The organism is Bacillus sp. FJAT-53060, from assembly GCF_037104745.1.
GTDB lineage: Bacteria > Bacillota > Bacilli > Bacillales > Bacillaceae > Bacillus > Bacillus stratosphericus_B.
Map to the genome: position 1 here is coordinate 1 of NZ_JBAWSW010000024.1, position 45,052 is coordinate 45,052.

At 40.7% G+C, this 45,052-nt stretch carries 37 protein-coding genes and 7 pseudogenes; 18 read left to right on the forward strand and 26 right to left on the reverse strand.

All coding sequences use genetic code 11. The features are described from left to right. The 3 genes from WAX46_RS10105 to plsY form a co-directional block, all read right to left on the reverse strand. On the reverse strand, positions 1-189 hold a 189-nt coding region (locus tag WAX46_RS10105; RefSeq protein ID WP_336493791.1), incomplete at its 3' end, for a transposase. A 75-nt stretch (positions 190-264) separates the two neighbouring features. After that, positions 265-552, reverse strand: a complete 288-nt coding sequence (locus WAX46_RS10110) for a HesB/YadR/YfhF family protein (RefSeq protein ID WP_226567879.1) — start codon at positions 550-552, stop codon at positions 265-267. Positions 553-637: 85 nt separating this feature from the next. Beyond that, positions 638-1,219, reverse strand: a complete 582-nt coding sequence (gene plsY / locus WAX46_RS10115; RefSeq protein ID WP_226567878.1) for a glycerol-3-phosphate 1-O-acyltransferase PlsY — start codon at positions 1,217-1,219, stop codon at positions 638-640. 154 nt (positions 1,220-1,373) lie between these two features. Here plsY and WAX46_RS10120 point away from each other — a divergent pair, with 154 nt between their 5' ends. The 3 genes from WAX46_RS10120 (at position 1,374) to parC (ending at position 6,606) form a co-directional block, all read left to right on the forward strand. After that, positions 1,374-1,787 (forward strand): CoA-binding protein, encoded by a 414-nt coding sequence (locus tag WAX46_RS10120; protein ID WP_226567877.1) that lies wholly within the window; start codon positions 1,374-1,376, stop codon positions 1,785-1,787. 410 nt (positions 1,788-2,197) lie between these two features. Continuing rightward, positions 2,198-4,165 carry a DNA topoisomerase IV subunit B gene (gene parE / locus WAX46_RS10125; protein WP_226567876.1) on the forward strand — a complete coding sequence of 656 codons (1,968 nt, stop codon included), beginning with the start codon at positions 2,198-2,200 and terminating at the stop codon, positions 4,163-4,165. A 2-nt stretch (positions 4,166-4,167) separates the two neighbouring features. Beyond that, a complete protein-coding gene (gene parC, locus WAX46_RS10130) occupies positions 4,168-6,606 on the forward strand; it encodes a DNA topoisomerase IV subunit A (protein ID WP_226567875.1) in 2,439 nt (812 codons plus the stop codon). Positions 6,607-6,655: 49 nt separating this feature from the next. On the opposite strand, the gene WAX46_RS10135 is transcribed toward parC, so the two are convergent. The 3 genes from WAX46_RS10135 to WAX46_RS10145 all read right to left on the reverse strand — a co-directional run bounded on the left by WAX46_RS10135 (position 6,656) and on the right by WAX46_RS10145 (position 8,837). Continuing rightward, complete coding sequence (locus tag WAX46_RS10135) at positions 6,656-6,781, reverse strand: hypothetical protein (RefSeq protein ID WP_264188695.1); 126 nt, start codon at positions 6,779-6,781, stop codon at positions 6,656-6,658. Between the two features lie 43 nt (positions 6,782-6,824). Beyond that, positions 6,825-7,160: a hypothetical protein gene (locus WAX46_RS10140; protein WP_226567874.1), complete on the reverse strand. Its 336-nt coding sequence runs from the start codon at positions 7,158-7,160 to the stop codon at positions 6,825-6,827. Between the two features lie 696 nt (positions 7,161-7,856). Then, complete coding sequence (locus WAX46_RS10145; RefSeq protein ID WP_336493821.1) at positions 7,857-8,837, reverse strand: ABC transporter substrate-binding protein; 981 nt, start codon at positions 8,835-8,837, stop codon at positions 7,857-7,859. A 154-nt stretch (positions 8,838-8,991) separates the two neighbouring features. Between WAX46_RS10145 and WAX46_RS10150 the strand changes: the two genes are divergently transcribed. Both WAX46_RS10150 and WAX46_RS10155 read left to right on the forward strand, forming a co-directional pair. Continuing rightward, a complete protein-coding gene (locus tag WAX46_RS10150; protein ID WP_226567872.1) occupies positions 8,992-9,993 on the forward strand; it encodes a FecCD family ABC transporter permease in 1,002 nt (333 codons plus the stop codon). Then, positions 9,990-11,057 (forward strand): FecCD family ABC transporter permease, encoded by a 1,068-nt coding sequence (locus tag WAX46_RS10155; protein WP_336493823.1) that lies wholly within the window; start codon positions 9,990-9,992, stop codon positions 11,055-11,057. The genes WAX46_RS10150 and WAX46_RS10155 overlap by 4 nt, the downstream gene beginning before the upstream one ends. 686 nt (positions 11,058-11,743) lie before the next feature. Here the strand turns inward: WAX46_RS10155 and WAX46_RS15840 are convergent. Both WAX46_RS15840 and WAX46_RS10160 read right to left on the reverse strand, forming a co-directional pair. Next, positions 11,744-11,839, reverse strand: coding sequence for a multicopper oxidase domain-containing protein (locus WAX46_RS15840; RefSeq protein ID WP_442895667.1), 96 nt, complete (start codon positions 11,837-11,839; stop codon positions 11,744-11,746). A gap of 293 nt (positions 11,840-12,132) precedes the next feature. Further along, positions 12,133-12,801 (reverse strand): potassium channel family protein, encoded by a 669-nt coding sequence (locus tag WAX46_RS10160; RefSeq protein ID WP_226567870.1) that lies wholly within the window; start codon positions 12,799-12,801, stop codon positions 12,133-12,135. Positions 12,802-12,938: 137 nt separating this feature from the next. On the opposite strand from WAX46_RS10160, the gene WAX46_RS10165 reads away from it, so the two are divergent. Beyond that, complete coding sequence (locus WAX46_RS10165) at positions 12,939-14,276, forward strand: TrkH family potassium uptake protein (RefSeq protein WP_336493825.1); 1,338 nt, start codon at positions 12,939-12,941, stop codon at positions 14,274-14,276. Between the two features lie 62 nt (positions 14,277-14,338). On the opposite strand, the pseudogene WAX46_RS10170 reads toward WAX46_RS10165, so the two are convergent. Beyond that, positions 14,339-14,529: pseudogene (locus WAX46_RS10170) on the reverse strand (5-deoxy-glucuronate isomerase); the annotation flags it as partial. 6 nt (positions 14,530-14,535) lie between these two features. Beyond that, positions 14,536-14,713 (reverse strand): annotated as a pseudogene (locus tag WAX46_RS10175) (MarR family transcriptional regulator); the annotation flags it as partial. 119 nt (positions 14,714-14,832) lie between these two features. On the opposite strand from WAX46_RS10175, the pseudogene WAX46_RS10180 reads away from it, so the two are divergent. Then, a pseudogene (locus tag WAX46_RS10180) lies at positions 14,833-16,354 on the forward strand (MDR family MFS transporter); the annotation flags it as partial. Between the two features lie 262 nt (positions 16,355-16,616). Next, positions 16,617-18,023 carry a phospholipase D-like domain-containing protein gene (locus WAX46_RS10185; RefSeq protein WP_226567867.1) on the forward strand — a complete coding sequence of 469 codons (1,407 nt, stop codon included), beginning with the start codon at positions 16,617-16,619 and terminating at the stop codon, positions 18,021-18,023. Between the two features lie 205 nt (positions 18,024-18,228). Here WAX46_RS10185 and WAX46_RS15845 read toward each other — a convergent pair. The 4 genes and pseudogenes from WAX46_RS15845 to WAX46_RS10200 all read right to left on the reverse strand — a co-directional run. Beyond that, positions 18,229-18,312: pseudogene (locus WAX46_RS15845) on the reverse strand (DUF418 domain-containing protein); the annotation flags it as partial. 209 nt (positions 18,313-18,521) lie between these two features. Then, positions 18,522-18,866, reverse strand: coding sequence for a YxeA family protein (locus WAX46_RS10190; RefSeq protein ID WP_336493830.1), 345 nt, complete (start codon positions 18,864-18,866; stop codon positions 18,522-18,524). A 27-nt stretch (positions 18,867-18,893) separates the two neighbouring features. After that, on the reverse strand, positions 18,894-20,102 hold the full coding sequence (locus tag WAX46_RS10195; protein WP_336493832.1) for an FtsX-like permease family protein: 1,209 nt from the start codon (positions 20,100-20,102) through the stop codon (positions 18,894-18,896). 226 nt (positions 20,103-20,328) lie between these two features. After that, positions 20,329-20,583, reverse strand: a pseudogene (locus tag WAX46_RS10200) (DMT family transporter); the annotation flags it as partial. Between the two features lie 224 nt (positions 20,584-20,807). Here WAX46_RS10200 and WAX46_RS10205 point away from each other — a divergent pair. The 3 genes and pseudogenes from WAX46_RS10205 to cysI form a co-directional block, all read left to right on the forward strand. Then, positions 20,808-21,149, forward strand: a pseudogene (locus tag WAX46_RS10205) (aldehyde dehydrogenase family protein); the annotation flags it as partial. A gap of 214 nt (positions 21,150-21,363) precedes the next feature. Beyond that, a complete protein-coding gene (locus WAX46_RS10210) occupies positions 21,364-23,175 on the forward strand; it encodes an assimilatory sulfite reductase (NADPH) flavoprotein subunit (protein WP_336493834.1) in 1,812 nt (603 codons plus the stop codon). A gap of 32 nt (positions 23,176-23,207) precedes the next feature. Continuing rightward, complete coding sequence (cysI, locus tag WAX46_RS10215; RefSeq protein ID WP_336493836.1) at positions 23,208-24,923, forward strand: assimilatory sulfite reductase (NADPH) hemoprotein subunit; 1,716 nt, start codon at positions 23,208-23,210, stop codon at positions 24,921-24,923. A 13-nt stretch (positions 24,924-24,936) separates the two neighbouring features. On the opposite strand, the gene WAX46_RS10220 is transcribed toward cysI, so the two are convergent. The 11 genes from WAX46_RS10220 to WAX46_RS10270 all read right to left on the reverse strand — a co-directional run bounded on the left by WAX46_RS10220 (position 24,937) and on the right by WAX46_RS10270 (position 37,758). Further along, positions 24,937-26,871: an AMP-binding protein gene (locus WAX46_RS10220; RefSeq protein WP_226567850.1), complete on the reverse strand. Its 1,935-nt coding sequence runs from the start codon at positions 26,869-26,871 to the stop codon at positions 24,937-24,939. A 12-nt stretch (positions 26,872-26,883) separates the two neighbouring features. Continuing rightward, positions 26,884-28,407, reverse strand: a complete 1,524-nt coding sequence (locus WAX46_RS10225) for an acyl-CoA carboxylase subunit beta (RefSeq protein ID WP_336493839.1) — start codon at positions 28,405-28,407, stop codon at positions 26,884-26,886. A gap of 18 nt (positions 28,408-28,425) precedes the next feature. Continuing rightward, the gene (locus WAX46_RS10230) at positions 28,426-29,208 is read right to left on the reverse strand and encodes an enoyl-CoA hydratase (RefSeq protein ID WP_226567848.1); all 783 of its coding nucleotides are present in this window, start codon (positions 29,206-29,208) and stop codon (positions 28,426-28,428) included. A gap of 12 nt (positions 29,209-29,220) precedes the next feature. Next, positions 29,221-30,129, reverse strand: coding sequence for a hydroxymethylglutaryl-CoA lyase (locus WAX46_RS10235; protein WP_226567847.1), 909 nt, complete (start codon positions 30,127-30,129; stop codon positions 29,221-29,223). Between the two features lie 12 nt (positions 30,130-30,141). After that, entirely contained in the window at positions 30,142-30,357 is a 216-nt protein-coding gene (locus WAX46_RS10240; RefSeq protein ID WP_226567846.1) for an acetyl-CoA carboxylase biotin carboxyl carrier protein subunit, read from the reverse strand. Further along, positions 30,354-31,703, reverse strand: coding sequence for an acetyl-CoA carboxylase biotin carboxylase subunit (locus WAX46_RS10245; RefSeq protein WP_336493843.1), 1,350 nt, complete (start codon positions 31,701-31,703; stop codon positions 30,354-30,356). The genes WAX46_RS10240 and WAX46_RS10245 overlap by 4 nt, the downstream gene beginning before the upstream one ends. 8 nt (positions 31,704-31,711) lie before the next feature. After that, on the reverse strand, positions 31,712-33,352 hold the full coding sequence (locus WAX46_RS10250) for an AMP-binding protein (RefSeq protein WP_376776428.1): 1,641 nt from the start codon (positions 33,350-33,352) through the stop codon (positions 31,712-31,714). Between the two features lie 42 nt (positions 33,353-33,394). After that, positions 33,395-34,537: an acyl-CoA dehydrogenase family protein gene (locus WAX46_RS10255; protein WP_226567843.1), complete on the reverse strand. Its 1,143-nt coding sequence runs from the start codon at positions 34,535-34,537 to the stop codon at positions 33,395-33,397. Between the two features lie 141 nt (positions 34,538-34,678). Further along, entirely contained in the window at positions 34,679-36,235 is a 1,557-nt protein-coding gene (locus tag WAX46_RS10260; protein ID WP_226567842.1) for a glycoside hydrolase family 10 protein, read from the reverse strand. A gap of 25 nt (positions 36,236-36,260) precedes the next feature. Then, positions 36,261-37,067, reverse strand: coding sequence for a tyrosine-protein phosphatase (locus tag WAX46_RS10265; protein WP_226567841.1), 807 nt, complete (start codon positions 37,065-37,067; stop codon positions 36,261-36,263). A 112-nt stretch (positions 37,068-37,179) separates the two neighbouring features. Continuing rightward, the gene (locus tag WAX46_RS10270) at positions 37,180-37,758 is read right to left on the reverse strand and encodes a branched-chain amino acid aminotransferase (RefSeq protein ID WP_336493848.1); all 579 of its coding nucleotides are present in this window, start codon (positions 37,756-37,758) and stop codon (positions 37,180-37,182) included. A gap of 125 nt (positions 37,759-37,883) precedes the next feature. On the opposite strand from WAX46_RS10270, the gene WAX46_RS10275 reads away from it, so the two are divergent. From WAX46_RS10275 to WAX46_RS10300, 6 genes and pseudogenes are all read left to right on the forward strand, one after another. Continuing rightward, the gene (locus WAX46_RS10275; protein ID WP_312887863.1) at positions 37,884-39,017 is read left to right on the forward strand and encodes a CdaR family transcriptional regulator; all 1,134 of its coding nucleotides are present in this window, start codon (positions 37,884-37,886) and stop codon (positions 39,015-39,017) included. Positions 39,018-39,094: 77 nt separating this feature from the next. Beyond that, positions 39,095-40,504 carry a glycolate oxidase subunit GlcD gene (gene glcD, locus WAX46_RS10280; protein WP_336493852.1) on the forward strand — a complete coding sequence of 470 codons (1,410 nt, stop codon included), beginning with the start codon at positions 39,095-39,097 and terminating at the stop codon, positions 40,502-40,504. Then, positions 40,501-41,847, forward strand: a complete 1,347-nt coding sequence (locus tag WAX46_RS10285) for a (Fe-S)-binding protein (protein WP_226567838.1) — start codon at positions 40,501-40,503, stop codon at positions 41,845-41,847. The genes glcD and WAX46_RS10285 overlap by 4 nt, the downstream gene beginning before the upstream one ends. 361 nt (positions 41,848-42,208) lie before the next feature. After that, positions 42,209-42,307 (forward strand): annotated as a pseudogene (locus tag WAX46_RS10290) (UTP--glucose-1-phosphate uridylyltransferase); the annotation flags it as partial. An 8-nt stretch (positions 42,308-42,315) separates the two neighbouring features. After that, positions 42,316-42,558: a sugar phosphate nucleotidyltransferase gene (locus WAX46_RS10295; protein ID WP_226567837.1), complete on the forward strand. Its 243-nt coding sequence runs from the start codon at positions 42,316-42,318 to the stop codon at positions 42,556-42,558. Positions 42,559-42,670: 112 nt separating this feature from the next. Then, positions 42,671-43,273, forward strand: a complete 603-nt coding sequence (locus tag WAX46_RS10300) for a DedA family protein (protein WP_336493853.1) — start codon at positions 42,671-42,673, stop codon at positions 43,271-43,273. A gap of 39 nt (positions 43,274-43,312) precedes the next feature. On the opposite strand, the gene WAX46_RS10305 is transcribed toward WAX46_RS10300, so the two are convergent. Further along, positions 43,313-44,134, reverse strand: coding sequence for a uroporphyrinogen-III synthase (locus tag WAX46_RS10305; RefSeq protein ID WP_336493854.1), 822 nt, complete (start codon positions 44,132-44,134; stop codon positions 43,313-43,315). Positions 44,135-44,276: 142 nt separating this feature from the next. On the opposite strand from WAX46_RS10305, the gene WAX46_RS10310 reads away from it, so the two are divergent. Then, the gene (locus WAX46_RS10310; RefSeq protein ID WP_226567834.1) at positions 44,277-44,891 is read left to right on the forward strand and encodes an acetate uptake transporter; all 615 of its coding nucleotides are present in this window, start codon (positions 44,277-44,279) and stop codon (positions 44,889-44,891) included. The last annotated feature ends 161 nt before the right edge of the window (positions 44,892-45,052 follow it).

Sequence of the window (45,052 nt, forward strand, 5' to 3'; positions counted from 1 at the left end):
ATATCGGACTGGATAATTTGTATATGACTTTGAAAAAGCTTTTTCGCCATGATATTGATACTTTCTGACCCAATATTGAAGTATACTTTTGTTCACGCCAATCTGTTTTGCAATTCTAAGCAAGCTCCCACGGTCAATGAGGTATCGTTTTACCGCTTTGATTTTATCTTCAATTGTAAATTTAGCCAAAGAAAAGCACCTCTAAATGTTAGACTGTGTCTAATATTTGGGGTGCACTTCAGAGGGATGAGGTATCTTTTTTGTTTATTCATAGTGAAACTCTGGTTCTTTCACGGACTCGTTATAATCAATATGCAGATCATGGTTGTCAAAATACCAAATATCACTTTCCTCAATGAAGAAAGTAATGCCTTCTATTTCAGCAGTTGCGCCGGCATTTTGAGGTTCATCCTTTGCGACGCCTAGAGAAAAGCCTTTTTGTACATTACTGCACCCGCCATATCTCACAAAAAAGCGAACATGATCACCTTTTTCTAAATCTAGTTCATCCTTGTACCAATTCAGTGCATCATCTTTGATGGTTAATTTCAATGTGATCGCCCCTTTTTGAAGTCATGCTGTTTTAAAATGCAGGATGCAAAAACAGCTTTTCACTTTTACCACATATTATAAACGGCTAGAGCCATTTGATTTTAGGTTCAGTTTTGTTGAGAATTCGTTTGAGATTGGCGATGTGTCTGTAGATCACAAAGCCAGCAAGAACGGCTACAACAATAATTAAGAATAGGTCTTGGGTGAATATGCTGTAAATGAAAGTATAGATCCCAGTCAGAATTGATGATAAAGAAACATATTTACTAATGTATAAAAATAAGAAAAAAGCAGCGATCATCGTGATAAATAAGAACGGGACATAAAATAGCAACACGCCGCCTGATGTAGCGACCGCTTTTCCCCCTTTAAATTTTGCAAAGACAGGAAAGCTGTGGCCGATAACAGCAGCAACTCCTGCTAGTAAGGGATGAATGTCCAGTTGCATGAAAAACGGTAAAGCTGAAGCAAGAGTCCCCTTTAAAATATCAGCTGAAATAACGATAGACCCTGCTTTTACCCCAAGTGTACGGAATGCATTCGTAGCACCTAGGTTCCCGCTGCCATGTTCCCGGATATCGATTCCCTTTGCAGCTTTTCCGACAATGAGACCTGATGGAATACTGCCAATAAGATAAGCCAAAATAAACATCAAAGCAATTAACATCTGCATAACTCCTTTATATTCTCCCTCTTGTCTTACATTTTAACATGATCTTATGAAAAACATGGCGATCTTTTTTTGAAAAAATAGAAGGGAGAGGAATTCAGCTTTGTATTTAGGAAGAAATTCGTTAAAATAGAAGAAAAGGAGTGTCTGGATGAATCATCCTACTAAACAAGAAATTGGTCGTATACTAAAAAGCAGCAAACGAATAGCTGTTGTTGGTTTGTCAGATCAGCCGCACCGAACGTCCTATATGGTCTCAAAAGCTATGCAGGATGCCGGTTATGACATCATTCCCGTCAATCCAACGATTGATGAAGCCCTTGGTGTGAAAGCCGTTGCCTCTTTAAAAGACATAAAAGAACCTATTGATATTGTCAATGTCTTTAGACGGTCAGAATTTTTGGCTGAGGTTGCAGAGGAATTTCTTGAAATAGATGCCCCTGTTTTTTGGGGACAGCAAGGCGTATATCATGAAGAAGCGAAAAGGCTGATTGAGGAAAAAGGTAAGGTGGCCATCATGGATTTATGCATTAAAGTGGCTCATGTCATGACAAAAACTCATTAAATCGTCAAAAATCCTTGGTTTTTCAAGGATTTTTGCTTTTTTGTTGCAGAAATATATTTGCGATTCTAGAAGAAAACGATAAAATAAGGCGACAGGGATATATCGATGACCTTGCATATCGAGAAAAAGAGCGATAAGATAGATATGGAACATCTGTTCTGTTTTGCTAAAACCATTATATGATTGCATTTGGCTTATGAAACAGTCTTGTTTATAATGGACTTCTAGTTCTGATTGCAGAACCATTCTCATAGCCGTGCAAAAGAGCAAGTATAGCTGAATCGCACATGTATGGTGATGATGCAGCTTATTAAAGTTGACAGTAATAAGCAGCATGATCATCATTAAAATCTAGAGAGATCATTTGATGATTAGTCAGTTCTGTTTGTTAGTGAAAGGGGATTAAGCATTTGGTTAAAAAGCAGCAAGTAGATTATAACGATGATTCTATTCAGGTGCTAGAGGGACTTGAAGCAGTCCGTAAACGTCCAGGGATGTATATTGGTTCTACGGATTCACGCGGTCTTCATCACCTAGTCTATGAGATTGTAGATAACTCAGTCGATGAAGTGCTCGCTGGCCATGGAGATCATATCATTGTCAAAATACATAAAGATAACAGCATTTCGGTCCAAGATAAAGGACGAGGAATGCCTACTGGTATGCATAAGCTTGGAAAACCGACACCTGAGATCATTTTAACTGTCCTGCACGCAGGCGGAAAATTTGGGCAAGGTGGATATAAAACAAGTGGTGGACTTCACGGGGTTGGGGCGTCTGTTGTAAACGCACTTTCAGAATGGCTCACCGTGACGATTGAACGTGATGGCTTTATTTATCACCAGCGATTTGAACATGGCGGAAAGCCAGTCACATCACTTGAAAAAGTCGGGAAAACGAAGAAAACAGGAACACTGATTCATTTTAAGCCAGATCGAACCACGTTCAGTGTCACCACCTATAATTTCGATACATTATCAGAACGTTTAAGAGAATCAGCCTTCTTACTTAAAGGATTAAAAATAGAGCTAATCGATGAACGACATGATGTACAAGAAACCTTTTATTATGAGACAGGCATCGAAGCGTTCGTTGCTTATTTAAATGAGGAAAAAGATGTACTAAGTGAAGTGATCTCGTTTGAAGGTGATCATCAGTCCATTGAAGTAGATCTTGCTTTTCAATTCAATGATGGTTATTCAGAGAATATCCTCTCATTTGTCAATAACGTTAGAACAAAAGATGGCGGTACGCATGAGTCTGGTGCAAAAACGGCGATGACGAGAGCCTTTAATGAATATGCACGCAAAGTAGCTCTTCTAAAAGAAAAAGACAAAAATTTAGAAGGTACTGATATACGTGAAGGGCTGTCTGCTGTTATTTCTGTCAGGATTCCTGAAGAACTGCTGCAATTTGAAGGGCAAACGAAAGGAAAGCTTGGGACAAGTGAAGCTCGATCATCTGTTGATGCCGTTATTTCTGAAAAACTCGCTTATTTCCTTGAAGAAAACCGGGAGACGGCGACCCTTCTTGTGAAAAAGGCCATTAAAGCGCAGCAGGCACGAGAAGCTGCCAGAAAAGCAAGAGAAGAAGCCAGAAGCGGCAAGAAACGGAAGAAGTCCGAAGCGACGTTAAGTGGGAAATTAACACCTGCTCAATCTAGAAACCCAGCAAGAAATGAACTGTACCTTGTAGAGGGTGACTCAGCGGGTGGGTCAGCAAAGCAAGGACGTGACCGAAAATTCCAAGCGGTGCTCCCGCTTAGAGGAAAGGTCATTAATACAGAAAAAGCAAAGCTTGCTGATATTTTCAAAAACGAAGAAATCAACACCATTATCCATGCCATAGGTGGAGGAGTCGGTGTGGATTTTAATGTAGAAGACATCAATTATGACAAAATTGTCATCATGACAGATGCTGATACGGATGGCGCACATATCCAAGTTCTGCTTCTTACCTTCTTCTACCGCTATATGAAGCCGCTGATTGAGCATGGAAAAGTGTTTATTGCACTTCCGCCTTTATATAAAGTCAGCAAAGCATCAGGGAAGAAAGGAGTCATTGAATATGCTTGGTCTGATGAAGAAATGGATGACGTACTAAAGAAAGTTGGAAAAGGGTATACGATTCAGCGCTATAAAGGTTTAGGTGAAATGAATGCCGACCAGCTGTGGGAAACGACAATGAATCCAGAGTCGAGAACACTTGTCAGGGTAAAAATCGATGATGCTGCACGAGTGGAACGCCGCGTCACGACGCTTATGGGAGACAAAGTAGAACCCCGCCGTAAATGGATTGAAAAGAATGTTGCCTTTGGACTTGATGAGGAAAGCAATATTCTTGAAAATGAAAACTTGTCGCTAGCTGAGGAGGTCTAAACATGGCACAACAAGAACGATTTCATGATTTACCGTTAGAAGAAGTGATTGGAGACCGGTTTGGTCGTTATAGTAAATATATTATCCAAGACCGTGCGCTTCCAGATGCACGTGATGGGTTAAAGCCTGTACAACGAAGAATTTTATATGCGATGTATATGGAAGGAAACACGCAAGATAAAAACTTCCGTAAAGCTGCCAAAACTGTCGGTAACGTTATTGGTAACTACCATCCCCACGGTGACTCATCTGTTTATGAAGCAATGGTGAGAATGAGCCAGGAATGGAAAGTGCGAAATGTGCTGATTGAAATGCATGGGAATAACGGAAGTATTGACGGAGATCCGCCTGCTGCCATGCGTTATACGGAAGCAAAGCTTTCTGCGATTGCTTCAGAGCTTTTAAAGGACTTAGATAAAGAAACAGTCGAATTTGTCGCAAACTTTGATGATACTAGCAAAGAGCCTGTTGTATTACCAGCGATGTTTCCAAACCTTCTAGTGAACGGATCAACAGGGATTTCAGCTGGTTATGCGACCGATATCCCTCCGCATCACTTGGGAGAAGTGATTGATGGAGTCATTAAACGAATCGAACAGCCTCATTGTACGGTTGAGGATTTAATGACGGTCATCCAAGGGCCAGATTTCCCAACAGGCGGTATTATTCAAGGTGTGGACGGCATTAAGAAGGCATACGAAACAGGAAAAGGGAAGATTATGATTCGCGGAAAAGCGGAGATCGAAACCATCCGTGGTGGACGTCAGCAAATCGTGATCACAGAAATTCCTTATGAAGTCAATAAGGCCAACCTTGTTAAAAAGATGGACGAGTTCCGAATAGAAAGAAAAGTAGAAGGGATTTCAGAGGTTCGAGATGAGACTGACCGTACCGGCCTTCGAATTGTTGTAGAGCTGAAAAAAGAAGCAGATGCAGATGGTGTCTTGAATTTCTTATATAAAAATTCAGATCTGCAAATCCCATATAACTTTAATATGGTGGCAATACATAATCGAAGACCGACTTTGATGACGCTCACAACCGTACTTGACGCTTATATTGTCCATCAAAAAGAAGTAGTGACGAACCGCTCAGCATATGAGCTTAGAAAGGCGAAGGAACGTCATCATATTGTAGATGGTTTAATTAAGGCACTTTCTATTTTAGATGAAGTCATTGCGACAATCCGTTCGTCTAATGATAAGCGCGATGCGAAAAATAACTTGATAGAGAAATATGACTTTACAGAAGCACAGTCAGAAGCGATTGTTTCTCTCCAATTATATCGTTTAACGAATACGGATATTACCCAGTTAAGAGATGAAGCAGGAGAGCTTGACGTGCGTATTGCAGAACTTGAAGACATTTTAGCGAATGAGAAGAAACTTCTAAAGGTTATTACGACCAGTTTGAAAAAGCTTAAAAAGACTTATGCTGATGAGAGACGATCTGTCATTGAGGAAAAAATCGAGGAAATTAAGATTAACCTTGAAGTGATAATCGCGTCAGAGGATGTATACGTTACGGTGACGAAGGATGGATATATCAAACGGACAAGCCAGCGCTCCTATGCCGCATCTAATGGGAAGGACTTTGGCATGAAGGATACAGACCGGCTGATTCATCAGTTTGATATGAATACAACGGATGTTCTTCTTTTGTTTACGAATAAAGGGAGCTACATTTATTGTCCGGTTCATCAGCTGCCAGATATACGCTGGAAAGACATGGGCCAGCATATTACGAATATTATTTCGATTGATCGTGATGAATCCATACAAAAAGCGATTCCAATTAAAGTATTTGATGATTCGTCATATCTTGTTTTCTTTACTAAAGGCGGTATGGTGAAGAAAACAGAGCTTCTTCAATATAAAGCGCAACGCTATTCTAAACCGCTCGTCGCCTTGAATTTAAAAGGTGATGATGAACTCGTGGATGTTCACGTCACAACAGGCCAGCAAGAATTGTTTATTGCAACGAAAAATGGCTATGGATTAAGGTTTGATGAAGAAGAAGTAAGCGTTGTGGGTCCGAGAGCGGCTGGTGTCAAAGGAATCAACTTGAAGGAAGGAGACGAGGTCGTCTCTGGACAGATCATTGATCCGAAAAACGTTGTCCTTGTGCTGACGACGCAAAGAGGTGCTGTGAAGCGAATGAACCTCTCTGAATTTGATAAAACAACAAGATCTAAACGCGGAGTTCTGATGCTGAGAGAATTAAAGAAAAATCCGCACCGAATTGTTGCTGTGATCGCTGCATCACTGCATGATATACTTGAAATTAATACGGAAAAGGGTGCGATAATCCCGCTTGATATCTCTACTCTAAGAGCGAATGATCGTTATAGCAATGGATCATTCGTTGTAGATGAGGAGGAGCAGGGAGAAGTCACTTATGTTCTTCTGTCACCTGAACCTGCTACAGATGACAATAAATAAGCAAAACGAAACCCCCCTGCGACAGGGGGCTTTTTTGTGATCAGGTCATTTAGCTCTCGTGGTTGCCAAACATGCTCGTGATGGCATGTGCTACTTCAATTCCTTGGTAGACGAAAAGAGAAAGTGAAGTGACAGAGAATAGACCTAGAATGAATAATCTTAAGAAAAATAACATCGTGTAAAACCTCCCATTTTTTGTTTTGATCTAGATGGTTGGGTTAAACACGAGCTACTCCGAAATAAGAAGACTGATAGAACACTGCAAGTAAATGCTTCTTTTTCCGGTCAAATCGATCAGGATAAGTGATGCGTGCAAATCCAGCTGTCATACTGCCAATGATTAGCATGGCTGTAAATGCGGCAAATACTGCGCTCACATGTTTTTGTTTCTTTTCATCGCCCTTTATCTGAACGATTTTCATGTCATGTGATTCTTGATCAGCAACCACCTTCCCATGGTGGTATACCTGAGCGGAATGAGGCATTGAGAACAAATGAAAACTTGCAAGTGCTATGAATAAGACAGCTAATTTTAGACACATATTTTTTTTCATTTTTCTCACCCCTTCCTTTTTATTTTCATGATCTTACCACGTTTTCAGTTATTTGAAAAGTCTTTTACTTTCCCTCTTTAAAAAAAGGGTAAACATCCAGACATCTATAGGACTGTTTCACTTCATGAAAGGTTTTAATTTTATTTTTAAAATGACGAAACGCTGAAGGCAGATTGAAAAAAACAAGACAACTGACATTTGCGAAAGGCTTTGAATTTCGTAAATCACAGTCACAATTGGAGATCACGTATGAATTGGCGGTGACGACATTAAATCCAGTCTAGTGATTGGAGAAAAATCCTGTTGAATCAACAAACAAAATCTGACGAATGAACGGTGAATTTTGTTTTTTTAGATTTTATCTCAATAAGATAAGTATACTTAATTGTGAGACAGAGGAAATTCTTTTTTTGTTTTTACTTCCTAGAATATATATTATGTAAACTAGTGAGTCCAAGTTTAAGTTTTGGTTGTAGGTAAAAGTGGATTTATTGTTTATCCTCTCTTATGCCCGAATTATTATCTGTATAAGAAAAACATTCATGCTCAATAAAAAACACCTTTAAATTGAAAATCGGGTATAGTATACCTGAAAATAATTTATAGGTGTTTTTTGACTTTGAACCAAGAGTTCCTTAGAGCCATGCTGCATTTACCAATTACACATTTTTTTACAGCTTTATTTGTTTATATTGGTTACTTCTTTAAGAAATAAGTTTCTATATCATCTAACAGCATGTTTGCTGCCTTTATACCACCAGCGGTTGTCCATACAATATCGTCAACTTCATATGCATTTTTGGATTTCACAGCTTTGAGGTTTTTCCATAATGGATCGTTTGTCCATTTATTTGTCCATTCTATATTTTCTTTGTTGTCATCTGCTGTATACGTGAAATAGAACAGTACATCTCCGTCCATGTCAGGAATGTTTTCCTTGCTATCGGTCGCAAACATGAATTTATCTTTCTGCTTACTAAAAAGTTTCTCTTGTTTCTCAGAATGTTTAAAGCCTAAATCTTTCAAAATAATACCAGGAAAAGAATCGGTATAATAGATCCTAGATTGGCCAGCTAAGAAGCGAACAATAGAAACCTTTTTTTCCTTTTGATTTCCAAGCTTCTGACTGATAGAATCTACACGCTTATCAAAATCAGCAACGAGTTGTGTCCCTTCTTTTTCCTTATTGACTGTTTTTGCGTATAACAAAAGGTTTTCTTTCCAGTTACCTGATAACTTCTCAGCAAAAACGGTAGGTGCAATTTGGTTTAACTGATCATAAATTTTTTCGTGCCTTACTTTGTTTCCAATAATAAGGTCTGGTTCAAGGGTGGCAATCGCTTCTACATTAGGCTCTGTTTCTAGCCCTACATCCTTAACTCCTTTCATATCGTCAGCTATGTAATCGTACCAAGGATCACCCTTCCATGATTTAACGGCTCCAACAGGATTGACACCTAAGGATAGCAATGCTTCTGTTCCTTCGTTCGTTAAAATGACTACTTTTTTTGGATTATCTGGTACTTGGGCTGTTCCCATAGCTTGCTTAATACTTCTTGTTTTTGTAGTTACTTCCTTTTCTTTTGCACTTGATGACGTGGCATTACTCCCGCATGCAACAAGTAATGAAAAGGTGGCCATAAGACTAATGATGATAATGGGCATTCGTTTATTCACGTTCATTCCCCCTATAATTGATAGCTATTATCAACTAGATAATAGAATTAGTTCCTCTTTATGTCAATGGAAAGTGAAAAAGATTTTCACTTTCATTCCTAATTTAGTATAATTTTAACTAGTAACATCTGATTCTAATAGGAGATTATCTAAAATGTTATTAAAACAATCGAAAGTCAAATGGATCATCTTGTTTGCCCTCATTTTTATACTATTACTTGTTAACTGCGCAAGTGTGGTTTATGGCTATACGAATACATCTTGGGCTTTGGTCTATCAAGCCTTTACACAGTTCAATGGAAGTAATGAGCATTTGATTGTACAAAATACGCGTCTTCCTCGTGCACTCATCGCAACAACGGTTGGAGCTGCATTATCAGTTGCTGGATGCCTCATGCAAGCACTTACCAAAAATCCCCTTGCTTCTCCAGGAATTTTTGGTATCAATGCTGGCGCTGGTTTTTTTGTTGTGGGTGGAATGCTTTTTTTAAACGTACAATCTTCTACCGGTATGATGACCCTTGCTTTTATTGGGGCCGCTGTCACTGCAACTATTGTCTATATTGCAGGATCTTTAGGAAATGAAGGTTTAACTCCTATCAAGCTTACGCTGGCTGGAGCAGCAATGACAGCTATGTTTTCTTCATTAACACAAGGCATGCTTGCTATGAATGAATCTGCTTTAGAACAAGTTCTGTTTTGGCTAGCCGGTTCTGTTAAAGGGAGAAGTTTGGATTTATTGTTTGATATTATTCCATATATCCTCATTGCCTTAATGGTAAGTTTTTTTCTGGGTAGAAAGATAAATACGCTTCTAATGGGAGAAGATGTAGCAAAGGGTCTTGGACAAAATACAGCGCTTTTAAAACTATCCATGTCTGTATGCATCATTTTGCTGGCAGGTAGTGCTGTTGCCATCGCAGGGCCCATTTCGTTTATTGGGATGATGATTCCTCATTTTGCTAGATTATTTGGTGGTTATGATCATAGGTGGATTATCCCCTACTCTGCGCTCCTGGGTGCCATACTGCTTGTAACTGCTGACCTTGGTGCACGTTATATCATTATGCCTGAAGAAGTTCCTGTAGGGGTAATGACAGCCATTATTGGACTTCCTATCTTTGTCTACATTGCTAGAAGGAGGCTTGACATATGAAGAAGCATCAAGCGATTCGGCTTGCTCAAGGACGCATCTCTTTCTTAACTGGAAAAAGAGAGAACTTAGTGATTCTTTTGCTCTTTCTATTTGCATCTCTCACAATCTTAATGAGTGCCTGTTTAGGAGATCGATTCATTGACCCTCTTTCAACGACAAAAGCGATATTTGGCTACGGTACTAAGCTTGATGAGATGATTATCATGTCTTTTCGAATGCCACGTATTCTCATTGCTTTTATTGCAGGTGTATGTCTCGCTGCTGCTGGTTCAATTTTACAGGGGTTGATTCGTAATCCTCTTGCTTCACCGGACATTATCGGCATCACAGGAGGAGCTTCATGTGGCGTCGTACTTTTTTATATGTTATTTGCTGATAAAAGTTCTACACTCTCTGTTAGCCTTTCATGGTTGCCTGTCGCTGCGTTTATTGGGGCATCACTAGTAGGGTTTATTGTTTACATGTTATCTTATCAAAATGGTTTATCTACTTTTCGTTTAATTATTATAGGTATTGGGTTTTCTATGTTTACTCAGGCGATGACCAGTTTGCTCATGATTAAGGGGCCTTTCTATCGTGCCTCACAAGCAAATGTATTTATTACTGGATCTGTTTATGGAACTAACTGGAGTCAATTTCAACTCATTCTTCCAATGGTTGTGATTTTGTTAATCATCTGTTTGTTCATGAGCAAGCATGTTAATATTCAAGCATTGGGTAAGGATGTTGCAGCTGGAGTCGGTAATTCCGTTCAGAAAAGCCGTTTTTTTCTTCTATTACTTAGCATAGTTTTAACTGCCTGTGCCGTTTCGGTGGCAGGTACAGTCGGATTCGTTGGATTAATGGCTCCTCATATGGCCAGAAGACTTGTTGGTTCTTCGTTTGGAGCACTTCTTCCTGTGTCTGCATTACTTGGGGGGGAATTGATTATGATTGCGGATATCATTGGACGTACCCTTTTTTCGCCCATTGAAATTCCTGCTGGCGTCTTTACAGCTGCTGTAGGTGCACCTTATTTTCTTTATCTGCTTTATCGATCTCGCCGGACTTCTATTTCTTCTTAATAACTATATAAATGGGGTTTATGTTATCTACATGCCTAAAAAATTTTATAATTGGGCAACGTCAAGAAAAGTTTCCTGAAAGAATCTGGTCATCAGGTCATCTTACATTTTTTCTGTTAGTGGAGAAGATAATTAGATTGCTTAGCTAGGTCAACAAAAAGTTTAATAGAGATCAAAATGAATAAGCACTCTTTTCAGTATCCAGTTTATTTCTGATGGTTTACAATCACATTGGTTGTTCAACCACCAGTATTAAGTGACGTCTAAAGTAAAGTTCGCTTCTTAATGTTCGAATTGTGGGCTGTTCTTTGTTGCGAAGCTATTGAGTGGTCCGTAGCTTCTTTAAATCATTGCCATAGCACCTTGGTAATTGGATAAGTCTATTTCTCATATCAGATTTTGAAAGAAATCAAGTCGCTAGATCTGTTTGATGAATAATAGAACTGCTGTCATTCTGAGTCGACGACGTGAATCCTATGTAATTTTTCATTCAGTCAATGAAAAAATTAATTTTGGTATTTTTGACTTTGATTATACCCCATATTAGATTATGTTATAATCCATTTCACAACTGAAACGTTTAAATACCTTACTTACGGGAACTATAATTAATAATCGTGTGATAATCACATCATAATGCGCTGGTTTAATTCTTGGCGAAGGTTCCACATCGGGGACACCGTCCATCACATTAGGAACATTAGCCTGTGCCAATGAATACTTGTAACTTCCGGTAGGTGGTTAATGACTCTAATACTAGTATAGTCCCCTCTTTGAATTATTGATGGTTAAACAATCAAGAATACTTCATAATATTCAGAGGTATTTTAACCAACCAGTGAAAGAGAGGATTTATAAGTAAGTTCTTCCCTCGGAGACGTATCGTTGGAAGTAAGTACCTATTCAAACAACGTATACAAACCATTCATTGTGTTGTTATACAAATTGTTTAGGTGCAATGAAATTGGACAATCATTGCACCCTCGAGCTTGTAATCCTATATCAATAGTTAGAAACAAACCATAGTACGATTGTACCTAGTTCTTACAATGGTGGACTTTCTTTTTAATTAGATTTATTGACTTTGTAATTCATTTCTTTCAAAACGTGCTATATCTTTCATTGCTCCAATCACAATTAATATATCGTTTTTCTGAATTTGTTCATGAGCTAGCGGCGAAATAATCACATCTTTCTCTCGTTTAATAGCGACAATATTGATTTGATATCTTGCTCTAATGTCAAGGTCAAGTAATGACTGATTTTCTAAATGTCCGTTTGCTTCAACTTCAATTAGACCATATTCATCAGATAGCTCCAAGTAATCGATGACACTATTTGTGACGATTTTATGGGCTATACGTTTTCCCATATCTCTTTCTGGATGGACAACTCGATCGGCCCCAATTTTATTTAGTAACTTTTCATGGTAATCATTTTGTGCTTTTACTGTAACCAGTTTAACTCCAAGTTCTTTTAATATAATGGTTGTTAAAATACTAGCCTGAATGTTTTCGCCTATAGCAACAATCACATGATCAAAGTTTCGCATTCCTAAATTTTTCAAAACTGTTTCATCTGTTGAATCGCCAATGACAGCATGCGAAGCGATTTGCGCATATTCGTTTACACGATCTTCATTTAGATCCATAGCTAGCACTTCAAGTCCCTCTTCGCTTAATGCTTTACATATACTCCCGCCGAAGCGTCCTAACCCGATAACAGCAAATTCTTTTTTTGGCATTTTAATGACTCCTTTTGTTGTCTATCAAATCTCGATAAATCTTTTTTATTTAAACAAATAAATCATGGGTAGACAATCATATCTCTATTCGTTATATAATAACATTAAAATTCAAGTGGTTGAAAGTAGGCTAGGAAATGTTTAAATATGATCATTTTTTAAAAAAACCAGTAAAATTAACTCCGCCCCAAATTTTATTATTTGGCTTTTTTACAGTAATTGTAATAGGGGCATTTCTTTTATCTCTACCGATCTCTACTGTTGAACCTATCTCAATCATCGATGCTATCTTTACAGCTGTGTCAGCAACGACTGTAACAGGTTTAGTTGTGGTTGATACCGGATCAACCTTTACTTTATTTGGACAAATTGTCATTATGCTGATGATACAAATTGGTGGGCTTGGTTTTTTAACCTTAGCCGTCATGGTCATCCTGTTATTTGGTAAAAAGGTAGGTTTACGAGAAAGGTTATTGGTTCAAGAGGCTTTTAATCTGACAAATATAGGCGGTATTGTACGTCTTATAAAGGTTTTGTTTATCTTTTCGATAACATTTGAGTTAATTGCTACGTGTATATTATCATTTCGGTGGATACCGGAATATGGTTTTTTTAAGGGGTTATACATCAGTTTATTTCATGCCGTTTCTGCTTTTAATAACGCAGGTTTTTCTCTTTTTTCAAATAGTTTGATGAACTATGTAAATGATCCACTGATTAACATGACCATCACCTTCCTGTTTATCATCGGTGGTCTTGGTTTTACAGTGATTTTTGACATTTGGAATAAACGGAGATTCAAATTATTATCAATCCATTCAAAGCTTATGATCATAGGAACCCTCATAACAAATGGTGTTGCGCTGTTACTTATATTTTTAATGGAATTTGGTAATCCCCATACTTTAGGTCCAATGAACCTTCTTGATAAATTCTGGGCCTCTTATTTTCAAGCTGTGACACCAAGAACCGCGGGTTTTAATTCGCTTGATATAGCACATATGCATGAAAGTTCTTTAACTTTTATGATGCTTCTCATGTTTATTGGTGCTGGGAGTGCGTCAACAGGAAGTGGGATAAAGTTAACAACGATGATTATCGTTTTGATCTCTGTCCTCCATTTTCTAAAAGGAAATAAAGAATCCGTTATATTTAGACGTACAATTAAACATGATGTTGTCATTAAAGCCTTATCTATTAGCTTTATCAGTTTGTGTTTTGTGTTTATCACCATTTTTTTATTGACAATGACTGAAAATGCTCCTTTCATTGATATTGTTTTTGAAACTTTTTCAGCATTTGGTACGGTAGGACTTTCAATGGGATTAACTTCGGATTTATCGTTTTTAGGTAAGGTTATTCTTTCGATTCTTATGTTTATTGGTAGAATAGGTACTCTAACCATCGTTTTTATCTTTATGAAACGAACGAAAAGCCCAATACGTTATCCGGAGGGAGAGTTGTTTGTAGGTTAGATAAGCATTAGAATGGATTTGCTTATATTGTGAATAAGTGAATCCATTCTTTTTATTGATCCATTCAAATAGTAAATGTCATAATGATACCCTTTTGGTACTAAACATCACTGCTATCTTTGACAGCCATTGTTTCATCTAAAGAAAGGTCATCTGTATACACCCTTTGGAGCGAAAATCCGTGATCTGGATTTACCTTATGACAATACGTTTCTTCTAAGTAAGATTCGTGTGGTAAATAATCTTGATCATGCAGTCATGGGACCATGATGACTCTTCGCTTGTCCTCTGGGTCTTTTTCTCTTTTGACGTAGCCTGCTTTTTCAAGCCGAGCGATTGAGCAGCCGCTTGATGGAATAAAACCATTCGTGTAGCAAGCCTCTCATCGTATGAATGATCAGGTCCTCTCTGTCTGCTGACCCATTCTTTATTGACATCTTGTTATTCTCCCTTTAAAATCAATTTATCTTGATCATCAAGATAAATGTTCTCTTACTTAATGATTAAATTGATCATAGCAAAAAAGAGAAGAGAACGTAAGCAGGAGGTAAAAGAAATGAATAACGTGGATCATAAAGGCAAGGCATCCACTCGCTTTGTTGTCATCGGTTTGCTGTTAGGGATTTTTATGGCAGCGATGGACAACACCATTGTTGCAACAGCAATGGGAAGCATCGTAGCAGATTTGGGCAGTTTTGATAAATTTGCTTGGGTAACCGCATCTTACATGGTGGCAGTGATGGCCGGTATGCCGATCTATGGAAAGCTTTCAGATATGTATGGTCGAAAGCGTTTTTTTCTGTTTGGACTTATTTTCTTTTTAATTGGATCTGCGCTGTGCGGTATTGCACAAACGATGGATCAGCTCATTATTTATCGCGCCATTCAAGGGGTTGGAGGCGGCGCACTTCTTCCGATCGCTTTCACGATTATCTTTGACATCTTCCCGCCTGAAAAGCGAGGAAAAATGTCAGGTATGTTTGGTGCAGTGTTTGGCCTATCCAGTGTATTAGGCCCGCTGTTAGGTGCACTTATTACAGATTCGATCGGCTGGCATTGGGTTTTTTATATTAACGTGCCAATCGGTATTGTCAGTGTGTTCTTGATCGCCAGATACTATCAGGAATCGCTTGAGCATCGTAAGCAGAAAATCGATTGGTCAGGTGCCATTACGCTTGTCGTTGCGGTTGTGAGCCTGATGTTCGCACTTGAGCTTGGCGGAAAATCTTACGCTTGGGATTCTGTACAGATCATAACACTATTTGCCGTGTTTCTTGTGTTTGGTACAATCTTTTTTATCGTTGAACGGAAAGCTGAGGAACCAATTATTTCATTTTGGATGTTTAAAAATCGTTTATTTGCGACATCTCAAATTTTGGCGTTTCTATATGGCGGAACGTTTATTATTCTTGCCGTCTTTATCCCTATTTTTGTGCAGGCGGTGTACGGTGAATCTGCGACAAGTGCAGGCTTCATTTTAACACCAATGATGATAGGATCAGTGATTGGCAGTATGATTGGTGGAACGATGCAGACGAAAATGCCTTTTAGACGTCTTATGACGATCTCTGTGATGTCATTTTTCGCTGGGATGCTCCTGCTTGCCAATATGTCACCAGATACAACAAGACTGTGGCTCACGCTCTTTATGATGGTATCAGGATTTGGGGTCGGCTTTAGCTTCTCCCTTCTGCCATCTGCTTCAATGAATGATCTCGCTCCGCGCTACCGCGGCAGTGCAAACTCAACCAATTCGTTTATGAGATCACTTGGGATGACGTTAGGTGTGACGATTTTCGGGACGATTCAAACCAATGTCCTGACGAGTCGGTTAGAAGATGTCTTTAGCGGAATGAAAGGAGCCCCTTCTCAAATTGGCGATCCGCAAGCCATTTTCCAAGAGGGTACCCGCTCAGAAATTCCGCCTGATATTTTAAATAAAGTTATCGATGCGATGTCACAAAGTATTACGTACGTGTTTATGATTGCTTTATTTCCGATTGCACTTGCGGCGATTACGGTCGTATTTATGGGAAATGCACGAGTACGTACATCAAATGAAATGAAAGAAAGCGAATAATGTGAAAAAAGCAGAGCGATGCGGCTCTGCTTTTTTTCTTATTGATATAAAAGTTGGGCTTTTCCTTCACTGCCAACGATCCGTATTTTAGATGTGACCATGTAGGGGGAATCGTATTAAATGAACCATTATTTAATGTTAAGTGAAACAGAACGTTATTTACTGCATTATATTCTCCAGCAGGAAGTCTAAATGAGTGAAATTTTATTTTTAACATAAGCTAAGAAAAAGAAGTGCTGATTTCAAAGGAGCTGATCATCATGCTTCACCTCTTACTTTTTCTTATCCTTTTATATGTGGTGTATGTATTTTTGACCGCATTTGTCTTGTTTTATTTACCGTTTCAAAAAACATGTAAAGAACATTGCATCTATAAAGCCTCTTCTATCTCAGGAGACGACCAGGGCACAAATCAAGTCATGATGCTTGATGACGGGTTTGAATCGGGTCAAGTGAGAGTTCAAATGATTCGCGAGGCTAAAAAGATAATTCGTTTGAGTTATTATTCCATTCAAAAAGGAAAAACCGCCGAATGGGTACTGGGTGCATTAATTGAGGCAGCTGATCGAGGAGTAAAAGTTCAGCTATTGTTAGATGGCATCTGCCACAGCCTTCGTGGACCTCTGAAGCATTTGCGCTATGCTGTTTCGAATCACCCGAATATGGCGATTCGTTTTTATGAGCCCTTTCGTTTGTTCAAGCCATGGACGTGGCATAATCGCCTTCATGATAAGCTCATTTTGGCTGATGGACGAGTGGCTGTGATGGGCGGAAGAAATATCGGTGATAAATACTTTGCAGATCAGCCGCCGAAAGACTTTGCTTATGACCGCGATGTGCTACTCTACAACGCCAAAAAGGGGAAAGTATTAGAGGAAATGGAGCAATATTTCGTTTATCAATGGAATCATCCCTTTACGAAAAGAACAAAAGATGTGTTCTCCAAACGAAAAGCAAGAAAAGGGAAAAAACTACGGAAACAGTTGCTCATGTCCTATCAAGAAGCCATACGTTCAAAAGAACCTTTTGTTATGTCATCTTTTGATTGGGAAAAAGATGCCACTTCTGTAAAACAGATTGCATTTTTCACAAATCCAGTGGAGCGCTTGAATAAGCGTCCTCTCGTGTTGAAAAAGTTAAACGATCTCGCTCACCGAGCAAAGCGTTCTGTTCTCATTCAGACACCTTATGTGATACCAACACGCCCAATGAAGAATAGGATCACCCCTTTATCTAAAGACATTCAAACGACGGTCGTCACGAATTCCCTGACAGCGACGCCAAATCCTTTAGCATTTGCAGGATATTTAAGCACGAAAAAAGAACTGATGAAAACAGGCGTACATTTATATGAATATGAAGGCCCGTATTCCATTCATGCAAAATCGATGGTCATTGATGATTACTTAAGTATTATCGGAACATATAATTTAGATGCGAGGTCTAGTTTTTTAAATACAGAATCGATTTTAGTCATTGATAGTGCACCGTTTGCATTATCACTTACGCAGGCAATTGAACGGAAAATCGCTTATAGTCATCTTGTCGCTAAGGACCGTACAGCCTATCATGCGAGCGATTACGGGCATAAAAAAAAGCCTTTGATGAAAAGGCTCCTTTTAAATGGATTATCAACGATAACCGTTCTTTGGAGACGATTGATCTGAAAACGGGAGCGTCAGGAAATGCGGATTTACAACGTTAAGGAAATTCCAATATAAAAAAGCCCAATTTCTCAATTTTAACAAATTGGCTTTCACTTAATTAATCATTTTTCATATATTCTATCTGTACTAACATTAAGCTGCCATAAATAAAATTGCAGGTATAAGTTATTTTCCCTGCAATTTTATTTATGTTATTTCATTTTCTTTAACGCATTCGTTCTAAATAATTAACCATAAGCCATATCCATTCAAGTGGACCAAAATTAAAGAAACGAATCCAAATTGTACTAAAAAAGCTGAATGAAAAGAATGGCTAAACAAAAGTAAAAAGATGAAAAAACATGATCTTACTGTTTAAGTTAAAAAATGCACGGGGCATCAATATGAAAAACGTTTGAAAAATGTAATTTGTTAATGCCATCGTGGTGATAATATTTTGGCTATAATTGTTATTCTTAACAAAACTTCTGTAAGGTTGATTTCTGTTTTCGGTAAATGTTACTTTGTAAAATTCACCTTAACCTTTTCCGGTAATGCCTCCGGCTGTACTTCCTCCCACGTTTCAATATAGCTGCCTTTTGCATATACTTTTAAATATGCATTCTTTTTGAGTTCCCGACCTGCATAGAATGTCACTACAGTTTCTTCCCCATCCTCTGTAAAGCCAGTCAAAGTGTAGTCATACCCTGCCGGACTTCTTGGTGCTCCTGATTCATTTATTTGTACAAATACAACTTTTTTCGGGACAAGTGGGTTTATGCGGTCTGATATCTCATTTGGTAAGGCTATAAATCCCCCAATAATAACTGACAGGGTTAACACAACTCCAACTTTCTTTTTCATTTTTTTCTCAACTTCCTTTCTATTTTCCTAATCATTAATTGATGCTGTTAGTTTTTTAAAATAACTAATCCTTACAATGATAAAAAACAAAGTCTGTAATAATAAGAACCCAATAATTGTGATGATAGTCGGGGTGAAAATATCGAATAACACTTCTCGTTCCACCACTTTCATAGCAAAGGCAGTATGAGCAGCTGCAACAATAAACGGTAGGAAGAAAAGAATCCCTAATTGCCATGTGGCACTTCTCTTCATTTCCTTCTCAGTCAAACCAATTTTGGCTAAAGCTTTATATTTTTCTCGTTCTTCTTCTAAATCTGTAAACAAACGGAAGTATAAAAAGCTGCCGGCAGCAAAGAAAAAGACAATAGCTACAAATAAACCAATAAATAGGCTTAGGCTAGGAATTTGAACTGTCTGGAAGTACACATTTGCCTTAGCTAAGAAGTAAAAATCAACATGAGAATAGTCACCAAAGATCTGGCTTTCTAAAACTCTAATTTTTTCTGTACTATCCTTCCAATTTTTGTATTTAAACCCATGAAAGGTTGAAGTTTTAAGTGTTTTTTTTATTTTCTCAAATGTTTGGTCATTGACTACTAAAGCAGTTGACACGGATAATATCGAGTCTTCAATCCTTTTCACCTTAATTGTATTTGGTGAATCAACTAGCTTTATGAAACGGGGAATATCTGCATTGCTTCGAGAACCGCGATTATCTAGAAAATAGATTCCTACATTGTCCTCTAGTGGTTCTACCTCTACATGCGGGAAACTTTTTAATAAACCCTCTTGAGAAAGTATTAATACAGGAGTCAATCCTTCGGCAGATTTATATCTTGTATCTATCGTTTCGAAAGTTTGAGTTGTGTAATCATAGCCACTTTCACTTAGGCTATCTTCTATTAGCCTAATATGATCTGATTCTGTCGTGTTTTCTGGTAAAGAAAGATATTCAATTTCATATTCCGTATTCTCAACCGTCATATTTGATTTGAATACTGCTAGCACACCTGTTGCCGTAAATGCAACAGCAGAAACGATACTTACAATAAAAAATAATCTCGCGTTATCCTTCACACGATAGGTTAAATCTGAAATAGATAAAAGATGATAGCCCTTTAAATAAAATCGTCTATTCTTTTTCATAAGCTTCAATAACCAAATACTAAGCTGACTGAAAAAGAAATACGTTCCAATTACTATGACGATAAAAATGATTACAGCTGTGCTCATATTTATTTCTGCTTTGAGGACCATTCCGTAACCTATCCCTAAAAGTATAAATGCAAGTAAAGATAATAGGAACGAAGGCTTTGGTTCTTTTTTCGGTATTTTTGAACCTTTTAATAATGCAACCGTTGTTTCTGAGTTAATAAAGAAAAGGATGCATTGAGAAATTATAAAAAACAGTAGGAGAAAGACCCCTGTTGTTATTCCAATGGCTTTCCAAGGAAAATATAATCGCAGTGACTTCATTAAAAATAATGATGGCAGCAAATGCGCCTCCTATTAAATAGAGTGGCTGCACCTTTTGATATTCACGAAAGTGCCCATCCCTTACAATCAGTAAAATCACAAGAGAGATGATAAAACCGGTCAGCTGCGTGATGGTTGCCGCCTGCCATGTACCGATATCTTGACTAATTCTTGCGTTGGATACACCTTGAAGCGTAATACAAGCGCCTCCTAATAAAGCGAAAATAACACCTTTCATTCTTTCAAATGCTCCTTCTTATTCTGTCTAGTTCCATTAAATGATAGATGTCCTGATGTTGAAAAGGACATATGTCCCACTTTGCGTATTATTATATCAGAAACTTTTTCATTTGCAGTTTCTTCGTTTTAGATTTTCCACAGTGGGTAATGTTTTATATGAGCTGTAAACAAAATATTGAATTGAATCACAGGTCAAAGGAGACATGTCACAATGAGAAATAGAAGGCCATTAATCCCGCAACAGAGGAAGTCATTGGAACGATCAGCTTAGGAACAAATGAAGATTTAGATAAAGCAGTCAAAGCAGCTAATGCTGCCTCCCCTTCTTTCTCAAAAACGTCTCGAAATGAACGAGTGGAGATGCTGTAAAACATTGTCTGCGGTTACGAAAAGAGTAAGGATGAGCTAGTAGAAGTGATGACACAAGAACTTGGTGCACCGCTAAAAGTATCAGAAGAGGTTCATTACAACATTGGGCATGAACACTTCTCTAAAGCAGCAGAAACACTTAAATCCTATACATTTACCAAGGATTGCGGCGGACATACCATTATAAAGGAAGCAAGGAAGGTAAAAAAAGGGAAATGGATGACCGTTTTCCTTTTTTGTATGCTCTCTCCTCTATTTGCACATTCTTTGTCATTAAGAATCTTAATCATGACAATCAATATTATATATTTTACTTAATGGGAAACTTTCGGTAAAGTTCAAATTGAACCTATATATATAATTCCTATCGAATTAATCTATGTTTATATTCCTTGTGAGGTGGATATCGTTGCAACTTCATGTATTGAACAGTCCGTTTAGTCAGGAGCAGGCAGAATTACTCAATCAACTGCTCCCCACTTTAACAGATCAACAAAAAATTTGGCTTACCGGTTATTTATCAGCACAGGCAGCTCTTGCCGGTTTAGAAGCTTCTGTTCAGGCCTCTTCTGCCGTAGCTCCAGACCAGCCTGTGAGCAAAGATGTGACAGTGCTTTACGGGTCACAAACAGGCAATTCCGAAGGTTTAGCAAAAAAGACAGCGGAGCATCTTGAAAAGAAAAACTTTCAAGTGATGCTCTCTTCTATGTCAGATTTTAAACCAAATAGTCTGAAAAAAATAAGCAATTTACTCATTATCGTCAGCACACATGGCGAGGGAGATCCCCCTGATAATGCCCTTTCTTTTCATGAATATGTCCATGGCAGACGTGCGCCAAAGCTTGAGCATTTGAGCTATTCTGTTCTTTCGTTAGGTGATAGCTCATACGAGTTCTTCTGTCAAACGGGGAAAGAATTTGACGAGCGCATAAAAGAACTTGGGGGAACGCACCTTTTCGACCGGGTCGACTGTGACCTTGACTATGATGAGCCGTTTTCTGAGTGGCTGCAAGGTGTGACATATTCTCTTAGTGAAGGTGAAACAGCATCATTCCCACAAGTAGCTGCGGGAGAAATGAGTAAGGTATCTTCTGAATATTCAAGAACAAATCCTTTTGATGCTGAAGTGCTTGAAAATATCAATCTAAATGGCCGCGGATCTAACAAAGAAACCCGCCATTTGGAGCTTTCTCTTGAAGGATCAGGACTTGTTTATGAGCCGGGAGACAGTCTTGGCATTTATCCGACAAATGATCCCGTCCTAGTGGATGAACTGATATCGGCATGCGGATGGAATGCAGAAGAGGCCGTCACCGTTCATAAAAACGGAGACACTCTTCCTTTAAAAGAAGCACTCACCTCACATTTTGAGATTACAGTCTTAACAAAACCTCTTCTTCAAAAGATTGCGCCATTCAAGAAATGTGAAGAACTTCATGCCCTTTTAGAAGAAGGAAACGAAGAAAAGCTAAAAGAATATATAGCAGGCCGAGACTTATTAGATGTGGCTCGTGATTTCGGTCCTTTTGAAGGAACAGCAGCAGATTTTACGTCTATTTTAAGAAAAATCCCTGCACGTCTATATTCCATTGCAAGCAGTCTAAAAGCAAACGACGAAGAGGTGCATTTGACAATAGGCGCTGTCAGATATGATGCACACGGACGATCTCGCCAAGGTGTCTGCTCGATTTTATGTGCAGAGCGTCTGCAGCCAGGTGACACTTTGCCTATTTATATTCAACATAACCAAAACTTTAAACTTCCTCATAATGCTGATGTGCCGATCATTATGGTCGGGCCAGGCACAGGCATCGCCCCTTTCCGTTCGTTTATGCAGGAACGCGAGGAAATCGGTGCAAATGGAAAGTCTTGGTTATTCTTCGGTGATCAGCACTTTGTGACGGATTTCTTATACCAAACGGAATGGCAAAAGTGGTTAAAGGACGGCGTCTTAACGAGAATGGATGTTGCTTTCTCTAGAGATACAGAGGAAAAAGTATATGTCCAGCATCAAATGAAGAAACAAAGTAAAGAATTATTCGAATGGCTTGAGCAAGGTGCCTATGTGTATGTTTGCGGAGATGAAAAGCATATGGCGCATGATGTTCACCATACCCTTCTATCGATTATTCAAGAAGAAGGTGCGATGAGCAAAGACAAAGCAGAAAGCTATCTAGCTAATTTACAGCAGCAAAAACGCTATCAGCGTGACGTCTATTGATTTGATGCTTGAAAGAAAGGAGCTTTTACAACATGGTGAAGAAAGCATTAACAGCGCCGGATGGACCTCCGAGCGACGTAGAGGACATTAAAGAAAAAAGCGATTATTTACGGGGTACGTTAAAAGAAGTCATGCTTGATCCGATTTCAGCGGGAATTCCTGATGATGACAATCGCCTGATGAAGCATCACGGCAGCTACTTACAGGATGATCGTGATCTGAGAAATGAACGACAAAAACAAAAGCTTGAGCCTGCCTATCAATTTATGCTGCGTGTACGTCTGCCTGGCGGAATCACCACCTCCAAGCAGTGGCTTGTGATGGATGAGCTTGCTCACAAATATGGAAACGGCACGTTAAAGCTGACAACTCGTGAAACCTTTCAGCTTCACGGTATTTTAAAATGGAACATGAAAAATACCATTCAAGACATTCATTCTACCATGCTTGATACGATCGCTGCTTGCGGGGATGTGAATCGGAATGTCATGTGTACATCGAACCCCTACCAATCAGACGTGCACCATGACGTTTACGAGCTGGCAAAAAAATTAAGTGATGACCTGCTTCCTCAAACAAGAGCGTATCATGAAATTTGGCTTGATGAGGAAAAAGTAGCGGCAACGCCTGACACTGAGGTTGAACCGATGTACGGTCCGCTCTATTTGCCAAGAAAATTTAAGATTGGCGTTGTAGTACCTCCTGCTAACGATATTGATGTCTTTTCGCAGGATCTAGGATTTATTGCCATTATCAAAAATAATCAATTAGTTGGCTTTAATGTCGCGATTGGCGGTGGAATGGGCATGACTCATGGTGATACATTGACCTACCCTCAGCTTGCAAAGGTGATCGGTTTTTGTACACCTGAGCAGGTCGTTGAGATTGCCAAACAAGTCATCACCATTCAGCGTGACTATGGAAACCGTTCTGTGCGAAAAAATGCCCGCTTTAAATATACAGTGGACCGCCTCGGACTTGAGAATGTAAAAGAAGAGCTTGAGCGCCGTCTTGGATTTACTCTTTTAGACGCACGGGATTATCACTTTGATCATAACGGTGACCGCTATGGCTGGGTAAAAGGTATTAATGGCAGATGGCATTATACGATGTTTGTAGAAGGCGGACGTATTACAGATGATAATTATCCGCTGATGACAGGCATTCGTGAAATTGCAAAGGTTCATACGGGTGACTTCCGTTTAACAGCGAATCAAAATTTGATCATTGGGAATGTCACTTCGCATAAAAAGAAACAAATCGAACAGCTGATTAAGGAATTTGGTATATCAGATGGTCAGCAGCACTCTGCCCTGCGCCGCAGTTCAATGGCATGTGTTGCTCTTCCAACATGCGGCTTAGCGATGGCCGAAGCAGAACGCTACCTTCCTCGTTTGATTGATAGAATTGAAGAGATTTTAGAGGAAAACGGATTAAGTGATAAAGAAATCACCATTCGAATGACTGGATGTCCAAATGGATGTGCCCGTCATGCTTTAGGTGAGATTGGTTTTATAGGAAAATCACGTGGTAAATACAATATGTATCTTGGTGCCGCATTTGACGGCAGCAGGTTAAGTAAACTGTACCGAGAAAATGTGGGTGAGGAAGACATTTTAAAAGAACTTGGCTCTCTACTCCCTCTGTACGCAAAAGAACGAGAAGAAAATGAACATTTCGGTGATTTTGTGATTCGAGCAGGGATTGTCAAAGAAACAACAGATGGAACGAATTTTCATGCGCAATAAACAAAGACAGGAATCACTCCTGCCTTTGTTTCCTTTTCAGGTCATTGGAAATGCTTTCGAATACATCCGGATTCTCTAATGAAGAAAGATCTGGTAAAGGTTTTTGTTCATACGCCCCTTTTAGTAAACGCCTGACGATTTTTCCATTTCTTGTTTTCGGTAAAGCTGAAATGAGATGAATTTCTTTTGGTGTGAGCGCTTTTCCGGCATGTGATCCAACATGTGCTGAAAGCTCTTGAATGAGTTTGGCTTCTTCAAAAGCGTGTGAATCCGTCACGATGAAACACACGAGCGCCTCTCCCTTCACCTCATCATTTACCCCGATGACTGCTGCTTCGTGCACAGCCGGATGGCCAACAAGGATGGATTCAATTTCAGCTGGACCGATGCGTTTGCCTGCTGTATTAATGACATCATCCGATCTGCCCGTGATATGGAATTCTCCGTCCTCTGTTTGCATGACCCAATCACCGTGTGTCCATACACCATCAAATCGTTTGAAATACGTGTCTTCATAACGCTCCGGCTCTTTCCAAAAACCATATGTCATGCCGACCCATGGCTTTTTCACAACAAGCTCCCCTACTTCATTTATGACGCTCTGTCCTGTTTCATTATACACATCTGCCGCCATTCCTAAGATTGCTGCATTAAAGAGAATGGGTTTGATTGGGCGAAGCAGAGTACTTCCTACAATGCCACCAGACACTTCGGTCCCCCCTGAGTAATTTAAGATAGGAATGTTCTTTTGACCAATTTTGTTAAATAGCCATTGCCACGGCGCTTCATTCCAAGGTTCACCAGTAGAAATGATGGCCTTGACATGCGTCATCTTAATCCCTGCTATATGTTGCTGCATCGCAGAACGAACAAATGTAGGCGAAAGACCAAAATGAGTGACTTTCTGCTGATGGATGAATGACCAGATATGCTGTTCATCTGGATAATCGGGTGCGCCGTCATATAAAACAATCGCGGCTCCATTTAACAAGCCCCCAAAGATAAGAAATGGTCCCATCATCCAGCCCATATCTGTGAGCCAAAATAGCCGGTCTCCTTTTGCAACATCCATACATAGACCGGCATCAAAAGCAGCTTTTACAGGAAAGCCTGCGTGTGTATGGACGGCTCCTTTTGGTGTGCCAGTTGTCCCAGAAGTATACAAGATCATTAGAGGGTCTTCATTTGTGACATAGGTGGTTTCGTGAATTGGCTGTTCTTTTAATAAATCGTTTAACCTTACGTCATCTTTGTAATCAGTATCAGAGGAAGAATGAACAATGACAGTTTTAACGGTATCTGTTTTTTGGATCGCATCAGCCACACATTCTCGCATGTTGATGGTCTTTCCCCGGCGCGTCATTTCGTGCCCTGTGACGACAATGGTTGCACCTGAAGCACGAATGCGTACGGCAAGAGGCTCACTTCCATAGCCTGAGAAGACCGGACTAAAAATCACACCAATCTTAGCGAAGGCAAGCATGACGGCAACAGTTTCAGGAAGCATAGGCATATAGATGATCGCCACATCTCCTTTTTGAAGCCCTTTCTTCAAAAAACCAGCTGCGTAGCGATTGACTTTTTCCTGAAGATGGAGGAAAGACCAACTCTTTTCTTCTCCTGCTTCATTGCCCCAAATAATCGCTGGTTGATGTTTAGTCTCTATTTTCTCTGCCCATTTGTCTACGGCCGTTTCGATGATGTTTAATGTGCCGCCCTTATACCACTTCGGCCACATGAATGAGTGCTGACCTAATGCAGCTTCATACGGCTCTTTCCACTGAATGCCGACAGCCTTTTCAGCTTCTCTCCAAAACCAATCTGTCCGCTCAATACTTGCTTGATAGAATGAGTGATACGTAGAAAAACCAAGAGATTTCATCCACTGATCAAGTCGTGTTTTTTTGATCATCTGCTCTTCCGGTACCCATGCTGGTTTCAGGTTCATTAGGACCCTCCTTTAGACCGGATAGACCGGATGTTTTCGTCTCGTAAATGTCATCTCTTTTGATGTATAGGCTTGTAGTCGATTGCACAGTTCAGCTCGTAAACGGTCAAATGGGATGACGCCATCGACAATCATTTCAGAGGCAAGCTCGTATATATTCATATCTTCCTGGTATTCCTTGCGTTTCTCCTGTATAAATGCGGCTCTCTCTTCGGCAGGCAGTGCGGCAATTTTATTCGCATAGACAGCATTCACTGCTGCTTCTGGCCCCATCACAGCTATTTGTGCTGATGGAAGAGCAAGACAACAATCCGGTTCAAAGGCAGGACCTGCCATCGCATATAAGCCTGCACCATACGCTTTACGCACGATGACTGATATCTTCGGTACGGTTGCCTCTGACATAGCGGAGATCATTTTCGCCCCGTGCCTGATAATGCCAGCTTGTTCCACTTTTGTTCCAATCATAAATCCTGGTATATCAGCAAGAAACAATAACGGAATATGAAAGGCGTCACATAGCTGAATAAACTTGGCCGCTTTATCAGCCGAATCGTGAAATAACACACCGCCCTTCGATCTTGGCTGATTGGCAATAAGACCAACAGGCTGACCGTCTAAGCGACCAAAACCTGTGATGAGCTCAGCGGCAAAGAGCTTTTTAATTTCAAAAAATGATCCTTCATCGATAAGTAAATCAATGAGTTGATACATATCGAAGGGGGTATTCTGACCCTTTGGTATTAGTTCTTGGATGGAGATGTTAGATGGTCTAGGTGCTTTTGCCGTTTTCGTTTTTGGTCTTTCTGTATAGTTGGCAGGCATGTAGGTTAAATAATCACGTGCCATTTGAATGGCCTCTTCCTCTGTTTTTGCTAATATATCTCCACATCCAGATATGCTACAATGCATTCTCGCCCCGCCCATTTCTTCAAGTGATACTTTTTCTCCAATCACCATTTCGGCCATTCGCGGGGAGCCTAAATACATAGATGCATTTCCTTCGACCATGACGACGATGTCACAAAAAGCAGGGATATAAGCACCGCCAGCCGCAGATGGGCCGAATAGTAAACAGATTTGCGGGATACGTCCAGACAGCTTGACTTGATTATAAAAAATGCGGCCTGCGCCCCTTCTTCCTGGAAACATGGCGATTTGATCTGTAATTCTGGCGCCAGCTGAATCCACTAAATACAGCATCGGGCAGTTGAGCTTTTCAGCTATTTCTTGGATTCTAATGATTTTCTCGACCGTTTTGACGCCCCACGACCCTGCTTTAACGGTAGAGTCATTTGCCATCACGCAAACTGTCTGTCCATTCATACGTCCTGTTCCTGTGACGACACCATCTGCTGGTAAATTTTCATCCGTACATTCTGCAAACAATGCGTCTTCAATGAGAGATTCCTTATCCAATAACAGATGAAGCCGATCACGAACAAATAATTTCCCTCTTTCTTTGTTCTTTTGATGGTATCGTTCGGCCCCGCCCTTTATAATTCGCTGTTTTTTTAATTCAAACTCATCGATCATGACCATTCCCCTTTCTTGCTATTTGCCTTTGTAATGAGGCGTTCGTTTTTCTTGAAAAGCACGAAGACCTTCCGTTCGATCTTCAGTATGAATGAGGCGTAAATAGGCCTCGTATTCTTTCGTCAGCCCTGTGTGTATATCGTAATCAAGACTAGAGTGAATCGCTTGTTTTGCTTCTTTTAAGGCAATCGGTCCATTTTTGGCGATTTGTTTTGCAAGGATGAAGGCATCATTCATGAGTGAATGAGCTAAAGAGATGTGTTCAATCAACCCGATTTGAAGGGCTTCTTCTGCTTGTATTGAAGCACCTGTGAAAATGAATTCCTTTGCTTTACCAAGCCCTACCAGGCGCGGGAGTCTTTGTGTTCCCCCGGCCCCAGGGATGATAGCTAGTCCTGTTTCTGGCAGGCCGAGTTTTGCTTCGGCTCTTGCGATGCGGAGATCACAAGCTAGTGCAAGCTCAAGACCTCCTCCAAGTGCATGTCCATTGATAACTGCAATGACAGGCACAGATAGGGATTCAATTTCTGTAAAGGTTTGTTGAATTGTGAGGACGGCTTTTTTTGCTTCTTCTTCTGTCATCAACCGTCGCTCTTTTAAATCTGCTCCCGCGCAAAAAACTTTAGAGCCAGCACCTGTAATGATCAAACAGCGGATGCTTTCATCTTGTTTGATTGCTTGAATGGTTTGATTGATCTCCTCTAGCATCGCAGCGGATAGGGCATTTGCTTGATCAGGCCTGTTTAATGTCATGAGACCAACCTGCCCATCTTGTATAGAAAATTGAACCAATGAGTTCATGTCATTCATCCTTTATGAAGTAGTGTGAGAGTGAAAAGCACGTAAGCAGTGACTAGGCAACGTTCGATCTATCTTTGTTTCAATCCATTCTGCCGCTTTGATCAATGTAGGAAGGTCGACCTTTGTTTCAATCCCAAGTTTTTGGAGCATATGCACAACATCTTCTGTCGCCACGTTCCCGCTAGAACCAGGTGCATATGGACAGCCGCCAAGTCCGCCGCTAGAGGAATCAAATGTCGTGATTCCAGCCTTTAATGCCGTGTATATATTTGCAAGTCCCATTCCCTTCGTATCATGAAAATGTAGAGCGATTTTATCAGCAGGAAATCGCTCAAGTAAAATGTCTAATTGTCTTTCTACTTGCAGAGGATGGGCTTCTCCAATGGTGTCTCCAAGGGCTATTTCATCAATGCCGTAGGAGAGTAGACTCTCAGTTAATCGTAAGACTTGGTCCATCGGCACTTGTTTTTCATAAGGACAGCCAAACACCGTAGAAATATACACGCGAGTGCTTCGCCTTTCTGCTTTTAAATCCGCAGTCATTTGTTTGATGACGGAAAGTGTTTCTTGTATGGAATGATTCATATTCCTTTTGTTATGTGTTTCACTCGAAGAAATAAACATAGCGCCTACATCAAGGTTTGCTTCAAAAAAATGGGCTAAGCCTTTTTCATTTGGAATGAGTGCTGCATAGGTGATATCCTCTATTTTGTTTAAGGATTGGGCTAATTGTTTGGCATCCTTTAAGGCTGGAACCCATTTAGGATGGACAAATGATGTGACTTCAATATAAGGGAGATGGGCTGCTGCGAGCAGATCGATCCACGTTCGCTTCTCGTTTGTGTCCAGCCAAGCTGATTCATTTTGCAGTCCGTCTCGCGGGCCGACCTCCCTAATAAGCACGCTTTTTGGTAATGCCATTTGCCTTCCCTCCTATACTGTTAGCTCCAGAAGCACCTCTCCTTCATCGACAAATTCACCCTCTGCCTTATACACTTTACTGATTACACCTGCCTCTTCTGCAACAATTGGAATTTCCATTTTCATTGACTCTAAGATGGCGACCTCCTGTCCTTTTAGGACTTCATCACCTTGTTTTACCAGAAGCTTCCATAAGTTTCCGGCCATTTGTATCGTGACGGTTTTCATGAACGGTTTTCCTCCTTTTTTTTCATCAGAAAATCGGTTGTAATGCTGCCCTGTAAGAAGGCAGAAGATCCGGCCATTTCCCTTAAAAGCGATAAATTGGTTTTGATCCCTTCTATTTCATATGTGTGTAATGCCGCTTTTAATCGTTCGATTGCGACTTTTCGGGTATCACCGTAAACAATCATTTTCGCAATCATTGGATCGTAAAATGGGGTAATGACGCTCCCGCTTGTCACGCTTGACTCATGACGTATATATGGGGCTGCAGGTGTAGAAAGCCTAGTGATTGTACCTGGTGATGGATAAAATGTGACAGGATCTTCAGCATATATTCTAACTTCGATGGCATGCCCAATTTGGTGAATATCCTCCTGATTAAATGAAAGCGGTTGTAATGCAGCAATTTTCAGCTGCTCTTCGACAAGATCAATACTTGTGATTTCTTCTGTCACAGGGTGCTCAACTTGCAATCTTGTGTTCATTTCTAGGAAATAAAATTGTTGATCTTGATCGACTAAACATTCAATCGTTCCTGCATTTTCATAGCCTATCGCTTTAGCTGCTTCAAGGGCCATTTGTCCCATTTGATGTCTCACCGAGTCGTCGAGACAGGACGCTGGTGCTTCTTCGATGATTTTCTGGTGTCTTCTCTGGAGTGAACAATCTCGTTCAAATAGGTGTACCCCATGGCCAAAGGAATCAAAGAGGACTTGAATTTCAATGTGCCGTGCATGCTCAATTACCTTCTCCATATACAAAGTACCGTCATTGAAAAAGCTTTGCGCTCTTTTTTGGTTTCCTTCAAAAGCTCTATATAGCTCCTCATCATTTCGGACGAGCTGCATGCCAATCCCTCCGCCTCCGCTCGATGCCTTTAGCATGATCGGATAACCGAGTGATTGCGCTTTACTGACCCCTTCGTCTGCGTCATAGAGTGGTGATGATACACCTGGAACGATTGGGATGCCCGCTTGTTCCATCGTTTTTCTAGCTTCAATTTTATTTCCCATTTGCTGAATCACTTGTGCAGATGGTCCAATAAAAGCAATTCCTTCTTTGCGACAACGGTCAGCAAAGACCGCATTTTCTGATAAAAGGCCATATCCAGGATGGATGGCATCTGTTTTTGTTTGTTTGGCTACCTCTATGATCGCCTCCATATTTAAATAGCTTTCAGCTACTTTCGCGCCTCCGATAACATAGGCACTATCTGCTTCTTGCACATGAAGTGCATGCTGATCTGCCTCTGAATAAACGGCAACTGTTTTGATCCCTAGCCGTTTACAAGTCCGAATAATTCTACGGGCAATTTCGCCTCGATTGGCTATCAGTACTTGTTGAAACATCGCTACCTTCACTCCTTTATTAGATTAAGTGCCTGTTTTTTCAGTCGAAACTTTTGAATCTTCCCTGAGGCTGTCATTGGATACTCCTCTGTAATAAAAAAGTATTTCGGGATTTTGTAGCGAGCCATTTGCTTTTGACAGTAGCTGGTTAATGTATCAATCGTGACCGTACGGCCTTGTTTCAGTCGAATGAATGCGGCCGCTTCTTCTCCATATGTCTCATCGGGAATGCCAACGACCTGTGCGTCAAGAATCGCCGGATGCGTATAAAGAACGTCTTCAATCTCTTTTGGGTAAATATTCTCGCCGCCTCTGATGATCATATCTTTGAGCCGGCCTGTGATTTTCACATAGCCGTCATGATCCATCACAGCTAAATCCCCTGTATGAAGCCAACCGTCCTCATCAATGACTTCACTTGTTGCTTCTTCGTTTTTATAGTAGCCTTTCATGACATGATAGCCTCTTGTACACAGTTCCCCTTGCTCTCCCCTTGGCACTTCATCAGGTGTGCCTGGTGCGACGATTTTAACTTCGATGTGAGGAAGAGCACGCCCAACCGTTTGAACTCGCCTTTCAAATGAATCATCAGTTCTTGTTTGGGTAATGACAGGTGAGCTTTCTGTCTGGCCATAGGCAATCGTAAGCTCCCTCAGTCCCATTTTTTCAATGACTGCCTTCATCACATGGGATGGGCAGAGCGAGCCAGCCATAATGCCCGTACGTAATGTGGACAGATCGTAATGGTGAAAATTCGGATGATCAAGCTCTGCGATAAACATCGTCGGAACGCCGTGAAGAACGGTGCACTTCTCTTTTTCAACTGTGTGCAGCACACGCTCTGGGTGAAAGGATTCAACTGGGATGATTGTTCCTCCTTTTGTAAAACAGGCAAGCACGCCTAGCACGGAGCCAAAGCAATGAAAGAAAGGAACAGGAATACACATACGGTCTCTACGGGTTAATTTCATACAATCTGCAATTTGACTGGCATTGCAGACGATATTTGTATGGCTGAGCATCACCCCTTTTGGATAGCCGGTTGTCCCTGACGTGTATTGCATATTTATGACGTCATCAGGCACTAGCTCATTCATTCGTTTCTCCCATTCATGATCCTCGGTCCTTTTGGCAGCAGTTTGAATACTGTCCCACCCACTCATGCCGTTTGGTACGTTGTTTTGGCCAATATACACGCAGCTTTTTAAATAAGGAAATGGTGCAGACGTGAGCTCACCGGGCCTCGCTGTTTGAAGCTCTGGGATCATCTCTTTAAGCATCTTGACGTAGGATGTCTCTTTAAATCCATCTACTATAAACAGCATTTTGCTATCAGAATGCTTCAATAAATAAGTGAGTTCCTGTGATTGAAAATTCGTATTCACGGTGACAAGAACAGCTCCAATGGAGGCGCAGGCAAATTGCAGGATGAGCCATTCAGGTACATTTGGTGCCATGATGGCGATATGATCACCTTTTTGAACCCCTAATGACATTAGTCCCTTTCCTGTTTCCTTGACCTCTTTATAAAACGCTTCGTATGAATAACGTAAAAAACGTTCTGGATAAACAATGGCTTCATGTGCTGGGTGTTGCTCCTTTTTCTCTCGTAATAGGGAGCCGATCGTTTGTGGATGAATCGACATTATTGCTTTCCTCCCTCATAAATAGTAAGCGCTTTTAGTAGGGCGTTAAGCTAACAGCTGTCTTGCGATGACCAGCCGCTGAATTTCAGATGTCCCTTCCCCGATTTCCATCAGCTTGGCATCTCGGACGAGTCGTTCCACACCGCATTCTTTCATGTAGCCTGTTCCGCCGTGAATTTGCACCGCATCAAGACTTGCTTTTGTCGCCATTTCAGACGCAAAAAGCTTGGCATAAGCTGCTTCTTTTGTAAACGGCTTGCCGTGATCTTTTAGCCATGCGGCTTTCCATACCATTTGTCTGGCAAGCTCTATTTGCATCGCCATATCCGCCAGCTTAAATTGAATGGCTTGAAAGGATGAAATGGTTTGGCCAAATTGCTTTCTTTCTTTTGCATAGGAAAGCGATGCATCAAGTGCAGCTTGCGCGATCCCAACAGATAAGGCGGCAATCGAAATTCGTCCACCGTCTAATGTATATAAAAACTGCTTGAATCCTTTGTTTGGGTCACCTAATATATGATGCGCTGGGACACGCACTTCGTCTAAAATGATTTCAGCAGTATCTGAACCGCGCACCCCCATTTTGTCATATGGACTTGTAATCGATAGCCCCTTTTGACCTTGCTCCACAATAAAGGCTGAGATGATTGGACGGCCGTGATCATCATGATTCGTAACGGCGGTGACGATAATGGTTCTGGCAAAGTTGGCATTTGTAATCCAGCACTTTTCCCCACTGATCACATATTCTTGTCCGTCTTTGATCGCTTTTGTTTTTGTTCCTTTTGCATCAGATCCTGCGTTTGGTTCTGTTAATCCAAATGAGCCGATTGCTGTTCCAGAAGCAAGCGGGACAAGATGATCCATCTTTTGCTCCTCTGTACCGAAATAATAAAGAGGGCTTGCGCCTAATGAGACAGCTGCGGCATAGCTAAGACCTGTACTTGCACACTGCTTTCCAATCTCTTCTACCGCTAGCGCATATGATATCGTATCTCCTCCAGACCCTCCATATTTCTCAGGAAAGGGTATGCCCATGAGGCCTAGCTCCCCCATTTTTTGAAATGTTTTGACAGGGAATTCTGCCTGTTCATCAATCGTTTGAGCGAGCGGTGCAATTTCTGTTTTAGCGAATTCTTTGACCATCTGGCGGATCATTTGTTGTTCTTTCGTTAATTCAAAATCCATCTTGCTTCCCCCTTTGGCTCTTTTCTATCATATTTATTAATTAGGGAGCTGCTTCATGCCAAGCATAATTGAATTCAGAAAATTAAAACAAGAATAGTAGAAAAAGTGAAACTGAAAAAAGCATGAAAGAAGGAAAATCCCTCATTCATGCTTTTTTCGATATTTCACTGTTTTGGTAGATGGTTTGCTTTCCTGGTGAAGGCGATTGAGGGCCGTGACTTTGTAGGTATCACTTTTTTTCTGATTCATTAAAAGGCCTTTGACAGTTGTCAGCGAGCCTTTTTCTTTTCTGACCGTTTGCAGTAATTCGTATGTCCCCTTATTCGTCAATCGATAGACTGCATAATAGGATGCAGTAGAATGCCGGTCATGTTGAATCTGTAAAGTCGAGCCGTCCGCTCTCTTTTTCACAGAATAGATGATCGGTTTTTTTGGTACTTTTTCTTGAAGCCACGGCATTTCAGGAATGATAGCTGGTTTCTTATATGCCTCATTTATTAGTCGATCCTTTACTTTCAAGGGGTTACGATTGATATCCTTTAAACTAAAATGCATACTTCCCTGCACGAGTGGAGAGAGTCGATTCAGCTCGATTTGGCGAAAATACTCCTCGGGGTCAGACCAAGCAGGATCACTGTTTTGGTTGATTTTATAAGTCGCTTGACCAATGTATAAGTGAACGGGCTTTCCCTTCACTTCATTTGACCACCATTTCGCTAGCACGTCATAGGAAGCTGCCTGAAAGCCAATGCTCCAGTAAATTTGCGGGGTCACATAGTCGATATTGTGCTTGTGAATCCACTCCCTTGTATCAGCATACAAATCATCGTAATTGGTCATACCAGCTGTGGTGTTTGAACCAGTCGGGTCATCTTTTATATTGCGCCATACACCGAATGGGCTAATGCCAAATTTCACATAGGGCTTTTCTTTTTTAATGGTGTCGTTGATCTGCTGTACCAATTGATTTACATTATGTCTTCGCCAATCTTCTATAAGTGTGAATGCTTTTTTACCGTATGTTTCATACGTTTCTTGATCTGGAAATGGCACACCGACAATCTTATTCGGATAAAAATAATCATCCATATGAACAGCATCAATATCATAATTCTTCACGACTTCTTCTATGCCGCCTACAATAAAGTTCTGAGCGTCAGGAATACCTGGATTGTAGTAAAGCTGATTTCCGTAGGCAATGGTCCAATCAGGATGTTTTCTTGCAGGGTGATCGGCTGATAACCGGCTGAGGTCAGTATGATTCATTGTGATTCGATAAGGGTTAAACCAAGCATGGAATTCCAGGTTGCGTTTATGTGCTTCTTCTATCATGAATTGAAGCGGGTCATACCCAGGATCATTCCCTTGCGTCCCAGTCAAATATTCTGACCACGGTCCGAATTCCGAAGGATAAAAAGCATCTGCGGTTGGTTTAATTTGCATGATAACGGCGTTCATATTCATCGCTTTGATCTCGTCTAACAGTTGAATGAACTCCTGCTTTTGCTCTTTGGCTGGCAGTCCTTTCTTTGATGGCCAATCTAAGTTATAGACGGATGCAATCCAAACCGCGCGCATCTCTTTACTTCCTTCAAGATTTCTTTTCGTGATTGGACGAGCCAGACTGCTAGATGGAATGAATAAAAAAACAAACATGAAAGCAAGTGTCAGAAACATGATACTGATCTTTTTCACCATGATTTTGCATCACCTCACATGAAGTTTATTCTTCGTTTGGTGATGAAATGCCAGCAGATGGTGTAAGCAAGATGTTTTTCATTTCATTCAGCTGAGCTTCAGGTACTTCGCAGGATTCAATTAAATACCGCTCTGCACTTCCGTAGGTATCCATCATCTCTTTCAGCACATCCTCAAGATAATCTTGCTGCACACCGAGCAGCGGCTGAATCTGTTCTTTTGATACCCGGTATAAACTCATCATCCGAATAAAACGTTCTTGCCTTTTGACAAGCATTTGAACCCCTTCATTTGAACGCATGTATTCACTTAAAACGGTAGGTATCGGTACACCTGCTGTTAATTGAATAAGAGCAGATAAAAACCCAGTACGGTCTTTTCCGCTCGTACAGTGAAGCATAAGTGGATAATTTTTCTCGTCTGACAGTAGTGTAAACACCTGCTGGATCTCTTTTTTACGCTCGGTGAGCATGCGCTGGTATAAATCTTTCATTATTGGCGTAAACGAGAGAGATTTCCCTTCTGTTGTCAGCATACGAAACATGGTCCGTTTGCTTGGCATCATATTGTCAGGCTGCATAGGAATATGGACAATTTTGTCCAGTTCCTTGATCTTTGATGGGTGTGATTTACGTTCTGACGTTGAGCGGAGGTCACAAATTGTTTGAATTCCCAGCTTCGAGAACAACACGATGTCTTGTTTCGTCAGACGGGATAAATCCGCGGATCTATAAATCATGCCCTGCTTGATCATCATTTTATCTGTTGTTTGAAGTCCCCCTACCTCTCTAAAATTAGAAATATTGGTAAATTGATTGTTTGACTGATTCATAGAAGTTAAAGTCCTTTCTTTTATCTTTTCTCTATTATACGCTTTTATAGAAAAGGAGAAAAGAGAAGGAAACAACCCGATGATCATGTAAGAGGAATTAGTAAAAAACGACTCAGGAATTTGAGCCGTTTTTTGATTCATTCATCTCAAGCTGCATGATCATGCGGAACAAAAATCGGTACACTGCCGATATGACGTCCATCAAAGAACTATCTTCATCGATCTCCTCCAGCTCAAGAAGCTGTATATTTACATCGAATAAACCGTCTTGTCCATTAAATTGAAGCTGGGCTCCTTCCATTTGAGACAGCATTTCTTTTAGAAAGACCATGTCTTTTTTAGGACGTTTTAATCCGAATAACACAGTATATGTTTGAAATACTTCATCCCATTCAATGGCTAATCCATCGACTTTCACCACATCAAACCACTTCGATTCAATATAAATGAATTCTTTTTGATGAATTTTCACATATGTAAGCGGTGTGTTTAAAAATGATGAGGCTTCTGTTTGAATCATTTCCTCTGATTCCTTGTCGACACGCTCTATATATACATCGCCGAAGCGTGCTTCTTCTTGAATTCTTGCCCCTTCTATGGGCCACTTTTGACGCATCGCTTCTTCATATTCAAAGTCTGTCAGCGGTTGCCCTTCTTTTAGTAAATATTGTAAGAGATTTTGCAACGACATGACTATGTCCCCTTTCATCAACTTCATTTGCATTTATTATTTTAGCATAACACACGAAAAGAAAGATATGTCTGGGCATATGATGGTATCATAGTGTAAAACAAAACATTTGGGAGGGGTACGTTTTGCTCACAATGACACTGGCAGAAAAAATCGTAAACGAAGTCAAAAAGGTGCTAACTGAGGAAATCATTATCGCACAAACAAACGGTACCATCATCGCGGCAACTGATGAAACGCGCATTGGCCAATTTCATGAAGGCGCATACCTCACATTCTTTGAAGGGCAGAAACGAATCCTCACAAAGCAGGATGAGCAGCATATGAAAGGAATTAAAGCCGGCATCAATTTGCCAATCTACTTTGAGCAAAAGGTCATTGGTGTGATTGGGATGACAGGAAATCCTCTGCATGTGTCCCCTTTTGGTGAAATTTTACGGAAAATGACGGAGCTACTCATTCAAGAACATGAATTTTTTCAAGAGACTGAAACAGATGAACGACATCTGGAAGCGTTTGTGTTTGACTGGCTTCATCTGCCGGAGACATGTATGGATATAACTGAAAAGGCAAAGCAGCTTCAAATTGATGTTGAACAGCCGCGTGTTGTGGTATTGATCGATTGTCAGAATGAATCGTTTATGAAGCAGGATCAATATAAAGCGATGAAGGCCATGCTGCACCTCACCAATCAGGAGATCATTGTGCGCTGGGGACATGCACGCTTTTTGCTGATGCTACAAACAACTGCGGATGGTCGTGAAGCATTGCAGCAGCGCCTTTTTCATATTTATGCCTCACTCGCAGCGGTTTACCCGTCGAAGATGTTGATTGGTGCGGGAAAACCAGCGGCTTCTCACTTGATGAAGCAATCCTTTCATCAAGCCTTTCGTGCATTAAAATTGGCGCATGCTGATACGCCGATCGTGTTTGATGAAGATTTGACGCTTGAACTTTTTATCGAGGAAGTCAGTCAGGAAACGAAAGAAATGTTTATTGATCGAACAATTGGGCCTCTTCTCCCCTATCCTGAACTGGTGAAAACATTGCGAATGCTGTTGACATCAGATTACTCATTGAAACATGCAGCTGAAGCCATGCATGTACATATTAATACTCTGCATTACAGGTTAAAGCGTATCCAAGATTTAACCACACTTGATCCAAAACGAATGCAAGATGCGATGCTCTTTTATTTAGCGTTGATGCTGTTAGAACATAATACAAAAAAACCAGTAAAACAGCCTAATATTTTGTAGAATCGTCCATAGTCATCAGACGATTCTTTTTTTATACTGAAAGAAACGACACGTCAAATGAGTGGGAGTGATTGAACATGTTAGATTCTGAATTTTCAAGCAAATTAAAAGAGATCGTCGGAGCGTCTTATGTACAAGACAATCAGGCAGATCGTCTTGCTTACTCTTATGATGCGACGCCTAATTTTCAGCATATGCCAGATGCAATTGTGAGCCCTTACACGGTAGAGGAAGTGCAGCAAATTGTCAGGCTGTGCGGATCATACCATGTGCCGATCGTACCGAGAGGATCAGGAACCAATCTTTGCGCAGGAACATGTCCGACGCAAGGAGGACTTGTTATCCTGTTTACAAGAATGAATCAATTATTAGAAATTGATGAAGAAAACCTCACCGCAACGGTGCAGCCAGGTTTAATTACGCAGGAGCTTATTCGTCAAGTAGAGGAAAAAGGCCTCTTCTATCCACCTGATCCAAGCTCTATGAAAATCTCTACATTAGGTGGAAATATTAACGAGAATTCAGGGGGCTTAAGAGGATTAAAGTATGGTGTGACAAGAGATTATGTTCTTGGACTTGAAGTGGTTCTGCCAAATGGTGACATCATCAAAACTGGTGGTAAACTTGCAAAAGACGTGGCTGGATATGATTTGAATCAATTGTTCGTTGGTTCAGAAGGAACACTCGGAATTGTCACAGAAGCAACGATGAAGCTCTTGCCGCTTCCAGAAACAAAACAAACGATGCTTTGTTTATACGAAAGTTTAGAAGAAGCCGCTACTTCTGTCTCTGCCATTATTGCTGAGCGTATCATTCCTGCTACATTAGAATTTATGGATCAGCCTACCCTTGAAGTGGTTGAGGATTTTGCGAATATCGGGCTGCCTACTGAAGTTCAAGCGGTGTTAATAATCGAACAGGACGGTATCCCCGAGGCTGTTTCACGTGATATACAAAAAATGGCGCAAGTCTGTGAGCAACACGGGGCAAAAAGAGTGAATATTGCACATTCTGAAGAAGAGGCTAATGCGCTATTAACGGCAAGACGCTCCGCTTTATCAGCCCTTGCCCGGTTAAGCCCCACAACGATTTTAGAAGATGCGACAGTACCTCGGTCTGAGATTGCCAACATGGTTCGTGCGATCGAAGAAATTGGTCAAATGTATCAAGTCAAAATCTGTACGTTTGGGCATGCTGGGGATGGGAACTTACACCCCACTTGTGCGGCGGATGCAAGGAATGGAGAAGAAATGAAACGCGTGGAAGAAGCCTTTCAGGCCATATTTGAAAAGGCAGTGTCGCTTGGCGGCACTATTACCGGTGAACATGGAGTTGGTCTGATGAAAGCCCCCTATTTGGAGCTGAAGGTCAAAAAAGAAGGAATCGCTGCAATGAAAGCGATTAAAGAGGCACTGGACCCAACAAATATCATGAACCCTGATAAAGTGTTTGGAAAAGCAGTAAGAAAGCGGGTGGTGATCTCATGACCTCTTCTTTTGAAAACAAACAAATTCAGCAAAAGTTCCAGCAGCAAATGGATGAAAAAGAGCTGCTCAATTGTATGCGATGCGGCTTCTGCCTCCCTTCCTGCCCTACTTATATTGAATCAGGCCAACAAGAAACGCATTCACCCCGGGGGCGAATTGCTTTAATGAAGGCGGTAAGAGACGGCGTCATTGAGCCAGGTGAAGATGTTGAACATTCGCTTAATCTTTGTCTTGGCTGCCGTGCATGTGAACCGGTCTGCCCTTCTGGCGTCAAGTATGGGCGGTTACTTGAAGATGCTAGAGACATCCTTCAGCAGCATAAAAAACAATCGTTCCCTATTCATTTGATGAGGCGTGCTGTTTTTAAAGGTCTCTTCCCTTCACAAAGTCGTATGCGACAAGCCGCAGGGTTACTAAGGTTTTATCAAACATCCGGTCTGCAAACAGCCGCCCGCAAAACTGGCATGCTGAAGGTGCTTCCCTCCCATTTACAGTTGATGGAATATGCTCTCCCAAAGGTACCGCATCAAAAGAAAAGCCGTTTGAATGAATACAAAGCCATTGGTCCAACAAGAAAACGTGTGGCATTTTTTTCTGGCTGTTTAATGGACACGGTTTTTTCTAGCACAAACGAAGCGACGATCCATCTCCTGCAGCTGGCAGGCTGCGACGTTGTCATCCCTCCTAAACAGACGTGCTGCGGAGCGCTCCATGGCCATAGTGGTGAAAAAAAGCAATCGAAACAGTTAGCAAAACGGAATATTGAAGCATTTGAAGAAACGGATGTAGATGCCATTGTCATGAATGCAGGCGGGTGCGGTGCCTTTTTAAGTGATTGCGATCATTTGCTTCAGGATGATCCAAATTTACAAAAGCGAAGTGAAACCTTCTCGAAGAAAATAACGGATATATCAGACATACTTGTGGAGCTTCAGTTTCATCATCGCACGCCATTGGCCTTGCCAGAGCAAGTCATCACCTACCAAGACTCCTGTCATTTACGAAATGGAATGGGTGTAATAAGCGCGCCAAGAGTGCTCATGAAAGCAATAAAAGGTGTGACGTTTAGAGAAATGAAGGATGCAGATCGATGCTGCGGCTCAGCAGGTATTTACAACATCTTACAGCCAGAGATGTCGATGCAAATTTTAGATCATAAAATGACTGAAGCAAGTCATACAACAGCAGCCGCGATTGTTACATCTAATCCAGGCTGTCAGTTGCAAATGGTTGCAGGCATCAAACGATCAGGGCACACGCCCAGCATGAGAGCCGTTCATCTAGCTGACTTTTTATTAGAAGCCGTCCAATATGGAAAAGAAGCGTCCAGCTCATCAAGCTGAACGCTTTTTATGCATACCTTTAGATAATTTTTGGCATTATTAGTGCACAAGAAGTATTTGTTGAGGTGCTTTCTGCTTTGTCCTCCATTTCCTTGCACAATGACTTTCCTATAGTGCAAGGATGCTGAACAGCTACATTTGGAATTGAAAATGGACGGTTCAAGTGAAAAAAGAGCTGACAAGTGAGAATGGATCAATGGGAAAGTATGTCTTCTAACCTTTCTTGTCTTATATGTCAATATAATTACAAGTTTTTTCATTATTCATTAATAAAGCGGTGCCACCCTTATTTCTTTTACTGGAAGCCTTGTTTGGGTCTTTCAAACAGGAAATAAACCATCAGAAATGGAGCGTTGATTCAATGAACATCAAAAAAGCCGTGATTCCCGCAGCCGGATTAGGTACACGTTTTTTACCAGCTACTAAAGCACAGCCAAAGGAAATGCTGCCTATCGTCGACATGATGTAATGGTATCAGACAAGCCCGCCCTCTCTCAGCTCATGGAAGTCTATGAAGACAAACAAACAGAGGTGAGAGAAAGTGGATCGTCTAGATGTCAGAAGTATGGTATGATAAGACCAGCTAGATTAGAAGGTCGTGTGTTTGAAGTCACAGACTTGGTGGAAAAGCCAGCCATTCATGAGACGCCTTCCGATTTAGCCGTGATGGGCATGTATCTTTTAACTCCATCGATTTTTTCTGTTTTTTAGAAAGAATCAGTAGAGGAGTATATACCAAGCATACTCATGAGAGAAGCAAAACAAGCATAGGCTCTTATAAAGATGTTTTAAGAAATTCGTATTTAAAGGCAGAGTGAAATAAATGGGAACCTTTTTTCATGAAATTTTAACCTGGCTGACAAGCCTTGGATACATAGGGGTTGCAATTGGACTGATGATTGAAATCATTCCGAGTGAAATTGTTCTTGCCTATGGAGGATATATGGTATCAACAGGAACCATTGGTTTTGTTGGGGCTGTCGTTGCTGGAGTCATTGGAGGAACGCTCGCCCAGTGTTTTATTTACTGGATTGGTCTTTACGGCGGTAGACCTTTTTTAAAAAAGTACGGGAAATATTTATTCATCCACGAGCATCATATTGCCACTGCAGAGCGCTGGTTTGATCGGTATGGAACCGGTGTGGTGTTTACAGCACGCTTTATCCCTGTTGTACGCCATGCCATCTCGATTCCAGCGGGCATTGCCAAAATGCCATTTTTCAAATTTGTTCTCTTGACGGGATTAGCTGCGATCCCTTGGTCCATCTTATTTATTTATCTCGGTATGCAACTTGGGACAAAGTGGGATCACATTCAAAGTGTTGCCCACGCTTATACAACACCTATGATGGCCATTGCCATCGTCCTTATCGTTCTGTATTTCGTACTGAAAAAAACCAGCACGAATCGAAAACGGACACACTAACGAAAACGCCTTCCACTCATACTGTGAAAGGCGTTTTTTCTATGAGTGTGTCGATTGTTTTTTCATATATTGGGATAATTCCAAAATCATTGCACCCATTCTCTCAAGTGACGGGGCAAGAATGCGGTCTACTCCCTCTTCTTTTAAAGCTTCAGATGTGACTTTCCCGACAGCCACAGGCATCACATGATGCTCAAATAGATCTTGCAGTTCTTCTTTTCTGCCCCATTTTGCTGCTAGTTTGAAAAAGGCATGAACCTGGACAGCGGTCGTAAAACAGACGGCATGAACCTTTCTTTCTTTCATTTCTTGAAGCAAAGTTACAGCAGCCTCTGGTTTAGGAGGCGTATGCTGATACGGTAACAGCGGCAAAACGTCTGCCCCCTTATCATGTAAAAACTGGATGAGAGCTGGCGCATTTTCGCCGTGAAGCTGCACCATGACTCGTTTACCTTGAAACGCTTTGTCTTCAAGCTTTGAGATGAGGTCACGAACGGTTCCATCTTCATCAGAGACGTCTGGCTGAATGCCACGTTTTTTTAAAGCAGCAAAGGTTTTGTACCCTCTTGAAGCGATGCGGGCATTTGATAAAATGTTCATAAATGCATCTCCAAGATTTAGCTCTTCGGCACTTTCAATTAATGTATCTGTGCCGATGCCCGTTGTTAAAATCACCCAATCGGCTCCTTGTTTCACAAAGGTTTCGATGCCTGGCTGTAACTCCTCTTTTGCTAAAAACACTGTTCCTTGAAGAGAACGAATAACGGCTTGTCCTCCTTGCTTTTCAACAAGTGTACGCATTTCCTCTGTTTTTCTCGTTCCACAAATGGCAATTGTTTTACCAGCTAAGCCTTTACTCATTCTATCCCTCTTTTTCTATTACAAATTATATGTATTAAATATAGATTTATTTGGTAGACGTTGCAAGTGTCTACTAAAAAAGAGCTTGACGTTTCTATCGAATTCGAGTATCTTTTGTAAGTGCAAATTGTAGGAGGTCATTATGGAAAAACAGAATGTTCAAGCAATTCGATTATCAATTGCAGACCCAACACCACTTGGTTTGTTTGGTTTGGCAATGGTGACGCTCGTTGCGTCCTCACAAAAACTAGGAATAACAGATGGCACTTCCCTTATCTTACCTTGGGCTATCTTCCTTGGAGGAATCGCACAGCTTATTGCGTCCATACAAGATTCAAAGCATCGTAATATTTTTGGCGCCACTGCTTTCGGTGCATTCGGTCTTTTTTGGATGGGCGTTGGAACCACTTGGCTCATTCAAGCTGGCGTTTTTGGGGAAACGCTTGCGGGAGCTGCGGATCCAAAACAACTAGGTTTTGCTTTTATTGGTTATTTGATTTTTAGCTTATTTATGACAATCGTTGCAATGGAAACACATAAAGTGTTATTTATGATTTTCGTCTTTATTGATTTCTTATTCATTGGCCTGTCCCTTAGCTCGTTTGGTGTGATGTATGATGTTACGCATACCATTGCAGGCATTTCAGAACTCATCATTTCTCTTCTTTCGTTTTATGGTTCTGCAGCCGTTGTACTCAATACGCATTTTGGCCGTACTGTGCTTCCGGTTGGACAACCATTTCGCATTTTTACATAGTATAAATGAAAAGGAAAGGCTTTATCAGCCTTTCTCAGACCGTAGACAAACCCCACCTTTACTTCAAGTAAAAGTGGGGTTTTCACTTATTTTGATAAAATTTATCAGTTGTCTTACGCTGGACATGGTCCTTTCCATGTCCAGTTTGCTAGCTTTTTGAG

Excerpts from the sequence above, each read along its gene's own strand:
- WAX46_RS10165 (WP_336493825.1), top strand. The coding sequence starts at position 12,939 with ATGTTTAAATATGATCATTTTTTAAAAAAACCAGTAAAATTAACTCCG.
- WAX46_RS10285 (WP_226567838.1), top strand. The coding sequence starts at position 40,501 with ATGACCTCTTCTTTTGAAAACAAACAAATTCAGCAAAAGTTCCAGCAG.
- plsY (WP_226567878.1), bottom strand. The coding sequence starts at position 1,219 with ATGTTAATTGCTTTGATGTTTATTTTGGCTTATCTTATTGGCAGTATT.
- glcD (WP_336493852.1), top strand. The coding sequence starts at position 39,095 with ATGTTAGATTCTGAATTTTCAAGCAAATTAAAAGAGATCGTCGGAGCG.
- WAX46_RS10260 (WP_226567842.1), bottom strand. The coding sequence starts at position 36,235 with ATGGTGAAAAAGATCAGTATCATGTTTCTGACACTTGCTTTCATGTTT.
- WAX46_RS10225 (WP_336493839.1), bottom strand. The coding sequence starts at position 28,407 with ATGATCGATGAGTTTGAATTAAAAAAACAGCGAATTATAAAGGGCGGG.
- parC (WP_226567875.1), top strand. The coding sequence starts at position 4,168 with ATGGCACAACAAGAACGATTTCATGATTTACCGTTAGAAGAAGTGATT.
- WAX46_RS10305 (WP_336493854.1), bottom strand. The coding sequence starts at position 44,134 with ATGAGTAAAGGCTTAGCTGGTAAAACAATTGCCATTTGTGGAACGAGA.
- WAX46_RS10220 (WP_226567850.1), bottom strand. The coding sequence starts at position 26,871 with ATGAACCTGAAACCAGCATGGGTACCGGAAGAGCAGATGATCAAAAAA.
- WAX46_RS10300 (WP_336493853.1), top strand. The coding sequence starts at position 42,671 with ATGGGAACCTTTTTTCATGAAATTTTAACCTGGCTGACAAGCCTTGGA.
- WAX46_RS10235 (WP_226567847.1), bottom strand. The coding sequence starts at position 30,129 with ATGGCATTACCAAAAAGCGTGCTTATTAGGGAGGTCGGCCCGCGAGAC.
- WAX46_RS10265 (WP_226567841.1), bottom strand. The coding sequence starts at position 37,067 with ATGAATCAGTCAAACAATCAATTTACCAATATTTCTAATTTTAGAGAG.
- WAX46_RS10230 (WP_226567848.1), bottom strand. The coding sequence starts at position 29,208 with ATGAACTCATTGGTTCAATTTTCTATACAAGATGGGCAGGTTGGTCTC.
- WAX46_RS10195 (WP_336493832.1), bottom strand. The coding sequence starts at position 20,102 with ATGAGCACAGCTGTAATCATTTTTATCGTCATAGTAATTGGAACGTAT.
- WAX46_RS10160 (WP_226567870.1), bottom strand. The coding sequence starts at position 12,801 with ATGCCAAAAAAAGAATTTGCTGTTATCGGGTTAGGACGCTTCGGCGGG.
- WAX46_RS10270 (WP_336493848.1), bottom strand. The coding sequence starts at position 37,758 with ATGTCGTTGCAAAATCTCTTACAATATTTACTAAAAGAAGGGCAACCG.
- WAX46_RS10135 (WP_264188695.1), bottom strand. The coding sequence starts at position 6,781 with ATGTTATTTTTCTTAAGATTATTCATTCTAGGTCTATTCTCTGTCACT.
- cysI (WP_336493836.1), top strand. The coding sequence starts at position 23,208 with ATGGTGAAGAAAGCATTAACAGCGCCGGATGGACCTCCGAGCGACGTA.
- WAX46_RS10140 (WP_226567874.1), bottom strand. The coding sequence starts at position 7,160 with ATGAAAAAAAATATGTGTCTAAAATTAGCTGTCTTATTCATAGCACTT.
- WAX46_RS10155 (WP_336493823.1), top strand. The coding sequence starts at position 9,990 with ATGAAGAAGCATCAAGCGATTCGGCTTGCTCAAGGACGCATCTCTTTC.
- WAX46_RS10150 (WP_226567872.1), top strand. The coding sequence starts at position 8,992 with ATGTTATTAAAACAATCGAAAGTCAAATGGATCATCTTGTTTGCCCTC.
- WAX46_RS10295 (WP_226567837.1), top strand. The coding sequence starts at position 42,316 with ATGGTATCAGACAAGCCCGCCCTCTCTCAGCTCATGGAAGTCTATGAA.
- WAX46_RS10185 (WP_226567867.1), top strand. The coding sequence starts at position 16,617 with ATGCTTCACCTCTTACTTTTTCTTATCCTTTTATATGTGGTGTATGTA.
- WAX46_RS10240 (WP_226567846.1), bottom strand. The coding sequence starts at position 30,357 with ATGAAAACCGTCACGATACAAATGGCCGGAAACTTATGGAAGCTTCTG.
- WAX46_RS10190 (WP_336493830.1), bottom strand. The coding sequence starts at position 18,866 with ATGAAAAAGAAAGTTGGAGTTGTGTTAACCCTGTCAGTTATTATTGGG.
- WAX46_RS10310 (WP_226567834.1), top strand. The coding sequence starts at position 44,277 with ATGGAAAAACAGAATGTTCAAGCAATTCGATTATCAATTGCAGACCCA.
- WAX46_RS10245 (WP_336493843.1), bottom strand. The coding sequence starts at position 31,703 with ATGTTTCAACAAGTACTGATAGCCAATCGAGGCGAAATTGCCCGTAGA.
- WAX46_RS10120 (WP_226567877.1), top strand. The coding sequence starts at position 1,374 with ATGAATCATCCTACTAAACAAGAAATTGGTCGTATACTAAAAAGCAGC.
- WAX46_RS10255 (WP_226567843.1), bottom strand. The coding sequence starts at position 34,537 with ATGGATTTTGAATTAACGAAAGAACAACAAATGATCCGCCAGATGGTC.